The sequence below is a fragment of the Caballeronia sp. dw_276 genome (assembly GCF_018449635.1).
Lineage (GTDB): Bacteria > Pseudomonadota > Gammaproteobacteria > Burkholderiales > Burkholderiaceae > Caballeronia.
This window is the reverse complement of the sequence record NZ_JAAVUV010000005.1, coordinates 114,124-171,794: the sequence shown is the minus strand read 5'-3', so window position 1 is coordinate 171,794 and position 57,671 is coordinate 114,124. Positions and strand designations below refer to the sequence as shown.

General features: G+C 61.0%; 50 protein-coding genes (2 of these 50 only partly in view). 31 read left to right on the top strand and 19 right to left on the bottom strand.

The window, feature by feature from the left end:
* Positions 1–229: the 5' portion of a BrnT family toxin gene (locus tag HB633_RS12155; protein WP_213778635.1), read on the bottom strand. It extends 41 nt beyond the left edge of the window; 229 of the gene's 270 nt are visible here — the first part of the coding sequence; it begins with the start codon at positions 227–229; its stop codon lies beyond the left edge, outside the window.
* A 334-nt stretch (positions 230–563) separates the two neighbouring features.
* Here HB633_RS12155 and HB633_RS12150 point away from each other — a divergent pair, with 334 nt between their 5' ends.
* From HB633_RS12150 to HB633_RS12110, 9 genes are all read left to right on the top strand, one after another.
* Positions 564–1,580 (top strand): zinc-binding alcohol dehydrogenase family protein, encoded by a 1,017-nt coding sequence (locus HB633_RS12150; RefSeq protein WP_213778360.1) that lies wholly within the window; start codon positions 564–566, stop codon positions 1,578–1,580.
* A gap of 171 nt (positions 1,581–1,751) precedes the next feature.
* Entirely contained in the window at positions 1,752–2,309 is a 558-nt protein-coding gene (locus HB633_RS12145; protein ID WP_213778359.1) for a DUF6013 family protein, read from the top strand.
* A gap of 131 nt (positions 2,310–2,440) precedes the next feature.
* Positions 2,441–3,373, top strand: a complete 933-nt coding sequence (locus HB633_RS12140) for a Ku protein (RefSeq protein ID WP_213778358.1) — start codon at positions 2,441–2,443, stop codon at positions 3,371–3,373.
* 35 nt (positions 3,374–3,408) lie between these two features.
* The gene (gene ligD / locus HB633_RS12135; protein ID WP_213778357.1) at positions 3,409–6,243 is read left to right on the top strand and encodes a DNA ligase D; all 2,835 of its coding nucleotides are present in this window, start codon (positions 3,409–3,411) and stop codon (positions 6,241–6,243) included.
* A 20-nt stretch (positions 6,244–6,263) separates the two neighbouring features.
* On the top strand, positions 6,264–6,554 hold the full coding sequence (locus tag HB633_RS12130) for a hypothetical protein (RefSeq protein ID WP_255580895.1): 291 nt from the start codon (positions 6,264–6,266) through the stop codon (positions 6,552–6,554).
* Between the two features lie 319 nt (positions 6,555–6,873).
* Positions 6,874–7,473: a biliverdin-producing heme oxygenase gene (locus tag HB633_RS12125; RefSeq protein ID WP_213778356.1), complete on the top strand. Its 600-nt coding sequence runs from the start codon at positions 6,874–6,876 to the stop codon at positions 7,471–7,473.
* The gene (locus HB633_RS12120) at positions 7,470–9,899 is read left to right on the top strand and encodes an ATP-binding protein (RefSeq protein ID WP_213778355.1); all 2,430 of its coding nucleotides are present in this window, start codon (positions 7,470–7,472) and stop codon (positions 9,897–9,899) included. The genes HB633_RS12125 and HB633_RS12120 overlap by 4 nt, the downstream gene beginning before the upstream one ends.
* A gap of 46 nt (positions 9,900–9,945) precedes the next feature.
* Positions 9,946–10,410 (top strand): response regulator, encoded by a 465-nt coding sequence (locus HB633_RS12115; RefSeq protein WP_213778354.1) that lies wholly within the window; start codon positions 9,946–9,948, stop codon positions 10,408–10,410.
* A gap of 89 nt (positions 10,411–10,499) precedes the next feature.
* Entirely contained in the window at positions 10,500–12,437 is a 1,938-nt protein-coding gene (locus HB633_RS12110; RefSeq protein WP_213778353.1) for a response regulator, read from the top strand.
* On the opposite strand, the gene fetB is transcribed toward HB633_RS12110, so the two are convergent.
* Together fetB and HB633_RS12100 are read right to left on the bottom strand one after the other, a co-directional pair.
* Complete coding sequence (fetB, locus tag HB633_RS12105) at positions 12,434–13,243, bottom strand: iron export ABC transporter permease subunit FetB (protein ID WP_213778352.1); 810 nt, start codon at positions 13,241–13,243, stop codon at positions 12,434–12,436. The genes HB633_RS12110 and fetB overlap by 4 nt on opposite strands.
* Positions 13,240–13,920: an ATP-binding cassette domain-containing protein gene (locus HB633_RS12100; RefSeq protein WP_213778351.1), complete on the bottom strand. Its 681-nt coding sequence runs from the start codon at positions 13,918–13,920 to the stop codon at positions 13,240–13,242. Before HB633_RS12100 ends, fetB begins: the two co-directional genes overlap by 4 nt.
* Positions 13,921–14,069: 149 nt before the next feature.
* Here HB633_RS12100 and HB633_RS12095 point away from each other — a divergent pair, with 149 nt between their 5' ends.
* The 10 genes from HB633_RS12095 to HB633_RS12050 all read left to right on the top strand — a co-directional run bounded on the left by HB633_RS12095 (position 14,070) and on the right by HB633_RS12050 (position 27,618).
* The gene (locus tag HB633_RS12095; protein ID WP_213778350.1) at positions 14,070–16,457 is read left to right on the top strand and encodes an AsmA family protein; all 2,388 of its coding nucleotides are present in this window, start codon (positions 14,070–14,072) and stop codon (positions 16,455–16,457) included.
* 183 nt (positions 16,458–16,640) lie between these two features.
* Complete coding sequence (locus HB633_RS12090; protein ID WP_213778349.1) at positions 16,641–16,913, top strand: helix-turn-helix transcriptional regulator; 273 nt, start codon at positions 16,641–16,643, stop codon at positions 16,911–16,913.
* Positions 16,910–18,169, top strand: coding sequence for a type II toxin-antitoxin system HipA family toxin (locus HB633_RS12085; protein WP_213778348.1), 1,260 nt, complete (start codon positions 16,910–16,912; stop codon positions 18,167–18,169). The genes HB633_RS12090 and HB633_RS12085 overlap by 4 nt, the downstream gene beginning before the upstream one ends.
* 571 nt (positions 18,170–18,740) lie before the next feature.
* A complete protein-coding gene (locus HB633_RS12080) occupies positions 18,741–20,369 on the top strand; it encodes a methyl-accepting chemotaxis protein (RefSeq protein ID WP_213778347.1) in 1,629 nt (542 codons plus the stop codon).
* Positions 20,370–20,383: 14 nt separating this feature from the next.
* Entirely contained in the window at positions 20,384–20,851 is a 468-nt protein-coding gene (locus HB633_RS12075; RefSeq protein ID WP_213778346.1) for a chemotaxis protein CheW, read from the top strand.
* Positions 20,848–22,338, top strand: coding sequence for a CheR family methyltransferase (locus HB633_RS12070; protein WP_213778345.1), 1,491 nt, complete (start codon positions 20,848–20,850; stop codon positions 22,336–22,338). Before HB633_RS12075 ends, HB633_RS12070 begins: the two co-directional genes overlap by 4 nt.
* A complete protein-coding gene (locus HB633_RS12065) occupies positions 22,331–23,071 on the top strand; it encodes a chemotaxis protein CheW (protein ID WP_213778344.1) in 741 nt (246 codons plus the stop codon). The genes HB633_RS12070 and HB633_RS12065 overlap by 8 nt, the downstream gene beginning before the upstream one ends.
* Positions 23,068–25,386: a hybrid sensor histidine kinase/response regulator gene (locus HB633_RS12060; protein WP_213778343.1), complete on the top strand. Its 2,319-nt coding sequence runs from the start codon at positions 23,068–23,070 to the stop codon at positions 25,384–25,386. Before HB633_RS12065 ends, HB633_RS12060 begins: the two co-directional genes overlap by 4 nt.
* 39 nt (positions 25,387–25,425) lie before the next feature.
* Positions 25,426–26,448 (top strand): chemotaxis response regulator protein-glutamate methylesterase, encoded by a 1,023-nt coding sequence (locus HB633_RS12055; RefSeq protein WP_213778342.1) that lies wholly within the window; start codon positions 25,426–25,428, stop codon positions 26,446–26,448.
* 189 nt (positions 26,449–26,637) lie between these two features.
* Positions 26,638–27,618, top strand: coding sequence for a diguanylate cyclase (locus tag HB633_RS12050; protein ID WP_255580920.1), 981 nt, complete (start codon positions 26,638–26,640; stop codon positions 27,616–27,618).
* Between the two features lie 4 nt (positions 27,619–27,622).
* On the opposite strand, the gene HB633_RS12045 is transcribed toward HB633_RS12050, so the two are convergent.
* The 4 genes from HB633_RS12045 to HB633_RS12030 form a co-directional block, all read right to left on the bottom strand.
* Positions 27,623–28,552 (bottom strand): hypothetical protein, encoded by a 930-nt coding sequence (locus tag HB633_RS12045; protein ID WP_213778340.1) that lies wholly within the window; start codon positions 28,550–28,552, stop codon positions 27,623–27,625.
* 175 nt (positions 28,553–28,727) lie between these two features.
* Positions 28,728–30,191 (bottom strand): efflux transporter outer membrane subunit, encoded by a 1,464-nt coding sequence (locus HB633_RS12040; RefSeq protein ID WP_255580894.1) that lies wholly within the window; start codon positions 30,189–30,191, stop codon positions 28,728–28,730.
* Complete coding sequence (locus HB633_RS12035; RefSeq protein WP_213778339.1) at positions 30,188–33,373, bottom strand: efflux RND transporter permease subunit; 3,186 nt, start codon at positions 33,371–33,373, stop codon at positions 30,188–30,190. The genes HB633_RS12040 and HB633_RS12035 overlap by 4 nt, the downstream gene beginning before the upstream one ends.
* Positions 33,370–34,548, bottom strand: a complete 1,179-nt coding sequence (locus HB633_RS12030) for an efflux RND transporter periplasmic adaptor subunit (protein ID WP_346730303.1) — start codon at positions 34,546–34,548, stop codon at positions 33,370–33,372. Before HB633_RS12030 ends, HB633_RS12035 begins: the two co-directional genes overlap by 4 nt.
* Before the next feature lie 224 nt (positions 34,549–34,772).
* On the opposite strand from HB633_RS12030, the gene HB633_RS12025 reads away from it, so the two are divergent.
* Positions 34,773–35,402: a TetR/AcrR family transcriptional regulator gene (locus tag HB633_RS12025; RefSeq protein ID WP_213778338.1), complete on the top strand. Its 630-nt coding sequence runs from the start codon at positions 34,773–34,775 to the stop codon at positions 35,400–35,402.
* Between the two features lie 13 nt (positions 35,403–35,415).
* On the opposite strand, the gene HB633_RS12020 is transcribed toward HB633_RS12025, so the two are convergent.
* The 7 genes from HB633_RS12020 to HB633_RS11990 all read right to left on the bottom strand — a co-directional run bounded on the left by HB633_RS12020 (position 35,416) and on the right by HB633_RS11990 (position 42,623).
* Positions 35,416–35,658, bottom strand: a complete 243-nt coding sequence (locus tag HB633_RS12020) for a DUF2795 domain-containing protein (RefSeq protein WP_213778337.1) — start codon at positions 35,656–35,658, stop codon at positions 35,416–35,418.
* Between the two features lie 22 nt (positions 35,659–35,680).
* On the bottom strand, positions 35,681–35,956 hold the full coding sequence (locus HB633_RS12015; protein ID WP_213778336.1) for a hypothetical protein: 276 nt from the start codon (positions 35,954–35,956) through the stop codon (positions 35,681–35,683).
* 265 nt (positions 35,957–36,221) lie between these two features.
* The gene (locus HB633_RS12010; protein ID WP_213778335.1) at positions 36,222–37,958 is read right to left on the bottom strand and encodes a ClcB-like voltage-gated chloride channel protein; all 1,737 of its coding nucleotides are present in this window, start codon (positions 37,956–37,958) and stop codon (positions 36,222–36,224) included.
* A gap of 154 nt (positions 37,959–38,112) precedes the next feature.
* Positions 38,113–38,916, bottom strand: coding sequence for an aldo/keto reductase (locus HB633_RS12005; RefSeq protein ID WP_213778334.1), 804 nt, complete (start codon positions 38,914–38,916; stop codon positions 38,113–38,115).
* Positions 38,917–39,002: 86 nt separating this feature from the next.
* Positions 39,003–39,740 carry a glutathione S-transferase gene (locus tag HB633_RS12000; protein ID WP_213778333.1) on the bottom strand — a complete coding sequence of 246 codons (738 nt, stop codon included), beginning with the start codon at positions 39,738–39,740 and terminating at the stop codon, positions 39,003–39,005.
* A 218-nt stretch (positions 39,741–39,958) separates the two neighbouring features.
* Complete coding sequence (locus tag HB633_RS11995; protein WP_213778332.1) at positions 39,959–41,446, bottom strand: Fic family protein; 1,488 nt, start codon at positions 41,444–41,446, stop codon at positions 39,959–39,961.
* Positions 41,447–41,549: 103 nt separating this feature from the next.
* On the bottom strand, positions 41,550–42,623 hold the full coding sequence (locus HB633_RS11990; RefSeq protein ID WP_213778331.1) for a YeiH family protein: 1,074 nt from the start codon (positions 42,621–42,623) through the stop codon (positions 41,550–41,552).
* A gap of 107 nt (positions 42,624–42,730) precedes the next feature.
* On the opposite strand from HB633_RS11990, the gene HB633_RS11985 reads away from it, so the two are divergent.
* Entirely contained in the window at positions 42,731–43,621 is an 891-nt protein-coding gene (locus HB633_RS11985) for a LysR family transcriptional regulator (RefSeq protein ID WP_213778330.1), read from the top strand.
* Between the two features lie 4 nt (positions 43,622–43,625).
* On the opposite strand, the gene HB633_RS11980 is transcribed toward HB633_RS11985, so the two are convergent.
* Positions 43,626–44,645: a hypothetical protein gene (locus HB633_RS11980; RefSeq protein WP_213778329.1), complete on the bottom strand. Its 1,020-nt coding sequence runs from the start codon at positions 44,643–44,645 to the stop codon at positions 43,626–43,628.
* 535 nt (positions 44,646–45,180) lie between these two features.
* On the opposite strand from HB633_RS11980, the gene HB633_RS11975 reads away from it, so the two are divergent.
* The 7 genes from HB633_RS11975 to HB633_RS11945 all read left to right on the top strand — a co-directional run bounded on the left by HB633_RS11975 (position 45,181) and on the right by HB633_RS11945 (position 51,687).
* The gene (locus HB633_RS11975; RefSeq protein WP_213778328.1) at positions 45,181–46,038 is read left to right on the top strand and encodes a TIM barrel protein; all 858 of its coding nucleotides are present in this window, start codon (positions 45,181–45,183) and stop codon (positions 46,036–46,038) included.
* 2 nt (positions 46,039–46,040) lie between these two features.
* On the top strand, positions 46,041–47,030 hold the full coding sequence (locus HB633_RS11970) for a sugar kinase (protein ID WP_213778632.1): 990 nt from the start codon (positions 46,041–46,043) through the stop codon (positions 47,028–47,030).
* 29 nt (positions 47,031–47,059) lie between these two features.
* Positions 47,060–48,358 (top strand): MFS transporter, encoded by a 1,299-nt coding sequence (locus HB633_RS11965; protein WP_213778327.1) that lies wholly within the window; start codon positions 47,060–47,062, stop codon positions 48,356–48,358.
* A 19-nt stretch (positions 48,359–48,377) separates the two neighbouring features.
* Positions 48,378–49,346 carry an NAD(P)-dependent oxidoreductase gene (locus HB633_RS11960; protein ID WP_213778326.1) on the top strand — a complete coding sequence of 323 codons (969 nt, stop codon included), beginning with the start codon at positions 48,378–48,380 and terminating at the stop codon, positions 49,344–49,346.
* 73 nt (positions 49,347–49,419) lie between these two features.
* Complete coding sequence (locus HB633_RS11955; RefSeq protein WP_213778325.1) at positions 49,420–50,469, top strand: LacI family DNA-binding transcriptional regulator; 1,050 nt, start codon at positions 49,420–49,422, stop codon at positions 50,467–50,469.
* A 29-nt stretch (positions 50,470–50,498) separates the two neighbouring features.
* Entirely contained in the window at positions 50,499–51,317 is an 819-nt protein-coding gene (locus HB633_RS11950) for a YhfC family intramembrane metalloprotease (protein ID WP_213778324.1), read from the top strand.
* A gap of 1 nt (position 51,318) precedes the next feature.
* On the top strand, positions 51,319–51,687 hold the full coding sequence (locus HB633_RS11945) for a DUF3022 domain-containing protein (protein WP_075359523.1): 369 nt from the start codon (positions 51,319–51,321) through the stop codon (positions 51,685–51,687).
* An 8-nt stretch (positions 51,688–51,695) separates the two neighbouring features.
* Here HB633_RS11945 and HB633_RS11940 read toward each other — a convergent pair whose 3' ends face one another.
* Together HB633_RS11940 and HB633_RS11935 are read right to left on the bottom strand one after the other, a co-directional pair.
* A complete protein-coding gene (locus HB633_RS11940; protein WP_213778323.1) occupies positions 51,696–52,124 on the bottom strand; it encodes a PGDYG domain-containing protein in 429 nt (142 codons plus the stop codon).
* A 124-nt stretch (positions 52,125–52,248) separates the two neighbouring features.
* Positions 52,249–52,779 carry a Spy/CpxP family protein refolding chaperone gene (locus tag HB633_RS11935; RefSeq protein WP_213778322.1) on the bottom strand — a complete coding sequence of 177 codons (531 nt, stop codon included), beginning with the start codon at positions 52,777–52,779 and terminating at the stop codon, positions 52,249–52,251.
* Between the two features lie 258 nt (positions 52,780–53,037).
* Here HB633_RS11935 and HB633_RS11930 point away from each other — a divergent pair, with 258 nt between their 5' ends.
* On the top strand, positions 53,038–53,499 hold the full coding sequence (locus HB633_RS11930) for an Lrp/AsnC family transcriptional regulator (RefSeq protein WP_213778321.1): 462 nt from the start codon (positions 53,038–53,040) through the stop codon (positions 53,497–53,499).
* 135 nt (positions 53,500–53,634) lie between these two features.
* Positions 53,635–54,744 carry a saccharopine dehydrogenase C-terminal domain-containing protein gene (locus HB633_RS11925; RefSeq protein WP_213778320.1) on the top strand — a complete coding sequence of 370 codons (1,110 nt, stop codon included), beginning with the start codon at positions 53,635–53,637 and terminating at the stop codon, positions 54,742–54,744.
* A 29-nt stretch (positions 54,745–54,773) separates the two neighbouring features.
* Here HB633_RS11925 and HB633_RS11920 read toward each other — a convergent pair whose 3' ends face one another.
* Complete coding sequence (locus HB633_RS11920; protein ID WP_213778319.1) at positions 54,774–56,072, bottom strand: cation:proton antiporter; 1,299 nt, start codon at positions 56,070–56,072, stop codon at positions 54,774–54,776.
* Between the two features lie 226 nt (positions 56,073–56,298).
* On the opposite strand from HB633_RS11920, the gene HB633_RS11915 reads away from it, so the two are divergent.
* On the top strand, positions 56,299–57,195 hold the full coding sequence (locus HB633_RS11915) for a LysR substrate-binding domain-containing protein (RefSeq protein ID WP_213778631.1): 897 nt from the start codon (positions 56,299–56,301) through the stop codon (positions 57,193–57,195).
* On the opposite strand, the gene HB633_RS11910 is transcribed toward HB633_RS11915, so the two are convergent.
* A protein-coding gene (locus tag HB633_RS11910; RefSeq protein ID WP_213778318.1) for a GMC family oxidoreductase N-terminal domain-containing protein crosses the window boundary here: on the bottom strand, positions 57,162–57,671 show its 3' portion. 1,155 nt of this gene lie beyond the right edge of the window; only the last 510 of its 1,665 coding nucleotides appear in the window; its start codon lies beyond the right edge, outside the window — the gene reads right to left on this strand; its stop codon occupies positions 57,162–57,164. The genes HB633_RS11915 and HB633_RS11910 overlap by 34 nt on opposite strands.

The window sequence follows — 57,671 nt, the reverse complement described above, 5'->3', positions numbered from 1 at the left end:
CTTTTCGCAGGCTGATCACGTGCATTTTGCCGCCGCGTGGCGTGAAAACCAGCATGTGCAGCCGCCCTTCGATCAAACCGAATACCTGGAAGCGCCGCTCCTCATAAACCTTCCGGATGTCTTCGACAATCAGCGCCTTCGTCAAGTCAAGATCCCGTACAGCCTCGAAAGACAGGCCACGCTCCCGGATGTTCGTCTCGTTCTTTAACGCGTTGTACGAGATTGGCATTAATAATGTACCCCCAAAAAAGTGGATGTACAAGATTTATTTTGTACACCCATAAATAGCGAACCGTGTATTTTGTAAAGCCCTTTTCGATGACCGATTTCAAATAATCTGGTTACCGGAGGCCCCTAAAAATCAGCAGATTCCTATTTCTATTCTTTCGAGATAAACGATGGATTGGTCCTATGCCGGTTGGCCGGCAACGTCAGGTCGCGCTAACAATCTTCGTTCTTTGGAAGAAGATGTTTTATCGATTACCGTGGTTCTCCGCGAAGCTGAAAGCCCATAAGATGGGCCCATACCTTGCAGCGCATGCTCAACCTCAAAGGAGCCACCAATGAAAGCCATTGCCCTGACCCGTTACCTGCCGATTTCCAATCCGGAATCGTTGAAGGACGTGGAAATCGATAAACCCACACCAACCGGTCACGATTTGTTGGTGAAGATCGAAGCCATCGGCGTAAATCCGGTCGATACGAAAGTTCGCGCGCCGAAGGACAAGGTCGAGGAGTCGCCGCGCGTGCTCGGCTGGGATGCGTCCGGCACGATCGAAGCAGTCGGCCCCGACGTCACGCTCTTCAAGGCCGGCGATCCGGTGTTCTACGCAGGCAGCATCACGCGGCCGGGCACGAACAGCGAGTTCCATCTCGTCGATGAACGCATCGTCGGCAAGAAGCCGGCGTCGCTCGATTTCTCGCACGCCGCCGCGTTGCCGCTGACCACGATCACCGCGTGGGAAGCGCTGTTCGACCGGCTGGGGGTATCGGCTGAAGGGAAGGATGCGGGCAAGTCGGTGCTGATCGTGGGCGGCGCAGGCGGTGTGGGTTCGATCGGCATTCAGCTCGCAAAGAAAGTGGCGAAGCTGAAGGTGATCGCGACCGCATCACGGCCGGAGTCGGCGAAATGGGCGACCGAATTGGGCGCGGATCATATCGTCGATCACTTCGGCGACATGCCGAAACAATTGAAGAAAGCCGGCTTCGAGCAAGTGGATTACGTGCTGATCTTCAACGATACCGACAAGCATTTCCCCGCGGCCGCGGCTGTCATCGCGCCGCAGGGTGGCATTTGCACGATCGTCGAAAACAGTAATCCGATTCCCGTCGAATTGCTGAAGGCGAAGAGCGCTGCGTTCCATTGGGAATTCATGTTCACGCGTGCGATGTTCGGCACGCCGGACATGGTCGAGCAACACAAGTTGCTCAACGAAGTGGCGCGACTGATAGACGCAGGCACGATCAAGACGACGCTTGGCCGCGATCTCGGCAAGATCAACGCGGCGAACTTGCGCGAGGCGCATCGCCTTCTGGAAGAAGGGCGGGCGATCGGCAAGATGGTGATGACCGGGTTCTGATTCGCCGGCCGAATCGATTGGTCGTTGCATTGCATGCCGCGTACGCCGCGGGTTTCCCATGAGAAGCCCGCGGCGCGCGTCGCGCTAGACTGGACGCGCCTCACGCGCGGTCCGAGCCTCCTCGGCGCCGGTACGTTCCTTTGCGTGACGGCTGCAAACGGAGGGCAACGCATGATCGTTCGTACGAGTTTTGCCCAGCATCGCTTGCCTGCGGGCATGGTGCTGGCGCTGTGCCTTCTCATTTCGCCGGCGCATGCAACGCCGGGCATCAAGGTGATGTCGGAAGTCGCCAATGACGGTCCGATCAAATATACGGTCAAGATGGCGTCGAAGGCGTGGGGCAACGAGCAGGAAACCCGCACAATCCGCTCGGGCCAGACCGATGACTTTACGTGGCAGAGCAATCCTCCAGGCGGTGCGCAGAACGTGCCCGACGCGTGCCCGGACGTGGGGTCCATTCGCAACGCCAGTGGCATGACGGTCCGTCAGGTAAAGATCCGTTTTTCGGCGGTGATTGCAAGCAACGGCGACGCCGACGTCCAGTTGAATTTCCAGGGCCACACGCCGCGCGCCGCGACGCCGGTGACCGTGTCGGGCAAGAAGCTGCAATGTCCCTCCGATAATTCCTTCAGTCAGATGATGCATTTCACGATGCCCACCGGCGGCGCCGAGAAATCCGTCACGCTCAGCGACGGCACAAAGCTCACCGTCAGCGCGAGCCGCAAGTAAAAACCCGCAGCTTGCGGCGCTGTTCCATCTGGCACGTTTTCTGCGGGGTGATGACGATCCGCGCCCGTCGGCGCGGGCCAAAACCGTCAACCGCAACGCCGATAAACCGCTCGTCGGAAGGTCACAGCGCGATGCCACACATGATCTGGAAAGGCGCAATCAGCTTCGGGCTGGTCCACGTCCCGGTGCAGCTTTATCCGGCCACGCAGTCGGAGAAGGTGGGCTTCAATCTGCTCGATAAACGCTCGATGGATCCCATCGGCTACAAGCAGTTCAACAAGAACACCGGCAAGGATGTGACGCGCGAGAACATCGTGCGCGGTTTCGAGTACGAAAAAGGGAAATACGTCGTGATGAGCGACGCTGAAATCCGCTCGGCCAATCCCGAATCGACGCAGACCGTCGATATCCTCGCGTTCGTCGAGGCGCCGGACATCTCGTTTCTTTCCCTCGATACCCCGTACTACCTCGCGCCCGATCGCAAGGGCGAGAAGGTCTATGCGCTCCTGCGAGATGCGCTCAAGCAGTCGGGGAAGGTCGGAATTGCGAGCGTGGTACTGCATAACAAGCAGCATCTGGCCGCGCTGATTCCGGTCGGCCCCGCGCTCGCGCTGAACACTTTGCGCTGGGCAGATGAAGTGCGTGATTTCGACCAGTTCAAGCTGCCCGACGAAGACCCGAAAAAAGCCGGCGTCACGCCGAAAGAGCTTGAAATGGCCCAGCGCCTGATAGACGACATGAGCGACTCGTGGAACCCGCACGATTACCACGATACGTTCCGTGAAGACATCATGGCGCTCGTCGAGAAGAAGGTGAAGGAGGGGCACACGGAGGAGGTATCCGAAGTCGACGAAGGCAAGCCAAGCAAGTCATCGGCGGAAATTCTGGATTTGTCGGAGTTGCTGAAACGCAGCTTGAAGAAAGGCAAGCCCGCAACGAAGCCCGCAGCCAAGCGCGGCGCCAAAGCCGTCGCCAGTGAAAGCGACGACGCGGCCGACGCCGAAGAACCCGCGGCCGCTGCAAAACCCGCACGCAAGACGGCCACGCGCCGCAAACGCGCATAAGCGCCCAGCAGTCCAACAGCCAGGCGAACCCTTCGATGGCCGGAAAACTCGAAACCTATCAGCGCATGCGGCGCTTCAACCAGACGCCGGAACCTTCCGGCGATGCTGCTGAAAAAGCCAAGGCGAAGCGTGCATCGAAAAAAGCTCAGGCGAGTGCGCTGTCATTCGTCATCCAGGAACACGATGCACGCCGGCTTCACTACGACTTCCGGCTTGAGCTCGACGGCACGCTCAAGTCCTGGGCCGTGCCGAAAGGCCCGAGCCTGGACCCGATGGTCAAGCGGCTGGCCGTGCATGTGGAAGATCATCCGATAGATTACGGCTCGTTCGAGGGCGATATCCCCGAAGGCAATTACGGCGCGGGCAGCGTGATCGTGTGGGATCGCGGGACGTGGGAGCCGCAAATCGGAAGTATCGACGAAGCGCGCGCGACCTATGAAAAAGGCAAGCTCAAGTTCGTGCTTCACGGCGAAAAACTGGAGGGCGGCTGGACGCTCGTGCGCAGCCATATGCGCGGCAACAGCGACAAGGAACAGTGGCTGCTGATTAAGGAACGCGACGACGAAGCGCGTAACGAAGCCGATTACGACGTCCTGCTCAAGAAGCCCGGCAGCGTGATGAGCGATTCCCTCGGCGCGCGCACGAAGAACGGCGAAGTGCGCGAGCGGACCGAGCGAAAGAGCGCGACTAAAACAACGAAAGCGGCGCCGGCCCCGAAACGTCCGGCCGTGAAAGACAAGGGCAAGAGTCCCGAGCGGCCACGGCCGGATATCGTCGCAAACCGAAGCGGTGAATCGCTGCGCACCCTCGCCGATAACCCCGCCATCCAGGATGCCGTGAAGGCAAAGTTCCCCGCTACCATGAAGCCGCAATTGGCGACGCTCGTGGACGCACCGCCATCGAGCGATGACTGGACCTATGAGATCAAGTTCGATGGCTACCGGGTCATGGTTCGAATCGATCGCGAGGGCAAAGCCAAGTCGGCAAAAGCCGCGCAAACGCAATTTTTCACGCGCAATGGTCACGACTGGACGGACAAGTTCAGCCGTCAGGTCAAGGCGCTGGACAAGCTCGAAGTAGAGAGCGTATGGCTCGACGGCGAAGCCGTCGTGCTGGACGACAACGATCTGCCGAACTTCCAGAAACTGCAAAACGCCTTCGATGCAAATCGTCCGCAAGACATCGCCATTTATTTCTTCGATATCCCCTACCTGAACGGTTATGACCTGACAGGCGTGCCCCTTGTGCAACGCCGGGCAATTCTGCAAGCGCTGCTCGAACCACTGGACGACGACGTGCTGCGCTTTTCCGCGGACTTTGAATTCGGCGCTGACGATCTGCTGAAAAGCGCGTGCGATATGGCGCTGGAAGGGATCATCGGCAAGCGCCGGGACAGCGTTTATACGTCCGGGCGCAGCAACAGCTGGATCAAGCTGAAATGCAGGCGGCGGCAGGAGTTCGTGGTCGGCGGCTATTCGGAGCCAACGGGCAGCCGTGGCGAGTTCGGCGCGTTGCTGCTCGGCGTCTACGACACGAACGGCAAGCTGCAATATGCCGGTCGTGTTGGCAGCGGCTTCAATGCGAACACCCTGCGCGATGTCAAAAAGGAACTGGACAAGCGCGAGATTCAAAAAATGCCATTTGCGTCGGCTCCGAAAGAACGCAGCCGCACTCCGGTGCATTGGGTCAAGCCCCAGCTCGTCGCTGAATGCAACTTCGCTGAATGGACGTCCGAGCGGATCGTGCGCCAGGCATCGTTCGTAAGTTTGAGAACCGATAAACCCGCGAAGGAGATCGTAAAGGAGGAGCCAAAATCGACGAAGGAGGCCGCATTGAACGACGAAGAAGCCGCATCGAAGCCCGCAAAGAAGTCCGCAAAGTACACCGCCTCGAAGGCCGTTTTGAATCCGGAAGTCAAACCCGGGCCTGCCGCCAAGAAAACCGCCGCCAAAAAAACCGCCGCCAAAAAAACCGCCGGTACCGAGATGATCGCCGGCGTGAAGATCAGCCATCCGGACCGCGTGCTTGATCCGTCCACGGGCGCAAGCAAGCTCGACTGTGCGCTCTACTACGAAGCCGTCGCGCCCTGGATGCTGCCGCATCTGAAAGACCGACCGGTGTCGCTGGTGCGGGCGCCGGGGGATATCGGCGGGGAGCTGTTTTTTCAGAAGCACAGCGAGAAACTCACGATCCCGAACGTGAAGCAGCATCCGGGCATCGATCCTGGCCATCCCGCGCTCATCACCATTGAAACCGTCGGCGCGCTCGTCGGCGCGGCGCAGATGGGCACCATCGAAATGCATACGTGGAACGCGCTCGCGGCCAAACTGGAGAAACCCGACCGCATGGTCTTCGATCTCGATCCCGGCGAAGGACTTGGCTGGGACAGGATGAAGGAAGCGGCGCGCCTCACGCGTGAACTGCTGGAGGAACTGGGTCTCGTTTCGTTCTGCAAGACGAGCGGCGGCAAGGGCTTGCACGTCGTCGTACCGCTTACACCGCAAGCCGGCTGGGACGAAGTGAAAGGTTTCTCGCAAGCCGTCGCGCAGCACATGGCAAACGCCTTGCCGAAGTATTTTTCGGCGAAGATGGGCAAGCAAAACCGGCAGGACAAGATTTTTGTCGACTACTTGCGCAACAACCGTGGTTCCAGCACGGTTGCCGCTTATTCGTTGCGCGCCCGGCCCGGAATGGGGGCATCGGTGCCGATCGGCTGGGATGAACTCGATGCCACCACCGCCGGCGATCAATGGAACATCGGCAATCTGCACGAGCGCCTCGACGCACTCGATGCCGACCCGTGGGCCGACTACGCGAAGACGAAACAACGCATCTCCGCTGCCATGAAAAAGCGGCTCGATATCAAGTAAGTCACCGCACAGAGGTTGTTATGACGCAGCAAAGCAAGCCATCCCACGACGAAGCCACGCGCACCGGTCCAACGGACGAAGGCCGCGAACTCGAAAGCAGGCACGACGCCGATACGACGGCGCCCCTGCCGCATGAAACCGATGAAAGTCCCGCCTTGCAGGACGACGGCGAGCCGCGCAAGGTCGGCGAACAGGCGCACGAAGACCTGGAGCGCGGCCTGGAAGATACGGATCGCCGTGGCGGCGCGGACTACCAGGAGCGCACCCAGACCGATGAGCACGCGAACACGAACAGCGTGCGCAAACCCTGACCGGCGACACATTGCAAATGCTGCCCGTGGTCAATAAAGCGCCTCTTGCGTAGAATGGGCGCGCGGTATCGAAAATTGGCGCGACGGCCCGTGAGCCAAGCTGGTAAAGGCGCTCGCGGAAGTTCGCTACAGTTATTCCTACCTTTTTTGCGGTTGCGAAACTCTGGCAGAGGTAATCCTTGCCGATTTTTTCGCAGACGCAAACCGATTCTGCATTTGCGCCGAGGTGTCCGCTGCCAGGCAGCGTGTCTCTCGTGCATCGTCGCAACGCGGCGTAGGCCAATGCGCCGCAAACCCGTGTGAAAACCATGAACGGACCATGCAATACGATCTCCTGTCCCTTCTGAAAACCGCAACTGCCGAAAGTCATACGCGGCTTGAAAATGAGCTGGACCTGATGCGCGCCGAGTGGCCGCGCGAAGAATACGTCGCGTTGCTCGATGGCTTTTACGGTTACGTCGCGCCGTGGGAAGAGGCGGCGGCGCATTCCGTGCCGGCGCATCTGCGCTCGTTTTTCGAAGCACGCCGGAAGGCGGCGCTCCTCGAAGCCGACTTGACGTTTCTCACCGGTGACGCAACGCGTGCCCAGGCAGCGCCTAGAGCAAACCATTTGCCTTCGATGAACACCATTGGGCGTGTGTTCGGCTCCATGTATGTCATGGAAGGCTCGACGCTCGGCGGACGTTTCATCGCGCCGCATGTTGCAAGATTGTTCGATCTCGAGACGGGCTTGGGCAATGCGTATTTCGATGGTTACGGTCCGCGCACCGGCAGCATGTGGAATGCATTTCGCGAGACGGCAAGTGTCGAAGTGCCACGCGACCAATACGACGTTGCGGTCGAAGCAGCAGTTGCCACATTTGACGGCCTGCACGACTGGCTGGGTGCGGTTCGCGCGGATTCCGGGGCAACGGCATGAGCAGCGGGTCCGAGCCAACGCCAAACACGAGCGCGACAGCGCGCGTCACGGACAGCGACATCTCGTACTCTTCATCGTTGCCCGACATGAAGGCTCGCCAGGTCACACTCGCAGCGGGCGCCGCCAACGCGCAATGCGACGCCGAGCCCATTCATATCCCCGGGGGCATCCAGCCTCACGGCTATCTGCTGTGCCTGTCCGACACGCTGACCATTCTCCAGGCGAGTGAAAACCTTGCGGCGCTCGCGGGCCCTGTTGAACAATTGCTGGGCCAACCGGTCGACGTCCTTCTCGGCGCGGCTGCAGCAGCGCAGATCGCGCACGCCGTGGCGAGCACGGAGCTTGACGCGGCGCCGCTATATATCGGCGTGGCTGAGAACGTGCTGTACCGTTCAGGGACGACGCAGGAACGCCCGATTGCATCCGTCGATGGACCCGAGTTCGATGTCACCATCCACCGGCATGACGGCAATCTGATCGTCGAGCTGGAAATCGCGCGGCATTCGAGCGCGGATGTATTTGCATCGATGTATCCGCTCGTGCGTACCTTCACGCGCAGCCTGCAGGACGTGGAGACAGTGAGCGAGCTGGCAGAACTCGCCGTGCTCGAAGTCCGCCGCATGACCGGATTCGGCCGCGTGCTTCTCTACAATTTCGACGAAGAAGGCCGCAGTCACGTGCTCGCCGAGCACAAGGACGACAGCTACGTATCGTTTCTGAACCAGACGTTCCCCGCTTCCGATATCCCCCGCCAGGCACGCGCGCTATACGTAAAGCAGCGGGTGCGCCTGGTTGCGGACGTCGATGCGAAGCCCGCGCGGATCATTCCGCCGCTCAGTCCCGTCACCGGCCGCCCCCCGGACCTGACTTATGCGTCGCTGCGCAGCTTCTCCCCGATACACCTCGAATACATGCGCAACATGGGCACGTTTGCGTCCATGTCGGTGTCGCTCGTCGTGCGCGGCAAGCTCTGGGGCCTGATTTCCTGCCACGATCACGACGCGCAACTCGTACCCTTCGAAGTGCGCATGGCGATCGAGCATCTCGGGCAACTCCTGTCGCTGCAGATCGAGGCGAAGGAAGAACGGGCCGAGGCCGACTACATGCTGAGCTTGCGCAGCACGATGTCGCGATTGATCGCAAGACTTTCGGAACACGATGATTATCGCGAGGCGCTCGAATCGGCGCCCGATGACCTGCTGTGTTTTGCCGGCTCGCGGGGCGCGGCGATCGTTGCGGACGGCAAGGTGTCGCTCGTAGGCTCCACGCCTGATGCCGAGACTGTGCTCGCACTTGCCCAATGGCTCGAATCGAGCACGAAGGGGGTCTATGCAACCGACGCGTTGGCCGAGGAATGGCCGCGCGCGTCCCGTCACATCAACACCGCGAGCGGCATTCTCGCCGTGCCCATCTCGCAGATTTTCCGCAATTACGTGATCTGGTTCCGCCCGGAAACCGCGCGCACGATCAAGTGGGCCGGGGAGCCGGTCAAACGGGTATCGAGTCAGGATGGCAGCGTCGCGCCGCGCAAGGACTTTGCTCCGTGGCTCGAAATCGTGCGCAACCGGTCGCTGCGCTGGCGGCCCGTGGAACTCGAAATAGCGGCTGAATTCCGTGCATCGATGCTCAACATCGTGCTGCGCCGCGCTGAAGAGCTGGCGGAGCTCGCGAGCGAATTGCGCCGCGCGAACAAGGAACTCGAAGCGTTTTCGTATTCGGTGTCGCACGATCTGCGCGCGCCGTTGCGTCACATTGCCGGATATGGCGACCTGCTGCGCGAGACCGACGGCGACATGCTTTCGGAGCGCAGCAAACGCTTTCTCACCAACATGCTGGAATCGGCGCGGCTTGCGGGCGTGCTCGTCGACGATTTGCTGACGTTCTCGCAGATGGGCCGCGCTGCATTGCGCCCGGTACAGGTCGACCTCAACCAGCTTGTGCAGTCGGTGATGCAGGAATTCAGCCCGGAAACCGCGAACCGGAAAGTCGAATGGATCATTCCGGACTTGCCGCATGTCACTGGCGACCCCGCGTTCCTGCAAATTGCGCTGCGCAATCTGTTCTCGAACGCAGTGAAATACACGCGTACGCGGGAATCGGCGAAAATCGAGCTGTCGGTCAATTCAACGGCCGATGAATACATCGTCAGCGTGCGGGATAATGGTGTCGGTTTCAACATGAAGTACGTGAACAAGCTGTTCGGGGTGTTCCAGCGCTTGCATCGCGCGGAAGAGTTCGATGGCACCGGCATCGGGCTTGCCAATGTGCGCCGGATCATCGAGCGGCACGACGGCCGGACATGGGCCGAAGGGCGCGAAGGTGAAGGCGCCGCGTTCCATTTCTCGCTGCCCAAGGTGTTCAGGACGGATTCGGCGAACGTGGACAGCAAGTTTCGTAAGCCTCGCGCGGCGCCATCGTCCAGTTGAATGTGCCTACTAAGGCGCAAGCTCAAAACCAGTCAAATACCAGACCATGCTGAAACCCATTTTGCTTGTGGAAGACGATCCCAGCGATCTCGAACTGACGCTCGTCGCGCTCGATAGAAGCCAGCTCGCCAACGAGGTGATCGTGGCGCGCGACGGCCAGGAAGCGATCGATTACCTGCGTTGCGAGGGTGAATGGAGCACGCGCAACCCTGGAAATCCAGCGGTCATCCTGCTCGACCTGAAGCTGCCGAAAATCGATGGACTCGAAGTGCTCGAAACCATTCGCACGAGCGAAACGCTGAAGGCGATTCCCGTGGTCATGCTGACGTCGTCGCGCGAGGAACAGGACCTCGTGCGCAGTTACGCGCTCGGCGTGAACGCCTACGTGGTGAAGCCGGTCGAGTTCAACGAGTTCGTGGAAGCCATCGCCGATCTGGGCGTGTTCTGGGCCGTGCTGAACGAACCGCCGCCTGGCTCCATGCGGGTACGCCGTCAACCGGTTTCAGAATGAAACTTTCGCAAAAGCGCCCGTTGAAACACATCAACAACATAGTCCGCCTGGCGCCTTGCTGCGCGCGCCGGTTTGCCTGAGCCCAGACCATGCAGCCTTTGCACCTGCTTCTCGTAGAAGACAACGCGCTCGACGCGGAGCTGACCCTGAGCCAGTTGGAGCGCGCCGACTACAAGGTCGACGTGCAGATTGTCTATACCGAACAGGACTTCATCGCCGCGCTTGCGACTACCACTTTCGATGTGATCCTTGCCGACTTCGTCATGCCGGTTTTCTCCGGCGTCGAAGCGCTCGCAATCGCGCGTGAACGCGCGCCGCATACGCCGTTCATCTTCGTCTCGGGTGTGCTCGGCGAGGAACACGCGGTGGACATGCTCAAGCGCGGCGCCACCGACTACGTGCTCAAGCAGCGCCTGCAGCGCCTGCCCGCAGTGGTTCGCCGCGCGCTGACGGAAAGCACCGAGCGACAGCAGCGTATAGCCGTCGAACGTGCGTTGCGGGAGACGGAGACGCACTTCCGGCTGCTCGTCGATGCATTGAAGGATTACGCCGTCATCACGCTCGACCAGGAAGGCCGGATCCGGACGTGGAACGCGGCATCGGAACGTATTCTGGGCTTTGCGGCGCATGACGTGGTCGGGCGCTCGGCCGAAGTGTTTTACGGCCAGGAAGATCGCGACGCCGATGTTTTCGCCAAGGAACTGGCGACCGCGCGTGCCGAAGGCAGCGGCAGCGCCGACCGATGGTTATGGCGCAAGGACGGACGCTCGTTCTTCGCGTCGGGTGTGACCACCGCGATTCGCACGGATACCGGCGACCTGATCGGCTATTCGACGATCATCCGCGATGTCACCGAAGAACACATGGCTGCCGACGCCTTGCGCGTCGCAAAGGAGCAGGCCGAGACGGCCAACCGCGCGAAGGATCACTTCCTGGCCGTGTTGTCGCATGAATTGCGCACGCCGCTGACGCCCATCGTGGCGGCCGTCCGGCTGCTCGAAATGCGGCATGCGCTGCCTCCTGAAGCGCAGCCCACGCTCGAACTGATCCGGCGCAATGTGGAACTGGAAGCGCGTTTGATCGACGACCTGCTTGATCTGACCAGCATCGCGCGCGGCAAGCTTTCGCTTAATTTCGCGAACGTGGTGCTGGAGACGCTGATGTCGAGCGCGCTCGATATGTCCGAGTCGGATCTGCGCGGCAAGGGCCTGACGCTGGAAACAACCTTGGGCGCAAGCTCGACGCTGGTTTTCGGCGATGCCGCCCGTTTGCAGCAGATCGTCTGGAACCTGATGAAGAACGCGGTGAAGTTCACGCCGGCGGGCGGACGTATCGCGGTGCGGATGTGGAATCCGGATACATCGACCATTGCGATTTCGGTGACGGACAGCGGCATCGGCATCAGCGCCGAGGCGTTGCCGCGTATTTTCTCCGCCTTCGAACAAGCCGACGATTCCATCACGCGCGCGTTCGGCGGCCTGGGACTGGGACTGGCCATTGCCAGCACGCTGGCGTTGAAGCACGGCGGCACGCTCACAGCCCAAAGCGACGGACGCGACAAGGGCGCACGCTTCACTCTGACGTTGCCGCTCGTCAAGGCGGGCGCCGAAGACGAGGCGTCGCCGAGCGCCGCTCAGCATCCCGATGAAATCGTGCGCTCGCTGAAGGTGCTGCTGGTCGAGGACAACGAATACACGTCGTCAGCCATGGCGCAGGTTCTGGAAGTGCTCGGGCATCAGGTCGCCGTCGCGACGACCGTGGCCGAAGCGTTGTCGTTCGCCAGATCCGACGTATTTGATCTGCTTGTCAGCGATATCGGTTTGCCCGACGGCAGCGGGCTCGACGTGGCGCGCGCCTGGACCGAGTTGCAGCCGGGCAAGCCATCGGTTGCGATCACGGGTTACGGCATGGATGAAGATATCCGCCGGTGCCGCGAAGCCGGTTTTCTCGATCACCTGACCAAGCCGGTGAATTTCGCGCGGCTCGAGGCGCTGATTCATACCTTCGCGGGACGGCCCGGCGCTTAGCTGCGTCTGGTGTTCCTTTCGACCAGTTTCGATGCCATGAACCGGTGCTCTGCCGAAAACAGTCGTCGATAAGTCATCAACACCGCGCCTACGGTCCCCAGCGCGGAAGACGCCGCGATAAAAAACATGATCACGATCTGGTACCGGACCGCCTGCAACGGCGATTGTCCGGCCAGGACCTGTCCCGTCATCATCCCCGGCAGACTCACGAGCCCGACCACGGTCATCTGGTTCAACGTCGGGATCATGCCCGCGCGCACCGCTTGCCGCGCCGGACCTTGCGCCGCTTCCCAGCGCGTGGCGCCCAGCGCAAGCGACATCTCCACCGCGCCGCGTCCGGCCGTGAGTTCTTCCGTCATCCGTTCGATACCAAGTGATACGCCCGTCAGCGTATTGCCGAGAATCATCCCGAGAATCGGAATGGCGTATTGCGGCTCGTACCACGGATGAATCCGGATCACGACGAACAATCCCACCGCGGCCACGAGCCACGAACTCACCCAGATCGACACGATGCTGTCCGCGCGCTGCCCGGAATACGTGCGCCGTCCACGATTCGATGCCGACAGCCCCGCGATCAGCGTCATCAAGGCCATCAGCGGCAGCACGACGTACCATCGCGCAAACTGGAACACCCAGCCGAGCACATAGCCGATCGCCAGCAGTTGCACGATGGTTCGCACCGCCGCCCACGCCAGCTTGCGTTCGAGATCGAGCTTGAGCATCACCGACAACACGCCGTTCACCACGATCAGCGCCGCCGCGATCCCGATATCGAAAAGACTCAGCGCCTGGTAGCCGCTCATGCCAGCACCCCGGCCGTCATGACGAGCTGACGCTCGCCCACGCGTTGCGCCTGAGCGGGATCGTGCGATACCCAGATGCTCGCGCGTTCGCCCCGGCCGCCGGCAAACCACGCGTCGACCAGCGCTTCGATCTCCAGCGCCGACGCGGGGTCGAGCGAAGCCGTGGGTTCATCGAGGAGAAGGATGTCGGGGTCGACCTGCAGCACGCGGATCAGCGCGGCGATCTGTGCTTCGCCGCCAGATAAATCGCTCGCGCGTTTATCGAGGAAACCGGCTTCGCGGCCGGCGCGGTTCGCAAGCTCGACCACACGCGCACGGTCGAAGCGCACATCACGATAGACCTTCAGCGAGAACGGATAACGCAAGTTGTCTTCGACACTGCCATCTAGCATGGCGGGCCGTTGCGCGATGTACGCCACGCGGCGTCTATAAGACGGAATGGCGCCGCGCGCGATCGGCTGGCCACGCCACTGGATCGTGCCGTCATCGACTGGATCGAGCAGCGCCAATGCGCGCAGGAAAACGCTTTTGCCTGATCCCGATGGTCCCGTGATCACTACGCGGTCTCCGGCCGCTATCCCGAAACTGGCCGGATGAAGGAGGGTAATGTCGCGCACGGGATCGCGGCGTGTGAGCGCGATGGCGCGAAGCATCGGCGTATCTGCTTGTGTGGACATTCGCGTGGCGTTGGGGATTGTTATTTGAGCGCAATCATAAAGCACGAGACTTAGCGCAGACTTGCAGAACTGCCATGATGCCCCGCGCCAACACGCCGGGCACGCGACGTGCTGACCCCGTTATTCAAGAGAAAAACGAGGATGCCACGATGGCAATTGGCCGGAAAATCGGAAAAATAGTCGGTTGGATCGTTGCGGTTCTGATCGTGGTGATCGCCGTGCTCGTGATCGTGTTCCTGACCTTCGACTGGAATCGCGCGCGACCGTGGATCGATGACAAGGTCTCGCAGGCGATCGGCCGGGAGTTCCAGATTACCGGCGATCTGAAAGTGGGCTGGCAACGCCCGCCAAACGAAACCGGCTGGCGCCGATGGGTTCCGTGGCCCCGTTTTTCAGCCGAAAAAATCACCGTCGCCAATCCGGACTGGACCAAGCAAAAGTATTTCGCCACCCTCGACGAGATCGACTTCCAGGTCGAGATCCTGCCGCTGCTTGCGCGCAATATCGTGATTCCATCGATCAATCTGGTGAACCCGTCGGTCGATCTCGAACGCCTGAAAGATAACCGCAACAACTGGACGTTCAAGTTCAAGCAATCCACGGAACCATCGACGTGGAACTTGCAGTTGCATGACATCGCGCTAAATAAAGGCAATATCGCTTACGCCGATGAAATCACGAAAGCCGACATGCAGGCGGTCGTGAATACGCTGGGGCAGATGGTTCCTATCGGCGACGTGATGAAGCAGCAGGAAGCGGCATCGCAGAAATCGTCGGCGGAGCAGGTCGGCAAGAGCGGGGCGAGCAAGCTCAACCAGCAAGTCGACAAAGCAGCGGCTTCGGAAGCGGCGGCGGCATCGGCGGCTTCTGCAGCGGCCGCGGCGAACGCAAGCGCGCCCAATCCGGCGAGCGTTTCCGCCAACAACAGCATCACGACCAAGAACGCGCCGAAACCGCCCGTGCCCCCTTATGGCATCGGCTGGTCGGTGAAGGGCAAGTACAACAACGTGGCTGTTTCCGGCGACGGCAAAGTGGGCGGCGTGTTTGCGTTGCAGGACGCCATGCGGCCGTTCCCGGTACAGGCGGATGTTCGTATCGGCGATACGCATATTGCGTTTGTTGGGACGGTGACTGACCCGGCGCATCTGGCCGCGCTCGATCTGCGCCTGTGGCTGCAGGGCGTGAGCCTGGATCATCTGTATCCGATTGTCGGCGTGACACTGCCGACTACGCCGCCGTACGCCACTGAAGGACGGCTTGTCGGCCAGTTCCGCGAGGAAGGGAACGTCTTCAAGTACGAGAACTTCACCGGTCGTGTGGGCGGCAGCGACCTGAACGGTTCGCTGACGTTCGTGGGGCGCAAGCCGCGGCCGTTGCTGTCGGGCGAACTTGTATCGAATCTGCTGCAGTTTTCGGATCTCGCGCCGATCGTCGGCGCCGATTCCAATGCAAGCAAAGCCAAGCGCGGCGAAACGGAGAAACAGCCTTCGGCAAGAGCGTTGCCAACTGAAGAGTTCAAGACTGATCGATGGAAGGCCGTCGACGCCGACGTAAAGTTCACCGGCCGCAAGATCGTCAAGGACCCGGCGTTGCCGATCTCGGACCTCTACACGCACGTTGTGATGAAGGATGGCGTGCTCTCGTTCGAGCCGCTGAAGTTCGGTGTCGCGGGCGGTACATTGTCGTCAGACATTCACCTCGATGGCAGTACTGCACCGCTGAAGGGCCGGTTCTCGACTTCGGCACGGCATCTCAAACTCAAGCAACTCCTGCCGACCGTCAAGACGATGCAATCCGCCTTGGGCGAGGTGAACGGCGATGCCGCGTTGTCCGCAACCGGCAATTCTCCGGCCGCGCTCGCCGGCACGATGAATGGCGAAGTGAAAACGCTCATCACCGATGGCACCGTCAGCCGTCTGTATATGGAAGCGGCGGGTCTGAACGTAGCCAACGCGGTGTACGAAAAGCTGTTCGGCAAGCGCGACGTGAAGATCAACTGCGCCGCCGCCGATTTCGTGGCGACCAACGGCGTGCTCGAGTCACGCGTGTTCGCCCTCGATACCGACGACGCCGTCATTAACATGGACGGGACCATCAACCTCAAGACCGAGGAGATGAATCTGGGCATCCATCCGCACACGAAAGGGTTCCGGGTGTTTTCTCTGCGCTCCCCGCTGTATGTGAAGGGTACGTTCAAGGACCCGCACGTGGGCGTTGATGCGGGTGCGCTGGCGGCGCGCGGCGCAGCGGCGGTCGGGCTCGGACTGTTGAATCCGTTTGCCGCGCTGATTCCCTTGATTGCGCCGAGCAACAACCAGCCGCTGCCGTGTACGCAGATGCTGGCGGACATGCGTCAGGCGCCGTCGGCGCCACCGCCCGGGCAGAAGCAGAAGGCGAAGGGCGCGCCGGGATATATGGAGCCCGGGGTGTCGAATCCGGCGGCCGCCTCGGCTCCGACGGCCGCGAAGGCCAAGAGCGGCAAGCCGCAGCCGGTTGCGCCGACGCCGGCCAGCGCGGCGGCGTATCGGGGGAGTTGATTCGAAGCAGTTTGTCGGAGTCTATAAGCGGCAAGTGCGCATTAAAGTGCGCATTTTCCGCTTTTTTGTTTTAAACGCGCAAAATAACGCTCAGAGCACTGCGGATATTCTTGCGTCATAAGAAAGCCGATAAAATGCGTAGAATCTTGCTCAAAAATATAATAAAGCCTATATTTGAGCATTATGACGCGCAAAAAACCCGACCTTATCAGTAACACAGAGCGAGTGGCTGCCGAACTTCGTGCGCTTCGACGCGAGCTCCGCATGAATCAGCAGGCCCTTGCGGACCGTGCGGGCGTGTCCCGGCGCACGATCACGAACGCAGAAACCGCGCAGAACGTCGGGCTGCATGAATTCTGCAGAATGGCGAACGCGCTGGGTTACAACCTGACCTTGCGTCCGAAAGACACCGTGGTCTACGAGGATCTCGATTTCTTTTTCCGGGAGGAGGAATGAGCGCGCCTGCGCAAGCTTTCGACATCGAAAAGCTCTTCAATAGCATCCGTCAACTCGATGTCCATACGCCGCAAGGCGTCGCCGGATTGCTGGCGAAGGAGAGCACGTTTGTGTTCAATTACGCCGATGTCGCGGCGAGTGCCGCCGTCTCGCTGACCATGCCGGTTCGCCGCAAAAGCTATAGCAGCGGCGCGTTGATGAATGTCTTCGCGATGAACCGGCCGGAAGGGTACTTGCGCTACATCATCGAAGAACGGCTGGCTCGTTTCGGCACGCCGAGTGACATGTTCCTGCTGTTTCTCGCCGGCCGGAACCAGATTGGACGGCTGACCTATGCGCTGCGCGGAGAGGCGGTGCCGGAAGGCGAGGGCGAGCGGCTGGACGAATTGCTGTCTTCGCCATCGGGGCAACTGTTCGAGCGGCTCGTGAGCAAATATGCACTCGGCTCGGGCATCTCGGGCGTGCAGCCGAAGACGGTCGTACCGCTTGTTCCAACGGGGCCCGAGCCTGCCAACATCGATTCCCATGCGACGTTGCCGCTCAAGACGGTGATCGTGAAGTCGGAGGGAGACGACTATCCGGGCATCGCGCGCAACGAGTACTTGTGCATGTCGGTGGCGCGGGAAGCGGGCTTCGAGGTGCCTGATTTCTGGCTGTCCGACGATGGTTTGCTCTTTGTCATGGCCCGCTTCGACCGCACGCCCGAGGGCGAGGCGCTCGGGTTCGAAGACATGAGCGTGCTGACCGGCAACGAAAAATATCGCGGCAGTTACGAGATGATCGCGCGCGCCGTCGAGGTCTACACGGGCGTGGATTTTCGCGCGCAAGCAATCCGGCTGTTCGAGCGCGTGGCGCTGTCGTGCTTTCTTCGCGACGGGGACGCACATATGAAAAACATCGGCATCCTGTATTCCGATCCGACCGGACCCCGCCGGCTCTCACCTATTTACGACGTGGTCTGCACGGGCATCTACCCGTCGCTCGATGGCCGCATGGCGTTGAATCTGAACAAGTCCAAGGTGTTTCCCGTGTCCGAACAGCTCGTGGCGTACGGCGAGCGACTGGGCCTGAAACGCGGGCAGGCCGAAGCCGTGCTGCTGCGCATTGACGCGGCATTCGACGCCGTCGCCGACCGGCTTTCCGCCGACGCACGATACCAAGCCGACGATCTGCTTTCCCGCATTCGCGGGGAGGTTCGTCGCACGGGTCCGCTGCCGGTCACGAAGCCGAAGCGTCCGGCCGGCGGTCTTCGCTGAACGCAGGCCGTTGCACCGGAAAGAGCATTCCGAGTCATGCCCATTAATTCGTGCTGCAACAGCAAGTTAGGTTTCAAATCCCGTACTTATCAACAAGCCTGCTCACAATTTCTGGGGATAAGTTGCACGTTGTTTGATGTGCTCCTCCAGCACCGTCATCGTGTGTCAAAACGAATCGGCAGACTCTTTCCCAACACAATCAACCGCTTGCGGACATTAGCTCATGCTTGTCCACAGGGCCATCAACAGATTGTGTGCACAACTTCTTGAACTGCCAATCCGCTTCGACCACTTTGAAGCGATGCATGAAAACCGTTTGCGATCAATGTCCTCCGGCGTTTGTCAGAACGTTGTCAACAGGGTGGTCCCCAATTTCTGTGCATAAGTTTTGTCGAGCATACGGAAGTAATTTTTGCTGCAAAAAAACTGCATTTCGACGTTGGTAGCAGATAACCGACAAATCCCCGTATCAATCCGCAAGTTATTTTGTTTTCCGTCTTAAAATTGCGCCGGCGTTCCACGTCCGTTGCCTTTGTGCGCGCGTCCCACCCATTACTGAAAAGGTTCATGCGTGAAGCAGTTGACCATTCGAAATCGAATCCTTGCGAGCTTTGGCGTGATCCTGGCGTTGATGCTGGTGATGGCAGTGGTGTCATACGCGTTGTTCAGCGACATCGATCGCGACGCGCACAGCCAGGAAGCCGATTCCTCGCCGGGCGTGTATCTCGCGACGACGATCCGCGCGTCCTGGTTCGAGAACTACACGGTGACGCAGCGCCTGATTTATATCGATACCGAGCCAGACCAGATCAGGCGCGACACGCAGCGTGCGGCGGAAACGAAGGAATCGCTCGACAAGTTGATGGACAAATACGCGGCCACGATTTTCGACGACGACGATCGCCGGATCTTCAACGATTTCAAGCAGCAACGCACGCTTTATGCGCCGGTCCAGGCGCAGATCCTGACGGACCTGGCGACATCGAAGGCCACGGCCGCGACGGCGTTCAATACGCAACTCACGCCGATCTGGGAAGCAGGCCGGACTGCCATCCGCGAACTGGTCGAGTTGAACAACGCGCAGCAGATCAAGTCGGCGCAGAGCATCCGGCAATCGGTCACGAAAGCCGAGATCACGTTGCTGGTCGTGCTGCTCGTGACGTTCGTCGTGGCGGCCTGGGCGGGTTTCCTGCTGCTCAGGGCCATCACCATCCCGATGCAGCGTCTGGTCGAAGTCGTCGACGCAATGCGTACCGGCGATCTTTCACAGCGCCTGCAGCTCGATCGCGGCGACGAGTTCGGCACGCTCGGCACGGGCTTCAACCGCATGACTGACGAACTGACGGGTCTGGTCGGCCAGGCGCAGAAGTCGGCGGTCCAGGTGACGACATCGGTGGCCGAGATCGCCGCGACCGCGCGCGAACAGCAAGCCACGGCGAGCGAAACGGCCGCGACGACCACGGAAATCGGCGCGACATCGCGGGAAATCTTTGCGACCTCACGCGATCTCGTTCGCACGATGAACGAAGTCTCCGGCGTCGCGGAACAGTCTGCGCAACTGGCCGGCACAGGCCAGATCGGCTTGACGCGCATGGAAGACACCATGCGTCTCGTGATGGAAGCGGCCGGCTCGGTGAACGGCAAGCTCGCGATTCTCAATGAGCGCGCGAGCAACATCAACCAGGTGGTCGCCACCATCACGAAGGTCGCCGACCAGACCAACCTGTTGTCGCTGAACGCGGCTATCGAAGCGGAGAAGGCAGGCGAATACGGGCGCGGTTTCGCGGTGGTCGCGACCGAAATCCGCCGTCTTGCGGACCAGACGGCGGTTGCGACTTTCGATATCGAACAGATGGTGAAGGAGATCCAGTCAGCGGTTGCCGCCGGCGTGATGGGCATGGACAAGTTCTCCGAGGAAGTGCGGCGCGGCATGACCGATGTCCAGCAGGTCGGCGGCCAGTTGTCGCAGATCATCATGCAGGTTCAGACGCTCGCGCCGCGCTTCGTGATGGTCAACGAAGGCATGCAGACGCAGGCGACCGGCGCCGACCAGATCACGCAGGCGCTCGCGCAGTTGTCCGAGGCAGCGCAGCAGACGGCCGAGTCGCTGCGGCAGTCGACGCAAGCCATCGACGACCTTACGCACACCGCCAACGGCCTGCGCACGGGTGTATCGCGTTTCAAGGTCGCGACGGTCTGACGACCTGGTAAATCATGCTCTTCGTCCAGTTCACCCTCGATCAAGACCGCTACGTTCTCGACAGTTCGCAGATCGAGCGCATGTTGCCGCTTGCGCCGCTCAAGATCATGCCGGGCGTACCCGCATGGGTGGCCGGTATTTTCGAGTGCGAGGGCGCGCCAGTGCCGGTCATCGATCTGGCGGCGCTCGCGCTCGGGCGCCGCTCGCATGAACGGCTGTCAACGCGGCTTGCGCTGGTGTATTACCCGCACAAGATCGGTGCGGGCGTGGAGCCGCGAAGGCTTGGAATCCTGCTGGAACGCGCGACCCGCACGCTTTCCCTCGATACGAGCGCGTTCAGTCACGCGGGTATCGAAGCAGCAGAGGCGCGCTATCTCGGGCCGCTCGCACGGGACGCGGAAGGCCTCGTGCAGTGGGTTCGCATCGAACATCTGTTGCCCGAGCAGGTCCAGGCGCAACTCTTCACCGAAAGTGCGGCATGAAGCACGGCCTCGTCGCAAGCCAAACCCGCCGCGCGCTCGATGCGCTTCACGAAAGCGTGCGCGAGCCGCTTCCCCGTGCGCAGGTCGCGCGCTTCGCGGCGTTACTGCACAGGACGATCGGGCTGGATGCGGCCTCTATCGGCGATAACGCCATCGAGCGCGCCGTCGCGGACCGGTATGCCGCATGGCGCGCTTCGAACGCGGCAACGTCGGCCAATGCGCTGAATATCGACGATTTCTGGGTTGCCGTGAACGGCGTGCCGCAGCAGTTGCAGGCGCTGATCGAGGCGGTGGTCGTGCCCGAGACCTGGTTCTTCCGCGACAGCGAGGCGTTCAACGCGCTTGTGACACTTGCACGAACGCGGCTTGCCGATCAACCGATCAAGCCGGTGCGCATTCTCAGCATGCCGTGCTCGACGGGCGAAGAGGCGTACACCATTGCCATGGCGATGCTCGACGCGGGGATTGCGCCGGAGCGTTTCTCCATCGACGCCATCGATATCAGCAATCACGCCCTCGATATCGCCCGCCAGGCGCGCTACGGCAGCAACGCGTTCCGAAGCCGTGCGCTCGGATTTCGTGACCGCCATTTCAAGCCGTCGGGCGATCACTGGCGCCTTTCGCCCGATGTCGCCGAGCGCGTGCGCTTTCGGCAGGCGAACCTGCTCACGCTCGAAACCCAGGCGTTCGAGCCGTACGATTTCGTGTTTTGCCGCAATGTCCTCATCTACTTCGATCGCGAAATGCAACGCACCGCCGTGCGCGTGCTCGACGATCTGCTTGCGCCGGGCGCGACACTGTTTGTCGGGCCGGCGGAAACCGGGCTGATGATGCGTGAAGGCATGACGTCCGCAAAACTCGCGCTGGCGTTTGCATTCCGGCGGCCCGAACACGGCCGGACATCGATCGACGATGCACGCCTGAAAGACGTGAAGACGCAGGCGTTGTATTCGGCCATCGCGAAAGCGGAAGAGGACATGGGGATTGCGGCGCGTCAAGTCGCGTCACGGGGTGCTTCGGCGAGTGCCAGTCTGGCGGCGGCGAACGCGTTTGCATCGCGTGCGGGTTCGTTGCTGGGCGGATACCAGACGAATGCGGGCCGCCCGGCGTCAGTGCCCGCCGCGAGGAGCGATCCGCAGGCACCGGCAAGCCCGGCACCCGGACATCAAGGCACGCTTTTACAAGCTCACTCGCTCGCAAACTCCGGATCGTTGCCTGAAGCCGCCGCTGCCGCGCGCGCGTATCTCGCGGCCAATCCGTCGAGCGCGGACGCGTATTACCTGCTGGGCGTCATCGCCGACGCACAGGGTGCGCAAACCGAAGCACGCGGCCACTACAAGCGCGCGCTGTATCTCGATCCTGAACATGGCGAAGCGTTGACGCATCTGGCTGCAGTGCTGGGACTGGAAGGCGATCGCACGGGCGCACAACTGCTGCTGGCACGCGCGGCGCGTGCGGGTCGCGTTTCAGGAGGACGCGATGAGTGAACTGCTGGATCTGACCCAAAGCGCCCCGATCGATGATTGCTGGAATCGTATTGGCGTGCGTGGCGACGGCTCGTGTCCGCGTCTTGCCGGCTATATCCATTGCCGCAATTGCCCGGTGCACGATGCAGCCGCCGCGCGCGTGCTCGACCGCGAGCAGGCCGTCGATACCAACGTCGAACACCCGCCGCTCCATGCGCTTACCGAGCGCGCCACCCGCGAAGCCGATACCACCTCATGGCTCGTGTTCCGTATCGGCGAAGAATGGCTCGGCCTGCCTACGGCAATCTTTCAGCAAGTCGCGCAATTGAGGCCGATCCATTCGCTGCCGCACCGGCGTCATCGTGCGGTGCTCGGCGTGGTGAACATCCGCGGGGCGTTGCTGGTCTGCGCGTCGCTTGCGCGGCTCTTCGGGATTGCATCGGAGTTTGCGCAGGACGGCCGGCGCGACGCCGCGCAGCAAGTCGTGGATGCGCGTGATCTCGCGCGCCTGCTGGTCGTCGAACCCGCGGCCGATGGCACGCCGCGGGGTGACTTTGCGAACCCGATCGTGTTTCCGGTCGATGCCGTCGATGGCGTGCATCGATTTGCCCGCGCCGATTTCCAGGAAGTGCCCGCGACGATTGCAAGCATGTCGGCTTCGCACGCTATCGCCGTGACGGCGTGGAAAGGCGTGACGGTCGGTCTGCTCGATGCCGCCAAACTATTCGAAACCCTGAACCGGAGCCTGACATGAGCGGCGCCTCGCTCGTCGACCTGTTCCGCGAGGAAGCGCGCACGCAAGCGCAGATCCTGAGCGATGGACTGCTCGCGCTCGAACGCGCGCCGCGCGATCCGGTCACGCTCGAAGCCTGCATGCGCGCCGCGCATTCGCTGAAAGGCGCGGCGCGGATCGTCGGTGTGCCGGTCGGCGTGAGCCTCGCGCACGTGATGGAGGATTGTTTCGTCGGCGCGCAGCAGGGCCGCGTGAACGTGGATGCCGCCATGATCGATGTGCTGCTGGCAGGCGTCGATCTGATCGTGCGCATTGGCCAGGCGTCCGGCGACGAAACCGTGCCCCAGGCCGATGCCGATGCGTTTGTCGACGAACTGAATGCGCGGATGAACGGTGAGCCTTCACTGAAGCACTCGGTTTCCGATGATTTTTTCGATTTATCGAAGGAATTGACGCTTGCCGCGCCGTTGCCGGAAGAGACGCCGGCGCCGGCGCCCGAACCTGCGCGCCCGCTACCCGTCTGGTCGCCCGCCGAACAACGCGAATCGACGCGCATGCTGCGCGTTCGCACCGATACCCTCGATCGCCTGCTCAGCCATTCCGGCGAATCGCTGGTCGAATCGCGCTGGCTCAAACCGTTTGCACAATCCATGCTGCGCGTGAAGCGCATCCAGCGCGACGCCAGCCGCGCGCTCGATTTCCTGCATGAATCGCTGACGGAATCGTCGCGGAGCACGCATGCTGCTTCAGCCGTCACATCGACCGCCGCACTCGATGTCCGCACGCTCGCCGCGCTCGACGAAATCCGCCGCCTCAACGCCGAAGCGCAACGTCAGCTCGGCGAACGTCTGGCCGAACTCGAAAACTACGACAGGCGCACGACGCATCTTTCGCAGCAACTCTACGACGAAGCGCTCGAATGCCGGATGCGTCCTTTCGTCGATGCCACTGGCGGTTTTGCGCGCATGGTCCGCGACATCGCGCGTTCGCTCGACAAACAGGTGCGCTTCGTGATCGCCGGTGAAGCGACCGAAGTGGACCGCGATATCCTCGACATGCTCGAAGCGCCGCTCGGCCATTTGCTGCGCAACGCCGTGGATCATGGCATCGAGGCGCCGTCGCTGCGCCGCGCACTCGGCAAGCCGCCCGAGGGCACGATCACGCTCGAAGCGCGCCACAGCGCGGGATCGCTTTTCATCAGCGTGAGCGATGACGGTGGCGGCGTCGATCTGCCCGCGCTGCGCCGGGCGATCGTGCAAAAACGTCTGTCGAATGAAGCGACGGCCGCGCGTTTATCGGAAGCGGAATTGCTCGAATTCCTGTTCCTTCCCGGCTTTTCGATGCGCGATACCGTCACCGACGTCTCCGGCCGCGGCGTCGGCCTCGACGCAGTCCACGACGTCGTGCGCCAGGTCCGTGGAACCTTGCGCGTCACGCAGGAAGAACTCGCCGGCACGCGCTTCACGATGCAATTGCCGCTCACTTTGTCCGTGATCCGCAGCCTGATCGTGGAAGTCGATGGCGAACCCTACGGCCTGCCGCTCGCGCACGTCGTGCGCACACTCGTGCTGCCGCGTGCGTCGATCGACATGCTCGAAGGCCATCAGCATTTCGAGTTCGAGGGACGGCGCCTGGGCATTGTCACGGCGCACCAGATCCTGCGCTCCGGCACGTTCAACACGGTCAGCGAGACGCTCAACGTGGTCGTGATCGGGCAGGGCGCGGCGAGTTACGGCGTGGTGGTCGACCGGTTCCTGGGTGAGCGCATGCTGGTCGTGCAACCGCTCGACAAGCGCCTCGGCAAGGTCCCGAGCATCGCGGCGGGCGCGCTGATGGAAAACGGCGATCCGCTCCTGATCGCCGATCTCGACGACTGGCTGCGCGCAGTGGAAAAACTCGTCGTCGATGGCGAACTCGGCCGCGTGTCACCGGGCACGACGCGCGCGGTCGCCACGCCGAAAAAGCGCGTCCTCGTGGTCGATGACTCGCTGACCGTGCGGGAACTCGAACGCAAGCTGCTTGCCGGCCGGGGTTACGACGTCACCATTGCCGTCGACGGCATGGACGGCTGGAACGCGGTACGCGGGGATCGTTTCGACCTGGTGATCACGGACATCGACATGCCGCGGCTCGATGGCATCGAGCTCGTGGCGCTGATCCGGCGCGATCCGCATCTGCGCGACACGCCGGTCATGATCGTGTCGTACAAGGATCGCGCGGAAGACCGGCAGCGGGGGCTCGACGCCGGCGCGGATTATTATCTGGCGAAGGGCAGTTTTCACGATCAAACCTTGCTCGATGCCGTGCGTGACCTGATCGGCGAGGCGCAGTCGTAGTAGTTCATTCATAAAAAACGAGAGACCAGGGGGCCGGCAATGAAGATCGGAATAGTGAACGACATGCCGCTTGCGGTGGAAGCCATGCGCTCGGCGCTGGCGACCCGGCATGATTTCGATGTGATCTGGGTCGCAACGGACGGTGGGCAAGCCGTGGATTACTGTGTAGCGCAGAAGCCTGATGTCGTGCTGATGGATCTCGTGATGCCGCATGTGGACGGCACGGAAGCCACGCGCCGCATCATGCGCCAGGCGCCATGCGCGATCCTGATCGTGACGGTGGACGTGGGCGCGAACGCGTGGCGCGTGTACGAGGCAATGGGGGCGGGCGCGCTCGATGCCGTCGACACGCCCGCGCTCGCCGGCCCCGATGCCAAACGAGGGATTGCTGCGTTGATTGCGAAGATTGACCAGGTCGGAGCGCGGCAGCGCGCGAAGGCGGCGGCGAATCCGTTCGACACCGCGCCGCGTATTACATCCGGCACGGATTTGCTCGCGATCGGCGCGTCGGCTGGCGGCCCTGGTGCGCTTGCCATCTTGCTCGCTGCATTGCCCGCGGATTTCACGCCCGCAACGGTGATCGTGCAACATGTGGATCAGGCGTTTGCTGTCGGCATGGCCGATTGGCTGAACGCGCAGTCGAAGTTGCCGGTACGCGTCGCCCGCGAGGGCGACCGCCCGGAGCCGGGACAGGTGCTGCTGGCCGCGACGAACGACCATCTGCATTTCGGCGCAGGTAACCGGCTTGCTTACACGGAAGACCCGGTTTCGACGCCGTACCGGCCTTCCATCGATGTATTTTTCAACAGCGTGGTTGCGCGCTGGAGCGCCAATGCGGTTGGCGTGCTCTTGACCGGAATGGGCCGCGACGGCGCCGCGGGACTGGCCGCAATGCGCGCCAAGGGGTATCACACGATCGCGCAGGACGAGGCGACGTGCGCTGTATATGGCATGCCGAAAGCGGCCGCCGCAATCAACGCGGCCGTTTCCATCCTGCCGCTTCAGAACATCGCGAACGCCGTGGTCAGCGCGTTTGCATCGTCGCGCAAGCGAGGCGTTTGAGCTCGCGCTTGAAAACCGATTGAGTATTCAGGATCACACAGGACAGTCATGGAACATCGAAACGCAGACCCGCTGGCAGAGCGCGCCCGACGTGAGTTGGAGAGCCGGGAGGGGGCGCCGGGCGGCTCCGCCGAGGACACTTCGGCCGCAGCCCAGCTCGCCGCCGGCCTGCTTGACGATGCGCTGAACATGCCGAGCGCCGCGCAGAGCGCGGTCATGGTGCTGCTCGTCGACGACCAGACTATTGTGGCGGAAGCCGTGCGCCGCATGCTGGTTGACGAGGCCAGGCTCGACTTCCATTACTGCGCGAATCCCGAGGATGCGTTGCGCATGGCTCAAGCCACGCGGCCGACCGTCATCCTGCAGGATCTCGTGATGCCTGGCGTGGATGGCTTGACGCTCGTGCGGCAGTACCGGGAGCACGAGGCAACGCGCGATATCCCGATCATCGTTTTGTCGACCAAGGAGGAGCCGCGGATCAAGAGCGCGGCGTTCGCAGCCGGCGCCAACGATTATCTGGTGAAGCTGCCGGACAGCATCGAACTGATCGCGCGGATTCGATACCACTCGCGCTCATACCTGAATCTCGTGCAGCGCGACGAAGCGTATCGCGCGTTGCGCCAGTCGCAGCAGAAGCTGCTGGAAACGAATCTGGAGTTGCAGCGGCTGACAAATTCGGACGGACTGACGGGTTTGTCGAACCGTCGCTGTCTTGACGACTATCTGAGCGCCGAGTGGAAACGCGCCGCGCGCGACAAGTCGACGCTGGGTTTCCTGATGATCGACGTGGACAACTTCAAGTCCTACAACGATACCTACGGCCACGTTGCCGGCGACGACGTGCTGAAGCTTGTCGCGCGGGCGATCGAATCGTGCCTGAACCGTCCCGCGGATCTGGCCGCGCGTTTTGGCGGCGAGGAGTTCGCGGTGGTGTTGCCGTCTACGTCGGCGGCGGGATTGCGCATTCTCGGCGACAAGATTCGCTTAGCCGTCGAGGAGCTTGCCGTGCCGCATACCGGCTCGTTTGCCAAGTGCGTGACGATCAGCGTGGGCGGCGTGACGCAAGTGCCGCAACAGGGCGAGAACGTGAAGCAACTGATCGAAGCGGCTGATCTGGCGTTGTATCGTGCAAAACGCGATGGCCGCAATCGGGTCGAAGTCGGCGGCTAAGCGCTTACTTTCGCGCCGCGGCTTCGAGAACGAGCGGCGCGCGCCAGCGACCGTCCGGCGTTATGGCAATACTGCTGCGTGGGGTATCGCCGCTTGCCATTGCAGCGGTCAACATGCGCGACTGGCGAAATATTGCGCCGTTGCCCGTCTCTTCGAGCCTCGATGACTGCGCGCCGGGAAGCGGCTTTGATTTCAGATTGTCCTTGACCGGGTCGGCAGGGTTCTTCGAGTCCACGCAAGCCGCGCCGGAGAAAATGCTCCAGTCGCGGTCGCAGGTCCGCGGCTGATGGGCCGACGCCAAGTTGAGGTTCTTCCAGTCAGCGGCGTTATCGGCACCTTTGGAGGAGGCTGTGGGCGCGCTCCATGGATCGAGTTGCAAGCCGCTGTCGAGTTTTAAAACCGCTGCTGGCTGAGTACGCTGATCGTGCGCCGCAACGCCGCGTTCAACTGCTTCGGCAGACTCGGGCACGATGCGTTTGCGCCACGCGTTGTTGCTGGCGATCAACCCGGGCGAGCGTCCGCGCGGCATTTCATTCCAGTCCGAGCTGTCCATTACGAGCGCGCTGGAGGGTTGCGGGCGTTGCAACGTTTGGGTTGCTGCGGCCGTTGTCTGGGGCGCGGGCGTAGCCACGTGCAGTTGCTCGCCTAATTTGCCCTGATTGGCCGAAGGCGCGCTCCACGGGTCGTCGTGAGCAAGACGGGCTGCCGCCGGATTTGCCCACGGGTCTTCGCGGACGTCGCGTCCGACACGCTGGCCGACAGATTGCGCACCCGACTGCGCGGCCCATTGGTCGACGGTCACGGGCTCAGGCGGAGCCGATTCATCCGCGCGAGCAGTTGCGTGCATCAAACTGAAGGCAGCACACGCCAGCGCGACTTTTTCCAGTCCCAAATGAGCGAGTCGAAAGACGTCGCGGATCGGTGGGCGAGACATGGCATTTCCTCAGATTGCACGAAAGTACGCAAGCCTATGGCAAATGCCAGCCCGAGATAACACGATTTATCTGAATAGTGAACGGTTTTGCTGGCGAGGCAGGAATCGTGAAAAACCGTCGTATTCATCGCTTCGATTCTCGAGCTTCCCGCTGGGTCGCCGCGAACTTATCCGATCACCTGGCGGCGTCCGCAGCAGCCACACTCGCCACACTGCCGTTCGGCGAACCCATTGCCTGGAATAGCAGCGCGGTATCGGTGAGACGGGCGCTTTCATAACGGATTGCGTCGAGCCGTGCATTCCGGTATTGCCGCTCGCTTGCCCGCACCGACGACGGCGGAATCGCGCCGAGCCGCGCGCGCGCCGCCGAATCCGTGAAGACGCTCATGGACGTGCGGCTGGCGGTATCGGCGAAATTCAGTGCCTGGTTGTCCTGTTCGAGCGCCGCAAGCGAATCGGCGACGTTGCGGAAAGCCGTCAGCACGGTTTGCTTGTACTGCGAAACCGCGGCCTCGTAGCTCGCCTGCGCCGCGCGCTTTTGCGCGAGCAGTGCGCCGCCGTGAAAGAGCGGTTGCGAAAGCGAGGCGCCGATTCCCCAGATGGCGCCCGCGCCGGAGAGCGCGGTCGGCCAGCTGAACCCGGCTTTCCCCATTTGCGCCGACAGAGACAAGCTCGGATACATCTGCGCTGTCGCCACGCCGACCTGCGCGGCCGCGGCTTTGAGCAAGGCGTCGGCGGCCTGGATGTCGGGCCGGCTCGCCAGCAGATCCGACGGCACCACGACTGGCACGTTCGGCGGCACCGTCAGCGCCGTCAGGTCGAGATCGGAAGGCGCCTGATCGGGCGTGCGGCCGAGCAGTACGGCGAGCGCATGACGCGTCGAGAGCCATTGGGCGCGCAGGCCGGGAAGGGAAGCAGCAAGCGATGCCGCGCCCGATTGTGCATTGAGCGCGTCCGAGCGCGACGCCGAGCCGAGTTCATAGCGGCGCTGCGTGTCGCGCGCGTCTTCATCGGCGAGAACGACGAGGCGCTCGGTCGTATCGATCTGTGCGCGCAACGCGGCGGCGCTGATGGCACCTGTCACGATGTTCGCCGCCAGCGCACGGCGGGCGGCATCGAATTGCCAGGTCTGGCTGTCCACTTGCGCCGCCAGCGCGCGGTCGGCGAGCCGCGCCGCACCGAACAAGTCGAACGTGTACTGTGCGCGGATCTGGCCGACAAAGAGGTTATAGAGGACCGTCGGCGGCCCGAAATTCGGCACGCCGACAGCACGTTCGCGGTTTGCCTGTCCGCCCACGTCGATGCTCGGCAACATCGACGAGCCAACTTGCGCCCGCAGTTGTTCGCGGGCGGCGACGAGGCTTTTGTCCGCAGCGGCGAGACTTGGGCTGTTGCGCAGGCCTTCATCGACGAGTGCATTCAGCGCGTCGGATTTGTAGAGCTTCCACCAGTCGGGGACGGGTTTTGCGTTGGCATCGAAGGTCTGCGATACACCCTCGGCCGCCACGGTGCGCAGGGGCGGCGCAGTCACCCCGTAATGCGGGACGGGGGGCAACATGGGCGGCGTTCCGTCCGGCCCGAACGAACACGCGGACAAGGTAGTTGCGATGCCAAGCGCAGTCAGGGATAAGCGCATCATGACTGGCCTCCGTTGTGGGCATTCGGCATACCCGGATCTTCATAGCCCGCGCGCTCGTGGCGCTTCACCTTGAACGATGCCGCATACAAAGCCGGCAAGTAGAAGAGCGTAAGCACGGTCGCGCTCGTGATGCCGCCCATCAGCGCGGTGGCCATCGGGCCGAAGAAGTTGCTGCGCAAGAGCGGGATCAGCGCGAGGACGGCTGCTGCTGCGGTGAGTGTGATCGGACGGAAGCGCCGCACCGTCGCACCGACAATGGCGTCGAAACGGGGATGCCCCGCGGCAATGTCCTGCTCGATCTGGTCCACGAGAATGACCGAATTGCGCATGATGATCCCGAACATCGCGATCACGCCGAGCATGGCGACAAAACCAAACGGCTTGTTGAAAAGCAGCAGCGCGATCACCACGCCAATCAAGCCGAGCGGCGCGGTCAGCACGACCATCATCACGCGCGCGAAGCTCTGCAACTGAATCATCAGGAGTGTCAGCACAACGATCGCCATGATGGGCATTTGCGCGTTGATGGACGTCTGCCCCTTGCCGCTTTCCTCCACCGGGCCGCCGACTTCGATCCGGTAACCGACCGGCAGACTCGCGCGCAATGTATCGAGTTTTTTCTCGATTGCATGCGTCACGTCGATGCCTTGCGCGCCCGCGCGTACATCGGATTGCACGGTGATGGTGGGCTGGCGATCGCGTTCCCAGATCACGCCGTATTCCAGATCGTTCACCACGTGTCCAATGGTCCCAAGCGGCACTGGACCGTTCGGCGTGGGCATGGCGAGGGTGGCGAGTTTCGCCGGATCGACGCGTTCGCGTTGCGGCGCGCGCAGGTCGACGCTGATCAGCTTGTCGCGCAAACGATATTGCGTGACCGTATAACCGGTGAATTGCATCGCGAGGAAGTTGGACACGTCCTGCGAGGTGACGCCCAGTTCACGCGCCTTCTTCTGGTCGATCTCAAAGCGCACCGAACGCTCCGATGGTTCGTCCCAGTCGTATTGAACGTTCGTCGTGCCGCTGTCGTTGCGCATTTCCGCAAAGACCTTTTCCGCGATACCGCGCACGGTCGGCAGGTCGTCGCCGCTCACGCGGAATTGCACCGGGTAACCAACCGGCGGACCGTTTTCGAGTCGCGACAACCGCGTTCGTATCGATGAAAACTGCTCGCGCAAAACAGGTCCGAGCCAACTGGCAAGTTTCTCGCGATCTTCCACGGACTTCACCGTGATCACGAATTGCGCGAAGTTGGGCTGCGGCAATTGCTGGTCGAGCGGGAGGTAAAAACGCGGTGCGCCCGTGCCAACGAAGTTCACTACGTGATCGATTTCCGGACGTCCTTCGAGCACTTTCTCGAGACGTTTGGTCTCGCGCAACGTGGCTTCGAACGACGCGCCTTCCTGCAAACGCACGTCCACAAGCAGTTCCGAACGGTCCGAACTCGGGAAGAATTGTTGCGGCACGAGCGAGAAACACGCCATTGCAATGACAAAAAGTACCAGCGTGAAACCGAGCACGACAAACCGCCGCTCGATACACCACGCAAGCCATCCGCGCAGCCGGGTGTAGAACTTCGTGTTGTAGATGTCGTGTTCATGATCGTGCGCGTGATGCGCCTCGCGTTTGCGTTCGGGCAACAACTTGTAGCCGAGCAGCGGAATCAGCACGACCGCCGCGAACCACGACGCAATCAGCGCAATCGCCGACACCTCGAAAATCGAGCGCGTGTATTCGCCCGTGCTCGATTTGGCGAGCGCGATGGGTAAGAAACCGGCGACGGTCACGAGCGTGCCGGTGAGCATCGGGAATGCCGTGCTCGTGTATGCGTAAGCGGCCGCACGCGAACGGTTCCATCCCTGTTCGAGCTTCACGGCCATCATTTCGACCGCGATGATGGCGTCATCGACCAGAAGGCCCAGCGCGAGAATCAGCGTGCCGAGCGAAACCTTGTGCAGGCCGATATCGAAGAGATACATGAAGAGGGCGGTCACCGCGAGCACGACCGGAATCGAGATCACGACGACCATGCCGGTGCGCAATCCGAGTGACACCAGGCTCACGATCAGCACGATCACAACCGCCTCGGCCACGGCTTCGAGGAAGTCGTCCACAGACTTCGATACCGCCCGCGGCATGCTCGACACTTCATTGAGCACGAGGCCGGCGGGAAGCTGCGTGCGCAACTGGGCCACTTGCGCGTCGAGCGCCTTGCCCAGACGCACTACGTCCTGCCCGGGCTGCATTGTGATGCCGATGCCAAGCACGGGCTTTTCGCCGGAGCGCATTTGCGTGGCAGGCGGATCAATGTAACCACGCTTGATGGTCGCAATGTCGCCAAGGCGGAACGAGCGTCCGTTCACGCGAATGAGCGTGTCGGCGAGCGCGGCCATGTCGGTGATCTGGCCGCTCGGGCGCACGAACACGCGGTCGTTGGGCGTGTTCATCGTGCCGGCGGGCGCCACGGCGTTTTGTCCGTCGATAGCCTGCGCAATCTGCTGCGGCGAAATGCCGAGCCGCGTCAATTGCGTATTCGATATCTCGACGTAGACGCGCTCGTCCTGATCGCCGAAATAATTGACCTTTGCGACGCCCGGGACGCGCAACAGAACGGTGCGCAACGAATCGGCGTAATCGTGTAACTGCGCCGGTGAAAATCCATCACCTTCGAGCGTATAGATGTTGGTGAAGACGTCGCCGAATTCATCGTTGAAGAACGGGCCTTGTACGCCCTGAGGCAACGTGTACACGATATCGCCGACTTTCTTGCGAATTTGATACCACTCTTCCGGCACCTCCTTCGCGGGCGCGCTGTCTTTCATGGAGAAGAAGAGCAGCGATTCGCCGGGCCGCGAATAGCTGCGCATGAAATCCGTCGATGGCATTTCCTGTAGCTTCTTCGCGATCTTGTCGGTGACCTGTTCCTGCACCTGCCGTGCGGTTGCGCCCGGCCAGAAGGTCTGGATCACCATCACGCGGAAGGTGAACGGCGGATCTTCGGATTGCGCGAGCCGCGTGTACGCGAGGACACCGAAGATGGTTGCCATCGCGATCAGGAATACGACCAGCGCCTGATGCCGCAATGCCCATGCAGAGAGATTGAATCTGCCTTCTTCATGTCGATAATCGCCCGAAGCCGCAGCCGCCTCCGCCGCGGACTGATCCCGTTTCTGATCGCTCATGACGCGAAATCTTCAGGATGCAGGGGCGCGACCACACGAACCTTTTCGCCGGCGGAAACCGTATGGACGCCTTGCCAGACCACGCGATCGCCCGCCGAAATTCCTTGCGATACGGTCACGGTGCGCTCGCCATAACGCGAGATTTCGACGCGGCGCAGCTCGAGCGCGTTGTCGGCCTTGACTATCCATACAGCGGGAAGCTTCCCCGCATGAAACAGTGCGGTGGAAGGCAGCGTGAATGACTGCGCCGGGGTGCCGGAAGCCGAAGCTGTTGTCTGCGCGAACGCGACATCGGCAGTCATGCCAAGCCGGACTTCTGGCGTAGGCGCTTCGAGCGTGAGCCTCACGCGATACGTGCGGCTTTGGGCATCGGCGGCGGGGGACACTTCGCGCACGCGCGCAGCGAACTTCTTGCCCAACAAAGCGCCAATGGTGACCGTGGCGTTCTGCCCGACCTTGAGCGAGGCGAGCGCCGTTTCCGGCACATCGGCCACCACGTCGATTTCGCCGCTCCACGCGAGGTTGTAGACGGCTTGTCCCGCCGATACGTTCTGCCCCGTGTCGGCCTGTTCGGCGGTGATGACGCCGGCTTTATCGGCGACGAGGGTGGTGTACTTCAACTGATCCTGCGATAACGCCGCTTGCGCCTGCGCCTGATTGCGCTGCGCAAGGGCCGCTGCGTAAGCGTTTTCAGTCTGTTCAAGTTGCGCGCGCGAAATCAGGTTTTCCTTTGCCTGCGCGTGATCGCGCATGACTTGCTGCTCAGCGTAGGTCAGTTGGTGTTCCGCAGCGGAGAGCTGGGCGGCCGCGCTGGCGGCGTTCTTGGTGTTGTCGGAGGGATCGAGTCGGGCCACGACTTCGCCGGCCTTTACGCGATCGCCGAGGCGCACGCGCCGCTCGATGATCTTCCCGCCAACGCGAAACGAAAGCGGCGTGGAGTAGCGTGATTCAACGGTTCCAGGCAACGACGATTGCGAACCCTTCGTGTCGGCTTCTGCCGCGACGGCGACTACTGGACGTAACACGACCGGTGGCGCTTCCTTCTTGCCGCACGCTGCGAGCGTCACAACGGCAAGTGCGCCGACCAATCCGGCAAGCCCTGCACGAAGGGAAAGCTTGCGGCCCTCGACCGGCAATGATGGCGCGAACATGCGACGACAGACTTGCAGAATCACGAATGACCTCGGAGCAAAAAACGGTGAACGCGCAGCGTCGATCCAGCTAGTCACCGTGCGTTATCAAGATGGTGAAGAGGTTTGAATGCAGCGATTAACCGCCTGAAAGCCAATGCCCATGTGTTGTCAGGCGCATCGCAACCGAAATACACGTTGCATTCTAATACAATACTGTATCTGGAATCAGGCGTGTATCGAAGATTTTGAGATGATAGACTTCGCGCATGAAACGAATTCGCCTCACCCGGGAACAGAGCCGCGATCAGACTCGAGAGCGTTTGATGGACGCTGCCCAAGCGGTATTCATGAAGAAGGGTTTTGTCGCGGCGAGTGTCGAGGACATCGCCGGTTCGGCCGGTTATACGCGCGGCGCTTTTTATTCGAACTTCGGCAGCAAGTCGGCGCTGTTCCTTGAATTGCTCAAGCGCGACCACGACGTGATCATGAAGCGACTGCACTCCATCTTTGATGGAGAGGCCAGCCGCGCCGACATGGAAGCGCGCCTTCTGCAGTATTACAGCGAGTGCTATCGCGACAACAAGTGTTTTTTACTTTGGGTCGAAGCGAAATTGCAGTCGAGCCGCGATGCGAAATTTCGCGCGCAATTCAATGCATTCATCCGGGAACTGTTGCAGACCACGACGGCGTATATCGTTGCGTTTTCCGAGCGGGCAGGCACGCCGTTGCCCATGGCCGCCGAAGAACTGGCGCTGGGATTGACGGCGTTGATTGATGGAATGCAGTTTTTTTATACGTCCGACCCGCAAGCGTGCGGCGCCGAAATGTCCGAAGCCGTGCTCGCGAAGTTTTTCAGCCGTGTGGTGTTCGGGGCGGAGAAGGTCAGGTCTGCGTAGACGGCTTGTGCTCTTAGACCGATATGCCGGAGCCGCCGTTGCTGCCGAGCAGTTGCTCCACGGCGTCCGCATTCCCATAGTCCTGCTCGGGCAAGCCGTCGAAGACGCTGATCACGTCGTTGCTGACGCCGGCCGCGCGCGCTGCGTCGACAATGCCGTCCTTATTGGTCGGGAATTTCACATCGCGCAGGACTTGGGCGATTTCATCGTCGATCGGTTCGTAATTCAGGCCTTCGCTGATGCGTGTATCGGTCATCTGTGTCCTTGGTATTGTTGAGCTACGTGCGAACTTGCACCACCTGGCTGACCATTCCGTGACTGGGCGAGCGTGATTTCGGCAATGGCACATGGCGCCAACGCGCGTGATCGATTTCCTGCGCGGCGATCTCGGGCGCGGGCGGTGAAACCGGTGCCGCGTTTGCGCGCAAAGCAAGCGCGACACGCATGGCTTGCTGTTGTCGCGCTGCGTCGGCTGCACCGTCGCCCGTATGGAGCGGGGCCGCGTAGCAGGACACGGAGACCAGCGCCATGGATAACACCGTCGAGGTTTTCATCGCCCAACCCTCCTGACAACAAAACGAATCAGATCAAGGCAGTACAAGCATATCAGCGATGATTCGAGCAAGGGTTATGCCAATCGGTTGCCGCGTTGGCGAGGCGAATTGACAGACGATTTGCGGTATCGCGGGCGGCCTCCCTGGGCAGGGCGCAACCGGACGTTCTTCGAGTAACTTCTAGAAACAAGGATGGTTTTTCGAGCGGCCTTCCGCGCCGCGTTTTTGCACACCACGCGCAATTTCAACGCGGGTTTGTCCCGATCTAGCGCGGAGACGGGTTGAGCCGGAAGTAAGCATCGAGCAGCGAAGTCTTGTAGACCACGCCGAGCAAAACCGGCCGTGCCGCACAATCGATCACCGGCAACCGTTCGCCCTGAAATGCCAGGAAATGTTGCAGGGCGACACCCAAAGACATATCCGGCGTCAGCACATCGAAATGGGGTTGCAAATAATCTGCCGCGGACTTCACGGCGGTATTGCGTTCATCGAGCAGGTCGGACGTGATGTCTTTCAGCGCGACTACGCCGCGAAACAAGCCGTCTGCATCGACGACGTAAAGGTACTTCACCGGATATTCCAGAAACACGCGCGTCATTGCCTTCACGTCGGCATCGAGTTGCACGACGGTATCTGCGGGTTTCACAAGTTCGCGCATTTGTGTGGCGGCAAGGCGCAGGCGTTCCTTTTCATCGCGGTTACGGCGCAACGTGACTTCGTACATTGACGTCTGCGCCGATGCCCGCGCAATGAAAAACGCCACCACGCACGAGAGCATCAGCGGCAGCATGACCTGATAGCTCAGCGTCATCTCGAAAATCATCAGGATTGCCATCAGCGGTGCATGCGTGGCGGCGGCGAGGAACGCGCCCATGCCCACCATCGCATAGGCAAATGGCGCGGATGTCGAGTGCGGCCAGATGGCGTGCGCCGCAAGTCCGAACAGGCAGCCAACGACCGCCCCCACGAAGAGCGTGGGCGTGAAGATCCCGCCGACCGCGCCCGAACCGGCGGTTGCGGCGGTTGCGACGATCTTGAACAGCAACACGGCGGCGAGCGCTTCCCAGGTCCAGGCGTGATGCAGGATCGAGTTCACGACTTCGTAACCGTTGCCCCAGACCTCGGGATACCACACGGAAATCACGCCGACGATCAACCCGCCGAGCGCAAGCCGGATGGGGACGGGCAATGGCAACAACGCAAAGCGTTCCCTCGATGCCGACAGCAACCTCAGGAAATACGGCGCAAGCACGCCGCAGATCAATCCAAGCACAACGAACAGAAGCACTTCGACGCCCGTCACGGTCGGGAAAACGGGCATTTCGTATGGCGGCCGATAACCCGCGAACTCGCGCATTGTGATGTTTGCGACCACCGACGACACGACGATCGGCCCGAAGCTTTCCATCGCGATGGAACCGAGCACGATCTCCGTCACGAAGAACGCGCCGGCAATGGGGGCGTTATAAGCCGATGTGATTCCGGCCGCTGCGCCGCATGCAACCAGCAAGCGCAGGCGGGCGGGATCGAAGTGAACCCATTGCCCGATCAAGGATGAGCAGAGCGCAGCGAGTTGCACCATCGAACCTTCACGCCCGATGGACCCGCCGCTCGCGATCGTGAAGAGCGACGAGACGCTGCGCCACAAGCTCTGCGACACCGGCACCACGCCATCGCCGATCGTCACCGCTTCCATGTAGTCGGCGTGCGCCTGAGTCGTGGCATGCCGCCGCACCATCAAAAGACACAGTCCTGCAATCAGACCACCCGCCGCGGGCAACGCGACGCGCACGGGCCAGGGCAGGCGGGTCGCCATCTCCACGAAGTTGCCGTTCGCGCCGCCAAAAATCCGCTGCAATTCATCGATACCGATCCGGAACGCCGCCGTCGCGAACGCGCCCGCCACGCCGACGATCACCGCCCATACAAGCATGGAATGGGCTTCGGAGAAACGGAACCGGCGTTGGGCGCGGGTACGCAGCTTGAGGAGAAATGAAAGCACGTGAGCTTGGTGTGAGCGGATCGGGACGGATATTGCGGGGCAAGGATATCACCGGCGACTGCCCATGAGGACATCTTGAACGCCCAGGGCGGGGCAATAAAAAAACCCGGCCTCGCTTGCGCAGGGCCGGGCTGTTCAGCGTCGAAGTGCTATATCACCACTTCGGCGCGAAGGGCGGCTTGGCGTGGCGTTCGCCTTCATCGAGGGCATCGATTTTCTCGATGTCATCGGCGTCGAGCTTGAGCTTCTGCGAGTCCCAGTTCACTTGCTGATGTTCCGGATTCGTCGATGCCGACAGCACCACGATATCCCGCGACAACAACCACGCGAACGTCACTTGCGCGGCCGTCACGCCGTGTTTCTTCGCGATTTCGTTGAGCGTCGGGTCCTTGTGTGCGCGGCTTTCGCCAAGCGGCATGTAGGCGGTCGCTTTCACGCCGAGCTTTTGCGTTGCTTCGACGAGCTTGCGGTTCGCAAGGAACGGGCTGATCTCGAACTGATTCGTCACGATGCCTTCGCCGCCCGGCGCCTTCAGCGCCTCTTCGAGCAAGGGCGCGGTGAAGTTGGATACGCCGAAATGCCGGATCAGCCCCTGCTTTTGTGCGTCCTGGAACCCGGCGATGGTTTCCGCGATCGGCACCACGCTATCGGGCGACGGCCAGTGAACCAGCGCGAGATCGATCGTGCCGATGTTTAGCTTCCTGTGGCTTTCGACCAGACTTTTCACTACGTCTTCACGACGCAGCTGGTCGTGCCAGACCTTCGTCGTGACCCAGATGTCCTCGCGCGGAATGCCCGAATCGCGCACGCCTTTGCCAACGGATTCCTCGTTGTTGTAGAACTTCGCGGTATCGATATGACGGTAGCCAAGTTGCAGCGCGCTCTTGACCGAGTTCACGGTCTTTTCGGCATCCACACGAAAAGTGCCCAGTCCAAATGAGGGAATCGTTTCAACCATCTGATGCTCCTTTTGATTACGTTGATCCAAGGGCCGGTTCAGGCTCCGTTACACGACGTCCTACACGGCGTCCTACACGGCGTCCGTTACACGGCGTCCCGATCCAGCTCGGGGTAATGACGGAAGATGCCGGATTCATTGAAGGGAATCCGGCGTTCCGAATCGACATATGCAGAAATATTTGGGCGTTCCAGCACTGCATCGTGGAGTGCGTGCACGTGCGGATATTGCTTCGAGAACTTTTTCGTCGCGCGCGGGAAGGCATAGTGCAGGCCCTCGACGAGCTGGAATATCGACAGATCCACGTAGGTGGTTTTATCGCCGACCATGTGTTTGGAGCCGTGCGGATTTTGCTTGAGCACACGCTCGAAGTAGCCGATGAACTTCGGAATCCGGTTATCGATGAAATCCTTCGCGCGCACTTTCGCCGCGTCTTGTTGATCCTCGTAATAAAGGTCGGAGGCGAGCGGGTGGTGGGTATCGTGGACCTCGGTCACCATGTCCGCGATGGTGAGTTGCAGACCGTTCGCAACATAGCGCATGCCCTCGTCCTTGGGCGCGAGGCCGAGCTTGGGTCCGAGGTAAAACAGGATATTCGCGACCTGCGGCACGATCAGTTCGCCGTCTTTCAGGAACGGCGGGGCAAAGGGAATGTGCGGCTCGCTTTTGCTTTCGATGATCTTCATCATCGCGCCCGTGCCTTGCCCGTCTTTCTTCGCGCCACGCACGACATCGACGTAATCCGCGCCCGCATCTTCGAGCGCGAGCCGGACGAATTCGCCACGTCCCTGAAGGCCTTCCCAGTAATAGAGTTCGTACGCCATTCGTAAGATCCTCGTGTCTGAATGCTATTGGGCTGAACTTGGGGAGGTAGCAACAGATGTGCCGTCAGGCTGGTGCAAACCCGCACGTTTGCAAGCTTGCCAGCATCGCGCCTACCTACGCGCAAACTTAGTTGTACCCGTTCGGCCTCGTAAAACACGCCCTGGATTCGCGGAACGCAAATTTTTTGCTCGCTAGGCGTCGACTCTTCGAAAAACGTTCATGGCGCCCGATTGCTGCCGCCGACGCTAAACGCTTCCCGCACGATCCCCTGAATGCGGTTTAGTACATCGACCGGCACATGGTTGAATTGTTTGCGACGGTTCGACGATATTGTTCCCTGATTCGAATGGATCATCCGGATCAGCGCCGAGATATCTTTTTGAGGCAGGTCGAATTCGGCATCGATCTGCTGGAAAGCGGCGTCGTAGCCGCTAAGCCATGCAAGTTCACGTGGTATCTCTTCTTGCACAGCAAGTTGAATGATTCTATGCAGAAATGCGACTTCCCGGCTCGCGTCGAAAAATCGATAAGCCCGGCTCGCCGACGCCTCGGTCACCATCGGCCCGGCATCACCGAGCGTGTAGCGCCACATCTTGGTTACGGGCCGCGAAAATCCGGTCAGCACGCCCAGGTAATCCGGAATGTTTTTCAGGATGACTGCAGACACCGGAACGATTGCGCCGCCCGGAAGCGGAACAGACCTTGCCAGAACGTGCTGAATAAGAAAACGATGAAGCCGGCCGTTGCCATCAAGAAACGGGTGGATGTAGACGAAGCCGAACGCGGCACAGGCCGCTTTCACCAGCACGTCGGCGCAGCGACCGTGCTCGCCGACAAATGCTTCCCAACCGTCCATGAGGCGGCGCAGATCATCGGGCGGCGGCGGAAAAAATGTGATTCGTCCGGTCGCATCTTCGAGCCAGTTTTGTGTCGTTCGATACGACGCTTCTTGGCTGAACACATCCCGCACGACGGTATTTTGTAAGCCGACCAGCCAGTCTTCGTCGACGACGGCCGGTTCGCCAGCCCTGCGCAGGAGCTGGATAAATCGCTCTTGTTTTTCCGAACTCGGCTGTTCGCGCTCGATGGCAAAACTGCTTCGAGTTTCGGACAAATTTAGATAGTTGACGGCGCGCTCGTAAAGCGCCGGGTCGGACAACGTGCCGAGGGTGCGGCTGGCTTCATCGACTAGTTCGATTAACGACGGCGTTTGAGGCAATGCGCTAAGCCGGACAATTGGGCAAAAGTCCGCAGTGCCCAAAGCGTTGTCGCGAACACGAAATTTCGGCTTGTTAACCGGCTTCTCTGAGGTGACATAGGTGTCTCGGGGAAACAGATCGACATAGCCCCCGGTTGCGGCGAAACCTTCCGTGGGCAAATCACGGCCAGTGAGCCACTCCCACAAATGGCACGCGCGCCGAATCTGAACGCCGGTTGGCGCGACTTTGAGCCGACTAGACAGATCAGTTGGCGAGATATGCTCGAAAGCGGCATCTATGACTTCTAAATTTACGCCCTCATGACGCAACGCAAATTCGAGATGCCCTACGGGCGAGTCGTCGATGGAGACATTTCGCGGGAATAGAATCCGGTCGTGAGCGTTGACTCTCTGATTCACGGAGCCGCTAGTTGATGCCGGCGCATCCAAGGGGCGCACGCGCAAGGAGAAATGTTCGATGAGCCGTGCGTAGCCGATGGATGCCATGGATACTCGAAATTCGTTGACCTAATTCGAAATATCTTAACAAAATCTGCCAATATCGGTTCGTCGTTCGAAAAATACTCATTTAAACAGGTTGCGTTTGTATTTACCCCAGCAACCGTTCCACGCCCATCGTGATCGCCAGCCCCCCGCCAATCAGCCACGCGTACAAAATTGCCCCTGTCACCAGCGCGCGTGGTCCGGCCTGACGAATCTGCGCAATCCTCGTTTCGATACCCAGCGCCGTCATTGCCATGGTGAGCGCGAATGTATCGAGCGTGTTGAGCGTGTGGGTGGCGGTATCGGGTAAAACATGCAGCGAATTCACGATAACCAGCGCAAGGAAACCCAGCGCGAACCAGGGAATTGCGAGCTTGCGTTTGGTGCCATCGGCGCCATCGACGGCATTGCGCGACCGATTCACCCACATGCCGACCACCAGCAGCACCGGCACAAGCAACATCACGCGCGTCATTTTCACGATGGTCGCAATATGCGTCGCTTCCGGGCTGACATTGCTCGCCGCGCCCACGACCTGCGCCACTTCGTGAATTGTGCCGCCGAAAAACAGCCCGACGCCAAGCGTATCCAGATGGAGCAAGCCGAGATGCACCGCAAGCGGGTAAAGGAACATTGAAAGCGTGCCGAACAGCACGACGCTGCCGACGGCCATCGCGCTCTTGTGCGGCTCGGATTGCAGCGTCGATTCGAACGCAAGCACCGCCGCCGCGCCGCAAATTGCGCTGCCGGCAGCGGTCAGAAGGGCAGTATCACGGTCGAGCTTCATCAGTTTCATGCCCGCCCACGTGCCGATTGCGAGCGTACTCACCACCACCAGCACCGATACGGTCAACCCCGGCAGGCCGACCTGCGCGATTTCCTGCAAGCTCACGCGCAGCCCGAAAAATCCAACGGCGATGCGCAGCAATTTCCGCGCGGAGAAATTCACGCCCGATGCCCAGCTTTCCGGCATGCCGTCGCGCAGCGCGTTGCCGTAGATCGCTCCCGCCACGATTCCGACGATCAACGGGCTCAAACCCAAGTTTGCGATGGCCGGCAACGCCGATAACTGCGTGACGGCCCCGGCGAACAGCGCAACGAACAAGATGCCGTTCAGTTGGCCGCGCTTTTGGCTGACTGGCGCGGCGGTTTTCAGGACGGGCGTAGCGACGGAGGACATGGTTTTTTCACCTTGGTTTGACCATCCCAATCCTATTCTGGATATATCGATATGAAAAATCGTCATTTGGGATGTAAAGTATCGGTTCAGCCGATACTTTCACCCAAATGACCCCCGACCAGCTTATAACCTTCGCCACCGTCGCCGAGCACGGGAATATCAGTCGCGCGGCGATCGCGTTGCACTTATCGCAACCGGCGGTTTCCGGGCAATTGCGGCAACTGCAAGACGAATTTGGCGAGCCGCTGTATCAGCGCGACGGCCGTGGCATCAAGCTGACCGCGGCCGGCGAACAACTCGTCGTCTACGCCGCGCGAATTCGCGACACCTTCGATCAGGCGCACGCGTACCGCAACGCGCTGCGCGGCGTCGAAAGCGGCACGCTGCGAATCGGAGCGAGCACGACACCCGCTAGTTATCTGTTGCCTTATCTGATTGCGGCGTTTCATCGGAAATATCCGAACGTGGTGATTCACACTATCGATGGCAACACGAGCGAGATCGTCGCCGCGCTCGGTTCGCTCGATATCGCGATGATCGAAGGGCCGGTCGGCGCGGATCTGCCGCCCGGGACCGAAGCCACGCCGTGGCGCGAGGACGAGATTGTCGCGATCGCGCCGAGTGGGCACCCTCTGACGACGTCTGGCAGTGAGGCGACGTTGGAAGCGCTCTGCGGCGGGCCGCTGGTGTTGCGCGAGGCGGGTTCGGGCGTGCGTCAACTGGTCGAGCGAGCGTGCGCGCGCGCCGGCGTTCAAATGCGCGTCGCGCTGGAAATTGCGGGCGTGGAAGGCGTGAAGGAAGCGGTAAGGGCGGGGATGGGAATTGGATTCGTATCGGCGATGTCGATGCGCCACGAGGACGGCGCCTTGCAGCGTCTGCGCATCGCGCCGGAACCCTTGACGCGGAGGTTCTCGATCTTGATGCCGCACGCGGCGGCGCCATCGAGGGTGGCGGCGAGCTTTTACGCGTTGTGTCTGGAAGGCGGCGCGGAGCAATGAGGCTTTAGGTGCCGGACCAGTCCAGCAAAGCGCATTTCACGTCTTCTATAACGCTCTCCCAGTCCCCCAGTTCACGTTGGCGAAATATTCGCATCGATGGATACCACGGACTATCTGTCCTGCCGGTAAGCCATCGCCATTCGGTGTTGGCGGGAACGAGCGTCCACACGGGTAGTTCGGCGGCGCCCGCAAGATGAGCCACCGACGTGTCTACAGTGATCAGCAGATCAAGGGCGTGGAGGATGGCGAGCGTATCGGTGAAGTCAGCGATTTCCGGACCTAATGTTTGAACGTCAAATTCTCCGGACAACGACTCGGCATCGCGCTCTCGGCCACCTTTTTGTAGTGAGAACCACGTTATATCGGTGAAGGCGAACAAAGGCCGCAGCGCATCAAGCTGCATGGAGCGAAAGCGGTCAAGCGGATGAATCGGGCTACCCGCCCATACAAAGCCGATGCGCTTTTTCTTGGCCGCAGATGACATTGCATCGATATGCGTTTTCCACAGTTCCCGGCGTTCCCCCGAAGCGGAAAGATAAGGCATCACAACAGGCAGCATCTGCAAATCGAGGTTCACATGTTCGGGCATCCTGAACATGTAGCACCAATAAGAGTATGGGCCAGCCGGCATTGCGGTGAATACGGTCCTCACGCTTTTCAAACCGGCCGCCAGGACCGCAACGGGCTCACTCACAAGCACATCGACCGTTGCGCCTTGCTTATGCAACCAATCAGCAAATCGCAGAAACTGTATTTGATCGCCACATCCCTGTTCGCCGACCAGCAGGAACTCGCAGCCCGCGACTGACTCACCGTTCCACTCGGGAAATGCCGGACGAACACGCAAGATTTCGTTCGATGGAATCTCGTAGAACCATTTGTATCGTTTCCAGCCTTCGGCATATTCCCCGAGCGCGAGCTGGACGCCGGCAAAGTGGAATTGCAGTTGGGGGTTGTCGGGCAAAAGCCGTGCTGCTTCCGCGCTGTATGGCCGGCCTTCCACGGTCCTGCCACGAATGCTCAACGCGCGCGCCGCGTTGTGATGCAACAGAGGATGCGTTGGATCAACGGTCAAACCTCGTGTTGCGATGCCGAATGCTTCAGCGAACCGATCGTTTGTGTTCAGGACGAATGCTAGCGCTCTGAATGCGCCCGCGTTATCGGCGAATGCGCTGCTCAGTTCTGTGACAACGTGTTCAAGCGCGCGGATTTGGTTGGTCTTCGCCAAAATCGCGACCAGATCGAGTCCGTCCTGAAGTCCTTGCTGGTCGAACATGAATAAAGCTCCTGTCTCCGGTCACGTGCGTCAACGTTGAAGATGCAATCGATATCAAAACAGAAACTTTCGTGGCGAGCGTTGATAATCGGCAAAGCAAATTGTAGGGTGGGGCGATTTTCAAGTTGTTGAAAAGGATTGCGGCCGATTGGTCGCCGGCAGGTCTTGGTCCCGAGCGTTAGGGATTTCCATGATGGCAACCTGCCGGTCGCTGGCGGATCATCTCGAAATACCGGACGCCCATGCGTCTTTTTTAAAAATTGTTTTTGGAACCGGTTCCAAGATGCAAATCAAGCCATATTCGACTGTGGAATCGAGCATTTCCGGAAATCTGGTCAAAAATGCGGCCCCTAAAGGGAACGTTCCGGTCGTGATCGTCGCAAGCGCATTTGGCGTGGAGGCGATTCGTCGTGACGGCCACGCAGCCTGGGCGGAAGTCGCGGCAAAAGCCGGCGCGGCAGGGTTCGAAGTGCGCCGTGAACTTTTCGCCGACGACAGCCAATCACAGCCCGATCCCCTTCGTGATCTCGGCGACAAAATCCGCGCGGCGGGAATCTGGCCGGTCTATTCCACGCCCGCGACTTTGTTCGACGACCAAGGCGCGCTCGATGAAACCGCCATGACCCAAACGCTGGCCGAAGCCGATGCGCTTGGTGCGCGTATCGTCAAGTTTCAGTTGGGCGGGTCGGCGACTACCGGCACCGCCACGGATGCAAACACGCTCGATCGGCTGATAGCAGGCATCGCTGAATCAAAAGCGAAGGTCGTGGTCGAAAACGGCCAGTTGAGAGCAGGCGGCACGATCGACGCCTTTGCCGCATTGTTCGATGCGTTGAAACCGCGCTCCCACGCGCTTTCGATGACCTTCGATACGGGCAACTGGCGCTGGGCCGATCAGGATCCGCTCGAAGCCGCCAGGCGTCTTGGCGAGTACGTAACCTACATCCATTGCAAGGCTGTCGAGGGCGAAGGCGCGCGACGATTCGCGACCGCGCCGGCAACGGACGACGCATATTTCACCGCACTTTTAAAACAACTCCCTTCCGACGTCCCGCGCGGTATCGAATTCCCGTTCGACCCGGCGCATCTTGCCGATGACGCCGCACGCTACGTCAGGCAAATAGCATCGACTGAACCATGAACATGACCAACGACAAACCGAACACAAGCCCCGTACTCGATGTTGTGACCTACGGCGAAGCCATGACGCTGTTCGTCGCGACCGAAACCGGCGATCTCGCGAAGGTCGGACATTTCACCAAACGCGTCGCCGGCGCCGACCTGAATGTCGCGATCGGCTTGTCGCGGCTGGGTTTCAAGGTCGGCTGGATGAGCCGCGTCGGCCGCGATTCTTTCGGCCGTTACGTGCTCGACGTGCTCGCGCAGGAGGGCATCGATTCGAGCCGCGTCACCATCGACGAGCGATATCCGACCGCGTTCCAGCTGAAATCCAAAAATGACGATGGAAGCGATCCGTCCATCGAATATTTTCGCAAGGGTTCGGCGGCGAGCCATTTGTCGCTCGATGACTACGTCGCGGATTACGTACTCGGCGCGCGCCATTTGCATTTGACGGGCGTGGCGCCCGCGATCTCGGCGACATCGCGCGAACTCGCGTTCCATATGGCGGCCGAAATGCGCCGCGCAGGCAAGACCATTTCCTTCGATCCAAACCTGCGCCCGACGCTGTGGCCGTCGCAGGAAGCGATGGCCGAGGCGCTCAACGCGCTCGCGGCGCACGCCGACTGGGTCTTGCCGGGCGTGAGCGAAGGCAAGATCCTGACGGGGTACACGGAGCCCGGGGACATCGCCAAGTTTTATCTGGACCAGGGCGCGATGGGCGTCGTGGTGAAGCTCGGCGCACACGGCGCATATTTCCGGACTGCGGACAACGAACAAGGCACCGTGCCGGCGATACCGGTTGAAAATGTCGTCGATACCGTCGGCGCAGGCGATGGTTTCGCCGTCGGTGTAGTCAGCGCGCTGCTCGAAGGCCGCGATGTGCGTCACGCGTTGACGCGCGGCAACCGCATCGGCGCGCTGGCAATTCAGGTGATCGGCGACAGCGAAGGCCTGCCGACGCGCGCCGAACTTGACAAGCTGGAACAAGCGCCCACCACGGTCGCCTCGTAACGCGGACACGCTCACGGACGGAGACACGCATGCAACAAGCCAGCGATAAAACGACGAACAAACCCACACTCGCGGTACGCCGCTGGTGGACGATCATGCCGATCGTGTTCATCACCTACAGCCTTGCGTATCTCGACCGGGCAAACTTCGGTTTTGCATCGGCGGCGGGGATCAATCACGATCTCGGGATCAGCAAGGGGCTGGCATCGCTGATTGGCGCGTTGTTTTTCCTCGGCTATTTCTTCTTCCAGATCCCCGGCGCGATCTACGCCGAACGCCGCAGCGTGAAAAAGCTCGTGTTCGTCAGCCTGATTTTATGGGGCGGCTGCGCGGCGCTGACCGGCGTGGTGACGAACATTCCTTCGCTGATGGCGTTGCGTTTCGTGCTCGGCATCGTCGAAGCGGCCGTGATGCCGGCCATGCTGATCTTCATCTCGAACTGGTTCACGAAGTCCGAACGCTCGCGCGCGAATACGTTCCTGATTCTCGGTAATCCGGTGACGGTGCTGTGGATGTCGGTGGTATCGGGCTATCTGATCAACGCGTTCGGCTGGCGTCATATGTTCGTGGTCGAAGGCGTACCGGCGATCATCTGGGCGGTGATCTGGTGGTTTATCGTGCAGGACAAGCCGGCGCAGGTGAAGTGGCTCTCCGACCAGGAAAAGCGCGATCTCGATGAAACCTTGCGCGCGGAACAAGCCGCGATCAAGCCGGTCAAGAATTACGGAGATGCATTCAAGTCGCCGGCCGTGATGAAGCTCTCGGCGCAATATTTTTGCTGGAGCATCGGCGTGTATGGCTTCGTGCTGTGGCTGCCGTCGATTCTCAAGAACGCGTCTACGTTCGGCATGGTCGAGACCGGCTGGCTTTCGGCCGTGCCGTATCTCGCGGCCACCATTGCGATGATCGCCGCTTCGTGGGCATCGGACAAACTCGAACGCCGCAAGCTTTTTGTATGGCCGTTCCTGCTGATCGGCGCGTTCGCTTTCGCGGGATCGTACTTGCTGGGATCGACGAACTTCTGGGCCTCGTATGCGTTGCTCGTGATCGCGGGCGCGGCCATGTACGCGCCTTACGGACCGTTCTTCGCGATCGTGCCGGAACTTTTGCCGAAGAACGTCGCCGGCGGCGCGATGGCGCTGATCAACAGCATGGGCGCGCTTGGGTCGTTTGTGGGTTCGTACGTCGTTGGGTATCTGAACGGCGCGACGGGGTCTCCTTCGGCGTCGTACGTGTTCATGAGCGCGGCCCTTGTTGCTGCCGTCATACTGACGCTTGCCGTGAAACCGCAACCGGTGACGCCCACCGCAAAACTTGCTGCTCACTAATCTCACAGGATCTGTTTCGATGAAAAAGAAAATCGTCGCGTACAAGCCGCTGCCCGCGGACGTGCTGAACTATCTGCAGGAACACGCGGACGTCACGACCGTCGATCCAAAGCAGCACGACGCGTTTGTTGCCGCGTTGAAAGATGCCGATGGCGCCATTGGCGCAAGCACGCAAATCACGCCCGCCATGCTCGAAGGCGCGACGAAGCTGAAGGCGCTGGCGACGGTGTCTGTCGGTTTCGATGCCTTCGATATCGCCGATTTGAATCGCCGCGGCATCGTGCTCACGAACACGCCCGACGTGCTGACCGAATCGACCGCGGACACTGTTTTCGCGTTGATCCTGGCGAGCGCGCGCCGCGTCGTGGAGCTTGCGGAATGGGTGAAAGAGGGCAAGTGGACGAAGAGCATCGGCGAGGAACAGTTTGGCGTCGATGTGCAGGGCAAGACGCTTGGCATTATCGGTTTGGGCCGGATTGGCGGGGCGGTTGCTCGGCGCGCGTCGCTGGGCTTCTTGATGAAGGTGCAGTACACGAACCGCAGCGCGAACGAGAAGGCCGAACGCGACTACGGCGCGAAGAAAGTCGAACTGGATGAATTGCTCGCCACGTCCGATTTCGTTCTGCTGCAAGTTCCGCTGACCGCCGAGACGCGCAACCTGATCGGCGCGGCGCAGTTGAAGAAGATGAAACCGAGCGCGATCCTGATCAATGCATCACGTGGACCGACCGTCGATGAAAACGCGCTGATCGAAGCGCTGCAAAACGGCACGATCCTGGGCGCCGGCCTCGATGTTTTCGTGAAGGAACCGCTTGCCGCCGATTCGCCGTTGCTCAAGCTGAAGAACGTGGTGGCGTTGCCGCACATCGGATCGGCGACGCATGAAACCCGCCACGCGATGAACAAGAACGCCGCCGAGAATCTGATCGGCGCGCTGAACGGCACGCTGACCAATAACATGGTTAATCCGGAAGCCGTGAAGCGCTGAGCAGCGTTGCCTTCAATCCGCCTTGGTAAATAAAGCGCGCACTTGGCGCGCTTTATTTTTACTGCACGAGACCATGCCAAAAGACAACTTTTCGACCGAACGCCGCGCGACCATCACCGACGTCGCACGCGAAGCCGGCACGGGCAAGACCAGCATCTCGCGTTATCTGAACGGCGAGACAGGCGTGCTGTCAACTGACCTGCGAGCGCGTATAGAAGAGGCCATCGCCAAACTCGATTACCGGCCTAACCAGATGGCGCGCGGACTGAAACGCGGGCGTAACAGGCTGATCGGCATGTTGCTCGCCGACCTGACGAATCCCTATTCGGTCGAAGTACTGCAGGGTGTGGAAGCGGCGTGTCACGCTTTCGGTTATATGCCGCTGATCTGTCATGCGGCAAACGAAGTCGATCTCGAACGGCGGTATCTGCAGTTGCTCAGCACGTATCGCGTGGAGGGCGTGATCGTGAATGCGCTCGGCGTGAAGGAAGAGACGCTCGAAACCCTCGCGCGCGGCGGTGTGCCGGTGGTGCTGGTGGACCGTTCCATCGATGGCCTCATCACCGACATGGTCGGACTCGACAATACCGCCGCCGTCGCGACGGCGATTCGCCACCTGGCGCAGCAGGGCTTTGATGAGCTTGTGTTTATCGTGCAGCCGTTTACGCATGTCAGCTCGCGGCGCGTGCGCGAGTCCGCGTTTCGTGACACTATCGGCGCCCTCGGAGTGTCGGGTGCGACAATCGTGCTCGATCTGGATAATGTCGAACTCGCCGCCATTGCGCTCAGCGATATCGATACCCGGATCAACGCAGGCCGGCAGGAGAATCACCGTATCGCATTGTTCGCGGCGAACGCGCCGGTTGCGCTGCGCGTCGCGCTGCATATGAAGGAACGCCATGGCGCCGGGTGGCAGCGGCACGTGGCGCTGATGTGTATCGATGATTCCGAGTGGGCCGAACTCGCCGGGATGACGACCTTGCGCCAGCCGACCTATAGCATAGGCGAGCGCGCCGTCGAATTCCTGCACGAGCGCATTGAAGGCGCGGTCATGGCGCCGCGGGAATGCCTGCTGGCGGGCGAACTGATCGTGCGGACGTCGACGCTCGCGGACAAAATTTAGCCAAACACGGTTTTTGAGGATATTGATTGATGGTAAGTGTCTTGACGCTGGTTTGCCTCACGCTTGCAACGCTGCTGATCGCGGCTTTGCCTTTCTGGCTGTACCGAAGAATGAAGCCGCGTTACGGCTTCGAACGGCGTGACGTGATTGTCGGGATTGCGGTGTTCGCGCTTTTTTCGATGGTCATCGAACGCGGCCTGCATGGTCTGATGCTGAGCAATGCCACGACCGTCGGCTTGTTGATGAACCCGGCGTTGTTCGTGATCTACGGCGCGCTCGCGACAGGCCTGTGCGAAGAAGTGGGCCGTTTCATCGGCATGAAATGGCTGGTCCGGCGCGATCCCGCTTCGTTGCAAAAGCCGGGCACCGCGCTCGGTTATGGAATCGGCCATGGCGGGGCGGAAGCGTGGATCGTCGGCGTGCTCGTGCAGCTTCAATGGCTTTTGTATGCCACGCTCGCCGACCGCAACATGCTCGACCAGTATTTCACAAGCGTTCCCGAAGAATCGCTGCTGCGACTGCATATGGTGCTGAGCAGCCTGACGCCCGAATCCGCGGCGCTGTTCCTGGTTGAACGTGCTGCGGCATTTGTGTTCCAGATCGGGTTTTCCGTCGTGATGTGGCACATGTTGCGCGAGCGTTTCCGCTTCACGCTGCCGTTCATGATCGTGGCGCATGCGCTGATCGCCTTGCCCATCGCGCTGTATCAGGCGAAGCTGATCCCGCTGCTTGCCGCCGATGCCGTGTATCTCGTGTTCGGCCTGATCGTGATGCGGGCGTTGCGTCGATATTTTATCGGCGTCAGGGTAGCGGCCGACCGCGCGGCGCGCGTGAAGAACGGAGTTTGAGATGAGCGACGAATATCAATTCGAATGTCCGAGCGCCGATATCGAAATCCTGGCGCGCGTGATCAGCGACCTGTTCCCCGAACAGACGCAGTTCGTTGAACGTCCCGGCGACGATGGCCGTTTGTCACTCGTGGTTCATTACATCGCCATGCGTTTTGGGACGACGGCGCGCCGCATCGCCATCGATATCCGCTTCGATCCCGCTGCGCTCGCGCGTTACCGGGCGATGCCGCCGCGCATGCACGCGCGCAGTTACGCGGTGCTGCGTGCGTACGTGGAAACGGAGTTGGGTGCGCTCGAAGAAATGTATGCGAACGGGGAAACGGTGCCGCGAAACGTGGAGATCGATATGGGCGACGACTTCGCCTGACCCTGTACTCAAGCCGGTTTGTAAACCTTGGCAAACCGCGCCGCTTTCACGACGCCGTAATCACCCGGCGCGTATTGCATGACCCAATCGCCTTGCACGCCGTGCAATACATCGCCAGCGTCTGATCGCGCGATTGAAAACGCTTCGTGCATTTGCTTCGCAAGCACGACAACCGGAATGTTCCGATACGCGCCCGCGTCGCCATGCCTGGCGCCGTCGCGGGGAACATACTTCGCATCGAACCGGTCCCGCGACACGACCCAGCGTTCCCCGGTCGCACCCGTGATCAACGCATCGCCAATCGCGTAGCGGTTCGGGCCTTCCAGGCTCATCAGTAAGCCCGGTTCGTGCGCGAACTCGACATCAACGGTTTCATCTTTCACCACGCGTTGGGCGGCTGTGTCGGTAGTCAGGTCGAGATGATTGATCGATGTCATGCGCAGTGCCGTGAACGGGCCGAAGCTTTGGAGACCGGGATCGTAACGCCAAGCCCTGCATTTTGCACACGGTAAACAACAAAGCGCCTGCACGGATATTCCAACGCAGGCGCTTTTTTCCGGCTTACGGCTTCGTTGCTGACGCCGCGTCCGGCGCGATGCTATCCGGCGTCGCCTTGCCGCGCGGCGCTTTGCGGCCCTTATGTTCGCCACGGCGCGCGGTCTGGTGGAAGCTGGCATCGGCGAGCTTCTTCTGTTCCGGCGAAAGGCTCGCGTAAAGCGGCTCGAATGCATCCACGAGATGCTTGGTGCCGTCCGCTTGCGCTTGCGTGATCTGCGCGTACTGCTTCATGTCGTCCACGGCCGTGGTGTTCGTCCCGAGCGCGACACGCTGACGATACAACTCGCCGATCGTGTGGCCATTGTCACGCATGACGTCGGCGAACTTGTTCCATTGGTCTTCCTGAGCCGAGGTGATCTTGAGCTTGCTGTGCAGATCGGCGATACGTTGCTCGACACGTGCTTCGCGTGCCTGCCCACGGGCTGATTCAGGCGCTGACGCGCCCGGCGTGGATGCGGCGACCGGTGCGGAAGACTGAGCAAATGCGGTGGAAAGGGCGAGAGAGGCGGCCAGTGCAACGAGTGTTTTTTTCATGGGTGACACCTTGGGTCCATTAAGAAGGGGCAAGCGATACACGCGAAATACCTCATGTGCTGCAAAGCCTGGCGCTATTAATATCACGTAAGCGCGCAGGCTTGCTTTGGTTGCCACAACTGCTTACAACCGATACGACTGCGAAAAATTCGCGAGACCACGGAGTTTAACCAACCTGCTGCATGGAGCGCAGATTGATGCCCGTGCTCTAATGCCGTGATGTCTCAACGCGTTGTATTAACGAAAGGATCACGTTCCATGCGACCGCCGCGTCTCGATCAACTTGACGATATCGACCGCAATCTCGTCGCTTCATTGCAGGTGAACGCACGCGAGAGCGTGGCGGAGCTGGCGCGCCAGCTCGGCATTGCGCGCACTACGGTAATTGCAAGGCTCGCGCGGCTCGAGAAAACCGGCGTGATTGCGGGTTATGGCGTACGTCTCGGACAAGACGTGCTGGATGCCAGCATCCAGGCGTACGTTGGCATCAAGCTCGCGCCAAAGTATGGCCGCGACGTGCAAAAGCGCTTCGCCAGAATGCCCGAGATGCAATTGCTTTGCGCGGTCAGCGGCGAGTTCGACTACGTCGCGTGGTTGCGGGCCGATTCGCCGGACAGACTCAACGATCTCCTCGATGAAATCGGCGGCCTGGAAGGCGTCGAGCGCACCACAACGTCCATCATTCTCGCGCGCAAGGTGGATCGAGGCGGCATGAGCTGACGTTTTGTATCAATAGATCGTCAAAACGTCGAAAATTGATGTCGATTCGCATCTTTTTGTGTCTTTTATCAATATTCATGCGCTCCTAAACTGGTGTCCAGGGATTGCCCCGTGACGCCCATCAAGGAGATAAACATGAAAATAGCCCTCATCGGCGCCGGCCTGATTGGCCAGAGCATCGCCCATTTGCTTCGTGAAACCGGCGACTATGAAGTCGTGGCCTTCGACCGCGATGCACACGCGCTCAGCCTGCTCGAAGCGCAGGGTATTCCGACCCGTCGCGTCGATTCCGCCGATGCCAACGCGCTGCGTCTCGCGCTCCAAGGCTTCGATGCGCTCATCAACGCCATGCCGTATTACCTTGCCGTGACCGTGGCAACAGCGGCAAAGGCCGCCGGCGTTCATTACTTCGACCTGACCGAGGACGTGCGCGCGACGCATGCGATTCGCGCCATCGCCGACGATTCCACGCACGCGTTCATGCCGCAATGCGGGCTGGCGCCGGGGTTTATCGGCATCGTGGCGCACGATCTGGCGAAGCGTTTCACCGAACTGCGTGAGATCAAGATGCGCGTGGGCGCGTTGCCCGAATTCCCGACGAACGCGTTGAAGTACAACCTGACGTGGAGTATCGACGGCCTGATCAACGAGTACTGTCAGCCATGCGAAGCAATCCGCAACGGCAATACCCAATGGGTGCAGCCGCTGGAAGGCCTGGAACATTTTTCCCTCGATGGCACCGAGTACGAGGCGTTCAATACATCGGGCGGCCTCGGGACGTTGTGCGAGACGTTGGCAGGCAAAGTGGAATCGCTCGATTACAAGTCGGTGCGTTACCCGGGCCATCGTGAGCTGATGAAATTCCTGCTCGACGATTTGCGCATGTCGAGTGATCGTGACGGATTGAAGGCGATGTTGCGTCGCGCGGTTCCGGCGACAGCGCAAGACGTGGTGCTGGTTTTTGTGACGGCGACCGGCATGCGCGACGGGCGTCTCGTGCAGGACGTCTTCACGCGGAAAATTTTCGCGAAAAACATATGCGGCGTGCCGATGAGCGCCATCCAGATCACGACCGCCGGCGCGGTCTGCGCAGAGCTCGATCTGTTCCGTGAAGGCGTGTTGCCGGCGAACGGCTTTATCCGGCAGGAACAGGTTCCTTTGCAGGCTTTCCTGGACAACAGGTTCGGGCGCTTGTATGAAGGCGCACGCGACGTGGCAGGCGTACGGGAGCTTGCGGAGGCTTGAGAGGACGAAGGGCGGCTTTCAACGCCGCCTTATCCTCGATACCGGTTCATCAATGGTGTCGAGGTAATGCCGTGCAGAATCACCGACGCCGCAATCACCGCCAGCACCAGCGGCGCCAGTGGCTCCGCGGCGCTGCGCGGCGCATGTTCCAGCGCGTACAGCAAATAATAAAACGACCCCACGCCGCGAATTCCAAACCAGCTTGTCAGCAGCCGTTGCGATTTCGTAGCTGATGATCCGATCAGCGACGCCTGCACCGAAATCGGCCGCGCCACGAAAAACAGCAGCGCAATAATGGCCGCGCCATGCCATGTGAAGAGTGTGTCCCACACATTGGCGAGCACGCTTCCGACCATCAACATGACGGCGACTTCGGCGATGCGCTCGAGTTCTATCGTGAAGCCGAGCACGCGTTCTGCGACAAATGCATGCGCGCGATCGGGGTCCGAGGCGGTTGCGCCCACATCCTGCGCGTCGATCTTGCCGACCGCTTCGTGCGCGGATTTATCGCCACTGGCTTTCTGTTCGACACGGCGCATCGCGAGGCCCGCTGCGAATACCGCAAGGAACGCATACGTGTGCATCAATTCCGCGATGCCATACGAAAGCGCAATCAGGCCCAGCGCGTAGAAACCCTCCGGCCCGAGCGCCAGGCTATAACGCGTGCGCAAAAACGCGATCAGCCGCACGGCGAGATCGCCCAGAATCCATCCGACGGCCAACGCCCCCGCCACGCCCCATAACGCATCCCCGGCAAATTGCCAACTCAACGCCTGCTGCGGCGATGCCTCGTAGTTGCACACCGCGATACCCAGCAGCGCAAACGGCAGCGCGATGCCATCGTTCAGGCCGCCTTCGCCGGTCAACGAGAATCGCAAGAGATCGATATCGCCGGGAACCTGGACTTGCACGTCGTGGGCCAGGACGGGGTCGGTGGGGGCGAGCATCGCGGCGATCAGCAATGCGGGTCCCCAGCTCATGTGCAGCAGGTAGACGCAGGCGAGCGTCATGATGGCGACGGTCGCGACCATCGCCAGGAGGCCGAGGCGCACAGGTAATAGCCAGATCCGGTCGGTCGGCGGCACGCGCAGCCGCAAGCCGATTGCGAACAGCGACACGAGCATGGCGACTTCGGTGATCCGGCGCAGCAACGTGGCGTCGCCGAGAAGGTCGATCTTGAGCAAGCCCAGGCCAAACGGGCCAAGGCCAAAGCCGATGGCCAGATACACCATTGCGCTGCTGATGGGGAGTTCTTTGAACGTCGAGCTGGCAAGCCCCATGAAGATGAGCACACCGCCAACGACGAGAAACCATATCGTTTCGGTCATGAGAGCCTGAGGTGGATGCAACGTAGGCTCTTTTTAGAGCAAGGGACGTGCCACAACGTGATATGGGCGATACAACTGGAACACCGTTTCATCTCACGCGCGGGAAATCATGAAATCGTCACAGTTGCGGCGGCGGCCTGCGTAAGATCACGCAGATGCCGGGACATGTCCGCCGGCTTGTTGCGACCACGAACCACTGAATCGCCGAATCATCGTGAAACGTAAAATGCCCGCGCTCAATGCGCTGAAAGCCTTCGAAGCCGCCGGGACAACCGGTAGCTTTACCCGCGCCGCCACGCTGCTCAACGTCACGCAGAGCGCCGTCAGCCGACAGGTCCGGCAACTGGAGGAGCAGGTCGGCGAGACGCTTTTTTCGCGCCGTCATCAGCATCTGGTGCTGACGCCGAGCGGCCGCGTGCTCCTGCGCGCGCTGCAGCAGTCGTTCGACAAGATCGAGTTGACGGTGCGCGCGATCAGCCAGAAAAACGATGTCAATCGCCTTCGCATCAACGTTCCGCCTACGTTCGCGGCGCGCTGGCTCGTGCCGCGTCTCGGACGCCTGCGCGCGGCGTTCCCGGAGCTGGACCTGAGCATTACGACGCGCGTGGAAGACGGCATCGCGGATTCGAACCGGCTGGATTGCGCGGTTCGTTTCGGCGATGGCGAATGGAACAACCTCGAAAGTACCTTGCTGATGCACGAGCGCCATATCGCGGTGGCGTCGCCGGGTTTGCTGGATCGTGAAAGTGAGGGCGCGCCGGTGGACCTGAACCGATTCACGCTGCTACACGTGTTGTCGGGCGAAGACCAGCGGTATCTCACGTGGCAGCACTGGCTGGACGCGGCGCGTATTGAAGGCGTGGATACGGACGGCGGTCACGAATTCGACGTGCTCGATTTATCGATACAAGCGGCCGTCGACGGCATGGGCATCACCATCGCCGATCGTCACATGATCGCGGCCGAACTGGCATCGGGACAATTGCGGCAAGTGCTCGATGTCGAGATAGAAGGGCGGCAATCCTACTGGTTCGTGCTGCGTCCCGAGCAGCGGGCAAGCGGGACGCAGCGTCTGTTCCAGCAGTGGCTTCAGGCCGAAGCGGTGGCGAGCGCTTCGCGCTGAACGAAGTTTCGCGAGATGGCGTCGTCGAGGATCATTTGCGCGGCTTTTTCGGCGACCATCATCACGGGCGCATTGATGTTGCCGGACGTGACGTTCGGGAAAATCGATGCATCCACGATCCGCAACGCCTGCATGCCGTGCACACGCAAGCGGTTGTCGACGACTGCGGTCTGCGCGTCCGGACCCATCGCACATGAACCGCACAGGTGGTAGATCGAGCCGCTGTTCTCGCGGAAATATTCGAGCATGGCGGCGTCGTCGTCTTCGGGTACGACCGATTCACCCGGCAGCGTTTCTTCCACCGTCACCGCGCGCAACGCGTTCGCCTTCATGATCGAACGGATCAGGCGGCTTCCCTGGATCACTTCGTCGATATCCTTTTGCGTCGTCAGATAGTTCGCGCGGATCAGGGCGGCATCGGCGGGATTCGTCGATGAAATCTCGATCGACCCACGGCTCGTCGGACGGCACGGGTT

Bases quoted from the DNA above. Each gene is read 5' to 3' on its own strand.
- ligD (WP_213778357.1), top strand. From the start codon at position 3,409: ATGGCCGGAAAACTCGAAACCTATCAGCGCATGCGGCGCTTCAACCAG.
- HB633_RS11960 (WP_213778326.1), top strand. From the start codon at position 48,378: ATGAAAAAGAAAATCGTCGCGTACAAGCCGCTGCCCGCGGACGTGCTG.
- HB633_RS12100 (WP_213778351.1), bottom strand. From the start codon at position 13,920: ATGTCCACACAAGCAGATACGCCGATGCTTCGCGCCATCGCGCTCACA.
- HB633_RS12050 (WP_255580920.1), top strand. From the start codon at position 26,638: ATGCCGAGCGCCGCGCAGAGCGCGGTCATGGTGCTGCTCGTCGACGAC.
- HB633_RS12055 (WP_213778342.1), top strand. From the start codon at position 25,426: ATGAAGATCGGAATAGTGAACGACATGCCGCTTGCGGTGGAAGCCATG.
- HB633_RS12040 (WP_255580894.1), bottom strand. From the start codon at position 30,191: ATGATGCGCTTATCCCTGACTGCGCTTGGCATCGCAACTACCTTGTCC.
- HB633_RS12125 (WP_213778356.1), top strand. From the start codon at position 6,874: ATGCAATACGATCTCCTGTCCCTTCTGAAAACCGCAACTGCCGAAAGT.
- HB633_RS11975 (WP_213778328.1), top strand. From the start codon at position 45,181: ATGCAAATCAAGCCATATTCGACTGTGGAATCGAGCATTTCCGGAAAT.
- HB633_RS12025 (WP_213778338.1), top strand. From the start codon at position 34,773: ATGAAACGAATTCGCCTCACCCGGGAACAGAGCCGCGATCAGACTCGA.
- HB633_RS12020 (WP_213778337.1), bottom strand. From the start codon at position 35,658: ATGACCGATACACGCATCAGCGAAGGCCTGAATTACGAACCGATCGAC.
- HB633_RS12000 (WP_213778333.1), bottom strand. From the start codon at position 39,740: ATGGCGTACGAACTCTATTACTGGGAAGGCCTTCAGGGACGTGGCGAA.
- HB633_RS12070 (WP_213778345.1), top strand. From the start codon at position 20,848: ATGAAGCACGGCCTCGTCGCAAGCCAAACCCGCCGCGCGCTCGATGCG.
- HB633_RS12130 (WP_255580895.1), top strand. From the start codon at position 6,264: ATGACGCAGCAAAGCAAGCCATCCCACGACGAAGCCACGCGCACCGGT.
- HB633_RS11920 (WP_213778319.1), bottom strand. From the start codon at position 56,072: ATGACCGAAACGATATGGTTTCTCGTCGTTGGCGGTGTGCTCATCTTC.
- HB633_RS12140 (WP_213778358.1), top strand. From the start codon at position 2,441: ATGCCACACATGATCTGGAAAGGCGCAATCAGCTTCGGGCTGGTCCAC.
- HB633_RS12145 (WP_213778359.1), top strand. From the start codon at position 1,752: ATGATCGTTCGTACGAGTTTTGCCCAGCATCGCTTGCCTGCGGGCATG.
- HB633_RS12085 (WP_213778348.1), top strand. From the start codon at position 16,910: ATGAGCGCGCCTGCGCAAGCTTTCGACATCGAAAAGCTCTTCAATAGC.
- HB633_RS11915 (WP_213778631.1), top strand. From the start codon at position 56,299: ATGCCCGCGCTCAATGCGCTGAAAGCCTTCGAAGCCGCCGGGACAACC.
- HB633_RS12065 (WP_213778344.1), top strand. From the start codon at position 22,331: ATGAGTGAACTGCTGGATCTGACCCAAAGCGCCCCGATCGATGATTGC.
- HB633_RS11970 (WP_213778632.1), top strand. From the start codon at position 46,041: ATGACCAACGACAAACCGAACACAAGCCCCGTACTCGATGTTGTGACC.
- HB633_RS11940 (WP_213778323.1), bottom strand. From the start codon at position 52,124: ATGACATCGATCAATCATCTCGACCTGACTACCGACACAGCCGCCCAA.
- HB633_RS11985 (WP_213778330.1), top strand. From the start codon at position 42,731: ATGACCCCCGACCAGCTTATAACCTTCGCCACCGTCGCCGAGCACGGG.
- HB633_RS11935 (WP_213778322.1), bottom strand. From the start codon at position 52,779: ATGAAAAAAACACTCGTTGCACTGGCCGCCTCTCTCGCCCTTTCCACC.
- HB633_RS12075 (WP_213778346.1), top strand. From the start codon at position 20,384: ATGCTCTTCGTCCAGTTCACCCTCGATCAAGACCGCTACGTTCTCGAC.
- HB633_RS11925 (WP_213778320.1), top strand. From the start codon at position 53,635: ATGAAAATAGCCCTCATCGGCGCCGGCCTGATTGGCCAGAGCATCGCC.
- HB633_RS12015 (WP_213778336.1), bottom strand. From the start codon at position 35,956: ATGAAAACCTCGACGGTGTTATCCATGGCGCTGGTCTCCGTGTCCTGC.
- HB633_RS11990 (WP_213778331.1), bottom strand. From the start codon at position 42,623: ATGTCCTCCGTCGCTACGCCCGTCCTGAAAACCGCCGCGCCAGTCAGC.
- HB633_RS12110 (WP_213778353.1), top strand. From the start codon at position 10,500: ATGCAGCCTTTGCACCTGCTTCTCGTAGAAGACAACGCGCTCGACGCG.
- HB633_RS11930 (WP_213778321.1), top strand. From the start codon at position 53,038: ATGCGACCGCCGCGTCTCGATCAACTTGACGATATCGACCGCAATCTC.
- HB633_RS12035 (WP_213778339.1), bottom strand. From the start codon at position 33,373: ATGAGCGATCAGAAACGGGATCAGTCCGCGGCGGAGGCGGCTGCGGCT.
- fetB (WP_213778352.1), bottom strand. From the start codon at position 13,243: ATGAGCGGCTACCAGGCGCTGAGTCTTTTCGATATCGGGATCGCGGCG.
- HB633_RS11955 (WP_213778325.1), top strand. From the start codon at position 49,420: ATGCCAAAAGACAACTTTTCGACCGAACGCCGCGCGACCATCACCGAC.
- HB633_RS12060 (WP_213778343.1), top strand. From the start codon at position 23,068: ATGAGCGGCGCCTCGCTCGTCGACCTGTTCCGCGAGGAAGCGCGCACG.
- HB633_RS12090 (WP_213778349.1), top strand. From the start codon at position 16,641: ATGACGCGCAAAAAACCCGACCTTATCAGTAACACAGAGCGAGTGGCT.
- HB633_RS12150 (WP_213778360.1), top strand. From the start codon at position 564: ATGAAAGCCATTGCCCTGACCCGTTACCTGCCGATTTCCAATCCGGAA.
- HB633_RS11965 (WP_213778327.1), top strand. From the start codon at position 47,060: ATGCAACAAGCCAGCGATAAAACGACGAACAAACCCACACTCGCGGTA.
- HB633_RS11950 (WP_213778324.1), top strand. From the start codon at position 50,499: ATGGTAAGTGTCTTGACGCTGGTTTGCCTCACGCTTGCAACGCTGCTG.
- HB633_RS12115 (WP_213778354.1), top strand. From the start codon at position 9,946: ATGCTGAAACCCATTTTGCTTGTGGAAGACGATCCCAGCGATCTCGAA.
- HB633_RS12120 (WP_213778355.1), top strand. From the start codon at position 7,470: ATGAGCAGCGGGTCCGAGCCAACGCCAAACACGAGCGCGACAGCGCGC.
- HB633_RS12005 (WP_213778334.1), bottom strand. From the start codon at position 38,916: ATGGTTGAAACGATTCCCTCATTTGGACTGGGCACTTTTCGTGTGGAT.
- HB633_RS12045 (WP_213778340.1), bottom strand. From the start codon at position 28,552: ATGTCTCGCCCACCGATCCGCGACGTCTTTCGACTCGCTCATTTGGGA.
- HB633_RS12095 (WP_213778350.1), top strand. From the start codon at position 14,070: ATGGCAATTGGCCGGAAAATCGGAAAAATAGTCGGTTGGATCGTTGCG.
- HB633_RS11945 (WP_075359523.1), top strand. From the start codon at position 51,319: ATGAGCGACGAATATCAATTCGAATGTCCGAGCGCCGATATCGAAATC.
- HB633_RS11995 (WP_213778332.1), bottom strand. From the start codon at position 41,446: ATGGCATCCATCGGCTACGCACGGCTCATCGAACATTTCTCCTTGCGC.